At 63.5% G+C, this 56,563-nt stretch carries 54 protein-coding genes; 29 read left to right on the top strand and 25 right to left on the bottom strand.

Annotation, left to right across the window (positions count from 1 at the left end; translation table 11 throughout):
• Nucleotides 1-16: 16 nt before the first annotated feature.
• On the bottom strand, nt 17-1,261 hold the full coding sequence (locus EOC94_RS19115) for a glycerate kinase (RefSeq protein ID WP_127292638.1): 1,245 nt from the start codon (nt 1,259-1,261) through the stop codon (nt 17-19).
• Nucleotides 1,262-1,293: 32 nt separating this feature from the next.
• Nucleotides 1,294-2,790, bottom strand: coding sequence for an SLC13 family permease (locus EOC94_RS19110; protein WP_185928279.1), 1,497 nt, complete (start codon nt 2,788-2,790; stop codon nt 1,294-1,296).
• 269 nt (nt 2,791-3,059) lie between these two features.
• Between EOC94_RS19110 and EOC94_RS19105 the strand changes: the two genes are divergently transcribed.
• Nucleotides 3,060-3,695 carry a haloacid dehalogenase type II gene (locus EOC94_RS19105; RefSeq protein ID WP_348627395.1) on the top strand — a complete coding sequence of 212 codons (636 nt, stop codon included), beginning with the start codon at nt 3,060-3,062 and terminating at the stop codon, nt 3,693-3,695.
• Between the two features lie 215 nt (nt 3,696-3,910).
• Here the strand turns inward: EOC94_RS19105 and EOC94_RS19100 are convergent, their stop codons facing one another.
• The 3 genes from EOC94_RS19100 to EOC94_RS19090 all read right to left on the bottom strand — a co-directional run bounded on the left by EOC94_RS19100 (nt 3,911) and on the right by EOC94_RS19090 (nt 7,168).
• Nucleotides 3,911-4,360 carry a DNA polymerase III subunit chi gene (locus tag EOC94_RS19100; RefSeq protein WP_095483205.1) on the bottom strand — a complete coding sequence of 150 codons (450 nt, stop codon included), beginning with the start codon at nt 4,358-4,360 and terminating at the stop codon, nt 3,911-3,913.
• 19 nt (nt 4,361-4,379) lie between these two features.
• Nucleotides 4,380-5,891 carry a leucyl aminopeptidase gene (locus EOC94_RS19095; RefSeq protein ID WP_127292633.1) on the bottom strand — a complete coding sequence of 504 codons (1,512 nt, stop codon included), beginning with the start codon at nt 5,889-5,891 and terminating at the stop codon, nt 4,380-4,382.
• A 101-nt stretch (nt 5,892-5,992) separates the two neighbouring features.
• Complete coding sequence (locus EOC94_RS19090; RefSeq protein ID WP_127292631.1) at nt 5,993-7,168, bottom strand: NAD(P)/FAD-dependent oxidoreductase; 1,176 nt, start codon at nt 7,166-7,168, stop codon at nt 5,993-5,995.
• Between the two features lie 28 nt (nt 7,169-7,196).
• Between EOC94_RS19090 and EOC94_RS19085 the strand changes: the two genes are divergently transcribed.
• The 7 genes from EOC94_RS19085 to rsmA all read left to right on the top strand — a co-directional run bounded on the left by EOC94_RS19085 (nt 7,197) and on the right by rsmA (nt 15,323).
• A complete protein-coding gene (locus tag EOC94_RS19085) occupies nt 7,197-7,514 on the top strand; it encodes a hypothetical protein (protein WP_127292629.1) in 318 nt (105 codons plus the stop codon).
• Nucleotides 7,511-8,713 (top strand): LPS export ABC transporter permease LptF, encoded by a 1,203-nt coding sequence (lptF, locus tag EOC94_RS19080; RefSeq protein WP_126107129.1) that lies wholly within the window; start codon nt 7,511-7,513, stop codon nt 8,711-8,713. Before EOC94_RS19085 ends, lptF begins: the two co-directional genes overlap by 4 nt.
• Nucleotides 8,714-8,729: 16 nt before the next feature.
• Nucleotides 8,730-9,812: an LPS export ABC transporter permease LptG gene (lptG, locus tag EOC94_RS19075; RefSeq protein WP_126107130.1), complete on the top strand. Its 1,083-nt coding sequence runs from the start codon at nt 8,730-8,732 to the stop codon at nt 9,810-9,812.
• The gene (locus EOC94_RS19070) at nt 9,812-12,235 is read left to right on the top strand and encodes an LPS-assembly protein LptD (protein ID WP_164897936.1); all 2,424 of its coding nucleotides are present in this window, start codon (nt 9,812-9,814) and stop codon (nt 12,233-12,235) included. The genes lptG and EOC94_RS19070 overlap by 1 nt, the downstream gene beginning before the upstream one ends.
• 249 nt (nt 12,236-12,484) lie before the next feature.
• Complete coding sequence (locus tag EOC94_RS19065; RefSeq protein WP_185928278.1) at nt 12,485-13,420, top strand: peptidylprolyl isomerase; 936 nt, start codon at nt 12,485-12,487, stop codon at nt 13,418-13,420.
• Between the two features lie 12 nt (nt 13,421-13,432).
• Nucleotides 13,433-14,461: a 4-hydroxythreonine-4-phosphate dehydrogenase PdxA gene (gene pdxA, locus EOC94_RS19060; protein WP_127292620.1), complete on the top strand. Its 1,029-nt coding sequence runs from the start codon at nt 13,433-13,435 to the stop codon at nt 14,459-14,461.
• A gap of 22 nt (nt 14,462-14,483) precedes the next feature.
• A complete protein-coding gene (rsmA, locus tag EOC94_RS19055; RefSeq protein WP_095483202.1) occupies nt 14,484-15,323 on the top strand; it encodes a 16S rRNA (adenine(1518)-N(6)/adenine(1519)-N(6))-dimethyltransferase RsmA in 840 nt (279 codons plus the stop codon).
• Nucleotides 15,324-15,357: 34 nt separating this feature from the next.
• On the opposite strand, the gene gmk is transcribed toward rsmA, so the two are convergent.
• The 7 genes from gmk to fabD all read right to left on the bottom strand — a co-directional run bounded on the left by gmk (nt 15,358) and on the right by fabD (nt 21,897).
• Entirely contained in the window at nt 15,358-16,032 is a 675-nt protein-coding gene (gmk, locus tag EOC94_RS19050) for a guanylate kinase (protein ID WP_164547246.1), read from the bottom strand.
• A gap of 5 nt (nt 16,033-16,037) precedes the next feature.
• Nucleotides 16,038-16,928, bottom strand: coding sequence for a YicC/YloC family endoribonuclease (locus EOC94_RS19045; RefSeq protein WP_127292617.1), 891 nt, complete (start codon nt 16,926-16,928; stop codon nt 16,038-16,040).
• Between the two features lie 177 nt (nt 16,929-17,105).
• On the bottom strand, nt 17,106-18,332 hold the full coding sequence (gene mltG / locus EOC94_RS19040; RefSeq protein ID WP_127292615.1) for an endolytic transglycosylase MltG: 1,227 nt from the start codon (nt 18,330-18,332) through the stop codon (nt 17,106-17,108).
• Nucleotides 18,333-18,434: 102 nt separating this feature from the next.
• Nucleotides 18,435-19,697, bottom strand: a complete 1,263-nt coding sequence (gene fabF / locus EOC94_RS19035; protein ID WP_127292612.1) for a beta-ketoacyl-ACP synthase II — start codon at nt 19,695-19,697, stop codon at nt 18,435-18,437.
• 34 nt (nt 19,698-19,731) lie between these two features.
• Nucleotides 19,732-19,968 (bottom strand): acyl carrier protein, encoded by a 237-nt coding sequence (locus EOC94_RS19030; protein WP_006203723.1) that lies wholly within the window; start codon nt 19,966-19,968, stop codon nt 19,732-19,734.
• Between the two features lie 189 nt (nt 19,969-20,157).
• Entirely contained in the window at nt 20,158-20,895 is a 738-nt protein-coding gene (gene fabG / locus EOC94_RS19025; protein ID WP_127292609.1) for a 3-oxoacyl-[acyl-carrier-protein] reductase, read from the bottom strand.
• Nucleotides 20,896-20,955: 60 nt separating this feature from the next.
• Nucleotides 20,956-21,897, bottom strand: a complete 942-nt coding sequence (gene fabD, locus EOC94_RS19020; protein ID WP_127292606.1) for an ACP S-malonyltransferase — start codon at nt 21,895-21,897, stop codon at nt 20,956-20,958.
• A 267-nt stretch (nt 21,898-22,164) separates the two neighbouring features.
• On the opposite strand from fabD, the gene EOC94_RS19015 reads away from it, so the two are divergent.
• From EOC94_RS19015 to EOC94_RS18940, 15 genes are all read left to right on the top strand, one after another.
• Nucleotides 22,165-24,090: an LTA synthase family protein gene (locus EOC94_RS19015; protein ID WP_126107139.1), complete on the top strand. Its 1,926-nt coding sequence runs from the start codon at nt 22,165-22,167 to the stop codon at nt 24,088-24,090.
• 305 nt (nt 24,091-24,395) lie between these two features.
• A complete protein-coding gene (gene rpsF / locus EOC94_RS19010; protein ID WP_029354402.1) occupies nt 24,396-24,890 on the top strand; it encodes a 30S ribosomal protein S6 in 495 nt (164 codons plus the stop codon).
• Nucleotides 24,890-25,138: a 30S ribosomal protein S18 gene (gene rpsR / locus EOC94_RS19005; RefSeq protein ID WP_006203718.1), complete on the top strand. Its 249-nt coding sequence runs from the start codon at nt 24,890-24,892 to the stop codon at nt 25,136-25,138. Before rpsF ends, rpsR begins: the two co-directional genes overlap by 1 nt.
• 213 nt (nt 25,139-25,351) lie before the next feature.
• On the top strand, nt 25,352-25,936 hold the full coding sequence (gene rplI, locus EOC94_RS19000) for a 50S ribosomal protein L9 (RefSeq protein ID WP_095483191.1): 585 nt from the start codon (nt 25,352-25,354) through the stop codon (nt 25,934-25,936).
• A 177-nt stretch (nt 25,937-26,113) separates the two neighbouring features.
• Nucleotides 26,114-27,403 (top strand): cyclopropane-fatty-acyl-phospholipid synthase family protein, encoded by a 1,290-nt coding sequence (locus EOC94_RS18995; RefSeq protein WP_126107140.1) that lies wholly within the window; start codon nt 26,114-26,116, stop codon nt 27,401-27,403.
• 85 nt (nt 27,404-27,488) lie between these two features.
• Nucleotides 27,489-27,812, top strand: a complete 324-nt coding sequence (locus EOC94_RS18990) for a YnfA family protein (RefSeq protein ID WP_095483296.1) — start codon at nt 27,489-27,491, stop codon at nt 27,810-27,812.
• A 3-nt stretch (nt 27,813-27,815) separates the two neighbouring features.
• Nucleotides 27,816-28,787 carry a small ribosomal subunit Rsm22 family protein gene (locus EOC94_RS18985; RefSeq protein WP_126107141.1) on the top strand — a complete coding sequence of 324 codons (972 nt, stop codon included), beginning with the start codon at nt 27,816-27,818 and terminating at the stop codon, nt 28,785-28,787.
• 264 nt (nt 28,788-29,051) lie between these two features.
• Nucleotides 29,052-30,542 carry a replicative DNA helicase gene (locus tag EOC94_RS18980; RefSeq protein ID WP_095483188.1) on the top strand — a complete coding sequence of 497 codons (1,491 nt, stop codon included), beginning with the start codon at nt 29,052-29,054 and terminating at the stop codon, nt 30,540-30,542.
• A 23-nt stretch (nt 30,543-30,565) separates the two neighbouring features.
• A complete protein-coding gene (locus EOC94_RS18975; protein ID WP_127292603.1) occupies nt 30,566-31,171 on the top strand; it encodes a hypothetical protein in 606 nt (201 codons plus the stop codon).
• Nucleotides 31,171-32,574: a DNA repair protein RadA gene (radA, locus tag EOC94_RS18970; protein WP_127292600.1), complete on the top strand. Its 1,404-nt coding sequence runs from the start codon at nt 31,171-31,173 to the stop codon at nt 32,572-32,574. Before EOC94_RS18975 ends, radA begins: the two co-directional genes overlap by 1 nt.
• Nucleotides 32,575-32,601: 27 nt before the next feature.
• Nucleotides 32,602-33,270: a CvpA family protein gene (locus EOC94_RS18965; protein WP_095483186.1), complete on the top strand. Its 669-nt coding sequence runs from the start codon at nt 32,602-32,604 to the stop codon at nt 33,268-33,270.
• Between the two features lie 79 nt (nt 33,271-33,349).
• Complete coding sequence (gene purF / locus EOC94_RS18960; RefSeq protein ID WP_126107143.1) at nt 33,350-34,819, top strand: amidophosphoribosyltransferase; 1,470 nt, start codon at nt 33,350-33,352, stop codon at nt 34,817-34,819.
• A gap of 220 nt (nt 34,820-35,039) precedes the next feature.
• Nucleotides 35,040-35,792 carry an SDR family NAD(P)-dependent oxidoreductase gene (locus tag EOC94_RS18950; protein ID WP_095483295.1) on the top strand — a complete coding sequence of 251 codons (753 nt, stop codon included), beginning with the start codon at nt 35,040-35,042 and terminating at the stop codon, nt 35,790-35,792.
• A gap of 82 nt (nt 35,793-35,874) precedes the next feature.
• The gene (locus tag EOC94_RS18945; protein ID WP_095483184.1) at nt 35,875-36,504 is read left to right on the top strand and encodes a hypothetical protein; all 630 of its coding nucleotides are present in this window, start codon (nt 35,875-35,877) and stop codon (nt 36,502-36,504) included.
• A gap of 126 nt (nt 36,505-36,630) precedes the next feature.
• Nucleotides 36,631-36,837 (top strand): hypothetical protein, encoded by a 207-nt coding sequence (locus EOC94_RS18940; RefSeq protein WP_095483183.1) that lies wholly within the window; start codon nt 36,631-36,633, stop codon nt 36,835-36,837.
• A gap of 15 nt (nt 36,838-36,852) precedes the next feature.
• Here EOC94_RS18940 and EOC94_RS18935 read toward each other — a convergent pair whose 3' ends face one another.
• Nucleotides 36,853-37,359 carry an OsmC family protein gene (locus EOC94_RS18935; RefSeq protein WP_095483182.1) on the bottom strand — a complete coding sequence of 169 codons (507 nt, stop codon included), beginning with the start codon at nt 37,357-37,359 and terminating at the stop codon, nt 36,853-36,855.
• Nucleotides 37,360-37,976: 617 nt separating this feature from the next.
• Between EOC94_RS18935 and EOC94_RS18925 the strand changes: the two genes are divergently transcribed.
• A complete protein-coding gene (locus tag EOC94_RS18925; protein WP_127292597.1) occupies nt 37,977-38,861 on the top strand; it encodes a DMT family transporter in 885 nt (294 codons plus the stop codon).
• A 151-nt stretch (nt 38,862-39,012) separates the two neighbouring features.
• On the opposite strand, the gene EOC94_RS18920 is transcribed toward EOC94_RS18925, so the two are convergent.
• The gene (locus EOC94_RS18920; protein WP_127292594.1) at nt 39,013-39,876 is read right to left on the bottom strand and encodes a LysR substrate-binding domain-containing protein; all 864 of its coding nucleotides are present in this window, start codon (nt 39,874-39,876) and stop codon (nt 39,013-39,015) included.
• 105 nt (nt 39,877-39,981) lie between these two features.
• Between EOC94_RS18920 and EOC94_RS18915 the strand changes: the two genes are divergently transcribed.
• Nucleotides 39,982-40,389: a 4-oxalocrotonate tautomerase family protein gene (locus EOC94_RS18915; protein WP_127292592.1), complete on the top strand. Its 408-nt coding sequence runs from the start codon at nt 39,982-39,984 to the stop codon at nt 40,387-40,389.
• Nucleotides 40,390-40,475: 86 nt separating this feature from the next.
• On the opposite strand, the gene EOC94_RS18910 is transcribed toward EOC94_RS18915, so the two are convergent.
• Nucleotides 40,476-42,149, bottom strand: coding sequence for a tetratricopeptide repeat protein (locus EOC94_RS18910; RefSeq protein WP_127292589.1), 1,674 nt, complete (start codon nt 42,147-42,149; stop codon nt 40,476-40,478).
• Between the two features lie 229 nt (nt 42,150-42,378).
• Here EOC94_RS18910 and EOC94_RS18905 point away from each other — a divergent pair, with 229 nt between their 5' ends.
• Complete coding sequence (locus EOC94_RS18905; RefSeq protein WP_127292586.1) at nt 42,379-44,601, top strand: AMP-binding protein; 2,223 nt, start codon at nt 42,379-42,381, stop codon at nt 44,599-44,601.
• Between the two features lie 3 nt (nt 44,602-44,604).
• Here the strand turns inward: EOC94_RS18905 and EOC94_RS18900 are convergent, their stop codons facing one another.
• From EOC94_RS18900 to EOC94_RS18890, 3 genes are all read right to left on the bottom strand, one after another.
• On the bottom strand, nt 44,605-44,868 hold the full coding sequence (locus tag EOC94_RS18900; RefSeq protein WP_127292583.1) for a hypothetical protein: 264 nt from the start codon (nt 44,866-44,868) through the stop codon (nt 44,605-44,607).
• A gap of 266 nt (nt 44,869-45,134) precedes the next feature.
• Nucleotides 45,135-45,950, bottom strand: a complete 816-nt coding sequence (gene pssA / locus EOC94_RS18895; protein WP_127292580.1) for a CDP-diacylglycerol--serine O-phosphatidyltransferase — start codon at nt 45,948-45,950, stop codon at nt 45,135-45,137.
• 3 nt (nt 45,951-45,953) lie between these two features.
• Nucleotides 45,954-46,652, bottom strand: a complete 699-nt coding sequence (locus EOC94_RS18890; protein ID WP_127292578.1) for a phosphatidylserine decarboxylase — start codon at nt 46,650-46,652, stop codon at nt 45,954-45,956.
• A gap of 248 nt (nt 46,653-46,900) precedes the next feature.
• Between EOC94_RS18890 and EOC94_RS18885 the strand changes: the two genes are divergently transcribed.
• Nucleotides 46,901-47,773, top strand: a complete 873-nt coding sequence (locus EOC94_RS18885; protein ID WP_127292575.1) for an SMP-30/gluconolactonase/LRE family protein — start codon at nt 46,901-46,903, stop codon at nt 47,771-47,773.
• A gap of 3 nt (nt 47,774-47,776) precedes the next feature.
• Here EOC94_RS18885 and EOC94_RS18880 read toward each other — a convergent pair whose 3' ends face one another.
• The 4 genes from EOC94_RS18880 to EOC94_RS18865 form a co-directional block, all read right to left on the bottom strand.
• A complete protein-coding gene (locus tag EOC94_RS18880; RefSeq protein ID WP_095483173.1) occupies nt 47,777-48,124 on the bottom strand; it encodes an antibiotic biosynthesis monooxygenase in 348 nt (115 codons plus the stop codon).
• Between the two features lie 106 nt (nt 48,125-48,230).
• The gene (locus EOC94_RS18875) at nt 48,231-50,117 is read right to left on the bottom strand and encodes an ABC transporter ATP-binding protein/permease (protein WP_127292573.1); all 1,887 of its coding nucleotides are present in this window, start codon (nt 50,115-50,117) and stop codon (nt 48,231-48,233) included.
• Nucleotides 50,118-50,138: 21 nt separating this feature from the next.
• Entirely contained in the window at nt 50,139-50,465 is a 327-nt protein-coding gene (locus tag EOC94_RS18870) for a metalloregulator ArsR/SmtB family transcription factor (RefSeq protein WP_127292570.1), read from the bottom strand.
• A gap of 63 nt (nt 50,466-50,528) precedes the next feature.
• Entirely contained in the window at nt 50,529-51,938 is a 1,410-nt protein-coding gene (locus EOC94_RS18865) for a LysM peptidoglycan-binding domain-containing protein (RefSeq protein ID WP_095483170.1), read from the bottom strand.
• Nucleotides 51,939-52,102: 164 nt separating this feature from the next.
• On the opposite strand from EOC94_RS18865, the gene EOC94_RS18860 reads away from it, so the two are divergent.
• Nucleotides 52,103-52,714: a TIGR00730 family Rossman fold protein gene (locus EOC94_RS18860; protein ID WP_127292566.1), complete on the top strand. Its 612-nt coding sequence runs from the start codon at nt 52,103-52,105 to the stop codon at nt 52,712-52,714.
• Between the two features lie 106 nt (nt 52,715-52,820).
• Here the strand turns inward: EOC94_RS18860 and EOC94_RS18855 are convergent, their stop codons facing one another.
• Nucleotides 52,821-54,173, bottom strand: a complete 1,353-nt coding sequence (locus tag EOC94_RS18855; RefSeq protein WP_127292563.1) for a sorbosone dehydrogenase family protein — start codon at nt 54,171-54,173, stop codon at nt 52,821-52,823.
• 219 nt (nt 54,174-54,392) lie between these two features.
• Here EOC94_RS18855 and EOC94_RS18850 point away from each other — a divergent pair, with 219 nt between their 5' ends.
• Nucleotides 54,393-55,394 carry a transporter gene (locus EOC94_RS18850; protein ID WP_127292560.1) on the top strand — a complete coding sequence of 334 codons (1,002 nt, stop codon included), beginning with the start codon at nt 54,393-54,395 and terminating at the stop codon, nt 55,392-55,394.
• Between the two features lie 9 nt (nt 55,395-55,403).
• Here the strand turns inward: EOC94_RS18850 and EOC94_RS18845 are convergent, their stop codons facing one another.
• Complete coding sequence (locus EOC94_RS18845; RefSeq protein WP_127292557.1) at nt 55,404-56,090, bottom strand: glutathione S-transferase family protein; 687 nt, start codon at nt 56,088-56,090, stop codon at nt 55,404-55,406.
• A gap of 15 nt (nt 56,091-56,105) precedes the next feature.
• On the bottom strand, nt 56,106-56,563 hold a 458-nt coding region (locus tag EOC94_RS18840), incomplete at its 5' end, for an EamA family transporter (protein ID WP_348627394.1).

The following is a 56,563-nucleotide window of genomic DNA, read 5'->3' as shown; positions in this document are numbered from 1 at the left end:
AAGCCCCTTTTCGCCTTTAATCGCTATGAGGCCGCAATAGTCCGGTGTCGCCGCTGTGGCATACCAGGCCGTTTTCTGCCATGCGCCGCACAATGCGGGCTGGAGGTCGAGCGAGCCTTATACCAACGCTCATCAGGCGCACGGCATCCTCGGCGGCTCGCGTCAGCAGCTTGCCGGCATTTTCGATCGCTTCCTCCAGTGAGCACGGCCGTTTGAGAATGCTGGCGAAGGCATCAATGCCGTGCTCGAAGTTGAGCGTCACACCTTTGCCAATCGTTCCGGCGAGTGCAATGACGGGCAGGCCGCGCAGCTTGGCGCGGCGCGCCACCTCGGATGGCACCTTGCCATAGGGCGTTTGGCCATCCAGGCTTCCCTCGGCGGTGATCACCAGGTTCGCGCGATCGATCAACGCGTCGAGGTCGAGATACTGCATCACGATTTCGTAGCGCGGATGGAGCCGGCCCAGAAGAAGGCCGAGCACGGCTGCTCCTAGTCCGCCCGATGCGCCGGCACCCGGGGCGGTGCCAACCTGAATGCCGGTCGCACGCTCGATCGCCTTGGCATGGACTTCCATCGCGGCAGCAAGCTCCTCGACTTGCGCCGGCGTTGCTCCTTTCTGGGGACCGAACACGCGGGCAACACCTTTGGGCCCGAGCAGCACATTGTGCCAGTTGACGGCCGCATCGATCCGCACCTTCGCGAGGCGGGGATCGATGCCCGTCATGTCGATAGAAGCGAGATGCCGGAGCGCGGCCCCGCTTCGCGCGAGCGGGCGGCCGCTATCGTCGAGAAACCGCACGCCGAGCGCCTCGGCCATGCCGGCACCACCGTCATTGACGCCGCTGTCGCCGCAGCCAAGCAGGATTCGCTCGGCACCGGCATCGAGGGCGGCGCCGATGAGTTCGCCGACGCCGAAGCTTGTCGTCAGGCACGGATCGCGGCGATCCCGTGGAACGAGACGCAGGCCCGCCGCTGCGGCCATTTCTATCACGGCGGTGCGGACTGGCTGACCACCCATGAATCCGATGAAGGAGTCTACCGGGTCCCCCACCGGGCCAGTGACGGATAACCGGTGCAGCGTGCCACCGGTCAGATTGACCAGTGTGTTGGTGAAGCCCTCCCCGCCATCGACCATCGGCGCCTTGAGAATGGTCGCGTCCGGCATCGCCCGTAGAATTCCGGCAGCGATGCACGCCGTCGCTTCATCAGCAGTCAGGCTCTCCTTGAAACCGGAAGGCGCAATCAGGATCGTCATCGACATTTTGGTTTCCTTTCTAAAATAACTGGCGAAAGTCATGCCTTGGCGGGCATTGCGGAAAGTGTTTCGATCGGCAGGCCAAGGAGCGGCCAGACGAACAAGGAGAAGGCGACGAGCAGAGCGACGAAGAGCGGCAAGAGGAACAGAGCCAGCCGGAGGAGGTCTGCCTGTGTGAAGGTCAGGGCCTCCGCAGAACCGAACAGGAGAACCGGCTTTGCCGAGACCATCAGCGTCTGACAGAAGCCACTGCCGATCGTCGTCACGAAGATCAGGACCGATGGATCGACGCCGAACGCCGAAAACGGCAAGGCAACCGCTGGGATGAGGACGCTCGCGCGCGCAGTGCGAGACATAATCACGATATGTGCCAGGCTTGAGATCACGGCAGCGATGGCGATGACCATCCATGGGGCCAATGACAGGTGGCCGCCGAGCGCCGCAAGCGTCTGGTCGACGAGGTAGCGTGCGGTGCCGGAGGTGAGCAGCGCCTCGCCGATCAAAAGCGTGGCCGCGAGGAACAGAAGCAGGTTCCACTCGACACCCTTAAGCGCCTCTTTAAGCGAAATCCCCGACACCGGCTTGGAAGCGGCAAGCAAGGCACCGACGAGCGCGATGACGGCAATATTCTGTCCATGCAGCGCGTTCGTCGCCCAAAGCAGGACGGTCGCGCCCATGATTGTCAGCACGGTAGCATCGCTGCATGAATTTGAACGGTGCCTGACCGGTAGCGTGCCGATCGCGGCCCTGCGGTCTTCGGCGGACAGAAACAGAAGTTGGATCAGGCCGCAGGCAAGCAGACTCGTGACGAACCCGAACGGCCCGCCGAGAAGCGCCCAGTGGGCGAAGCCGATGTCTGTGTCGCTGACACGCCTCATGAAATCGGCGGCAATCAGATGTGCGCCAGCTCCGGTCAGCGAAGCACAGGCTGAGAGCAAGATGACGGAGGGAAACAGAAGCGCGAGCCCTCTGGTCACGGATGGTCTGCCGATCGCACTCGAAAGACCGAAGAAGACGGGCATGAGGATCGCCGCGCGGGCTGAGGTAGAAGGAATCACGAAGGCGGTCAGCGCAATGACCAGCGTCGCGCCCCAGAACATTCGGGAAACCGTCCTGCAGCGCGTCAGCGCGACGGCTGCCAGGCGCTCGGCGGTACCGCTGCTGCGCATGACCGACGCCATGACGAAAGTGGCAATCAGTAGCCAGATGATTTCGCTGCCGAGCGTGGCAAAGAGGGCCTCTTCGTCGACCGCACCCGCAACAACAAGGGCAAGCGCGCCGGCGAGCGCCACAGGCATGTCGGGCAGGCCGAGCACTACCCAGGCGATCAGGACGCCGGCGAAGACCGAGAGCGACAGTCGGCCTTCAATCGGCAGGCCGTCCAATCCGTAAAGAATGACAAAGGTGCAAGCTTGCAGGGAAAGCAAGCCGATGACCAATCTGGGTGATAGCGGCCGGAACAACCATGCCTGCCGTCCTTCGGCATCGGCGAATGCACCGACTGTGGCCCTCGTCGTGGGAACGCTATGCAGCATGGAAGCACCTTCCATCTCCGGTTGAGATGGCGGGTTAACGGGCCAAGCCGAGGCCTATTCCAGCTCACCTGACACTTTTTTGACAGGCAGATGACGGCGGTGAGGTTGAGAACACGGAACCGGTGCTGCCAGAAGATCGACGGCCGGTTAATCCATGAAGGGCAAGCTGAGTTGGCGAACCAGCCGCGTTTCCGACGGGGACCATGCAGTCGACTTCTCAGGCCAATCCGTGCCAAAGACGCGGTGTGCGGATCGAGGAGCCGAATGTGATGCCATTGGATGGTGTACGTGCCTTGGTATTCGACGTATTCGGCACTGTCGTCGATTGGCGCAGCGGCGTGGCGCGCGAAGCTGAACCGTTCCTGAAGCGGCATGGAGCCGGAACGGCCATTCCTGCCGCTTTCGCAGATGCGTGGCGCCGCCGTTACTCCCCAGCGATGGAGGAGGTGCGCAGCGGCCGGCGGCCCTTTACACGGCTCGACGTGCTGCATCGGGAGAATCTGGAAGCTGTTTTGCCAGAATTCGGGATCGACCCGGCGTCGGTGCCGGCGTCCGAGCTGGACGAACTGAACCTGGCATGGCACCGATTGGAGCCATGGCCGGACGCGGTGGCAGGCCTCACACGGCTGAAGGCCCGCTATATCATCGCGCCGCTCTCGAACGGGAACATCGTCCTCATGCTCAACATGGCGAAGCGTAGCCGCATCCCCTGGGATGCGATCCTCGGCGCCGAAGTCGTGCGAGCGTACAAGCCGATGCCGGAAGCCTATCTTCGCACCGCTGACGTCCTGGCAATGAAGCCAAATGAGATCTGTCTTGTGGCCGCTCACAATGGCGACCTTGCAGCGGCTCGGCATGCGGATTGCGAACAGCCTTTGTCCCGCGTCCGACCGAGCACGGATTAGCGCAGACCACGGACTTGCACCCTGATCAGGCCTGGGACCTGGTGATCAGCGACTTCATTGAATTGGCTGAACGGCTTCAGTTGTAGCGCGTCTCAACGATCAGCAAACCACCCTTTCAGGGTTCTTCCACTTTTGGTCCGATGCTCTTTATTCGGCATCGCGACCCGATTGCTCGGCGATCTGATCCCAGGTTGACGATAGCCAAGGCGGCAGCTTCACGCCTTGCGTTCCCAGCGCCGATCTGAAGTCTGCTGCCAGTAGGTGACCGCGTGGCCGGCTTCCTTCATCGTCTTCCAGTGCATGCGCGCCGCCTCGACCTGGGCCGCATCGTGGCCGTCGAATAGGAACACGGCGCGCTCATAACTACCAAGCTCCGGCGGCGCCGCGCCGTCGACCAGGAAGCGTATCTGCGCCTCGTTCGGATTGTCCTGGCCGGTGGTCAAAAGGATCGGCTGCTCGGCCAGATGGGATTCGCGGTCCGTCGCGTGCGCCAGGAACGAATCGTCTCTGAATATCCACAGATGCTGGTCCAGCGCGTCGCGCCGCTCCTCGGTGCCGGCCTGCACCACGGCGCGCCAACCGCGATCGACGCTGCGCTCGAGCAGGCCGGGGAGTGCATCCTCCAGCGTCGATTCGGTCAGATGATAGAATAGGACGTCGGCCATGATCGCGCCTTGAAAGGCCTCACCCCTCGTAATTGTCGCGCAGAAGTCGGTCGAGCAGCCTGACGCCGAAGCCGGAAGCCCAGGACTGGTTGATCTCGCTGGACGGCGCGCCCATCGCGGTGCCGGCGATGTCGAGATGCGCCCAGGGCGTATCCTTGACGAAGCGCTGCAAGAACTGCGCCGCGATGATGGCGCCGCCGTAGCGGCCGCCGATGTTCTTCATGTCGGCATTTTTCGAATCGATCAGCTTGTCGTATTCGGCGCCGAGCGGCATCCGCCACACTCGTTCCTGCGTCGCCTGCCCGGCGCTCGTCAGCCTGTTCGCCAATTCGTCATCGTTGGAGAACAGCCCGGCATAGTGCTGGCCGAGCGCGACCATGGTGGCGCCGGTCAGCGTCGCCAGATTGACCATGAATTTCGGCTGGAAGCGATCGTTGCAATACCACAGCGCGTCGGCCAGAACGAGGCGGCCTTCGGCGTCGGTGTTGAGCACCTCGATGGTCTGACCCGACATCGAGGTGACGATGTCACCGGGACGCTGCGCGTGGCCGTCGACGGCATTTTCCACTAGCCCGATGATGCCGACGACGTTGGCCTTGGCCTTGCGCGCGGCCAGCGCGTGCATCAGCCCTGTCACGGCGGCCGCGCCGCCCATGTCGCCCTTCATGTCCTCCATGCCGGAGGCCGTCTTTATCGAATTGCCGCCGGTGTCGAAAGTGACACCCTTGCCGACGAAGGCAACCAGGCTGTCCTTGGCCTTGCCGCCGTTCCATCGCATGACGGCTATGCGGGCGCCACGCGGCGAGCCTTGCGCAACGCCGAGCAGCGCGCCCATGCCGAGCTTCTTCATATCCTTCTCGACCAGGATCTCGACCGTGACGCCGAGCGCTTCCAGTTCGCTGACGCGGGCGGCGAATTCCACCGGCCCGAGTATATTGGCCGGTTCGTTGACCAGGTCGCGCGCCAGGAGCACCCCGTCGATCACCGCCACCTCGTCGGCGAAGGCCCTTTTCGCCGCCGCCGGATCGGTGGTGTGGATGGTCACCTTGACCGGCTTTTTGGGCTCGGCCTTCTTGCCATCGCGCTGGCCGTCGCCATTGTCCTTTTTCGTCTTGTACTTGTCGAAGGTATAGCTGCGCAGAAGGATGCCCGCGGCAAGCTGTGCCGCTTGCCTGCCGCCGACGTCAGCATCCGGCAGATCGAGCACGACGGTCACCTCGGTGGCCTTGCGCAAGGATGCAGCGATCGTGCCGCCGAGCTTCAGCCAGGCATGGTCGTCGAGCCCCGAGACCTTGCCGGCGCCGACCGCCACCAGCCGGTCGAGCGATGTGCCCTCCGGCGCCAGCACTTCGACCAGGCTGGCGAACTTGCCGGAAAAGTCGGCCACCGGAAACGCCCGCTCCAGGGTCTTTGCCGGATCGCAAGCCTTTGCCGCATCGCCGAGACCGCCATCGTTGGCCGCCAGCACGAAGACACTGCCCTTTTTGGGCGCTGCGAATTTGGCGAAGGCGATCGAAGGTCTCGAAGTCATCATGTCCTGCTTTCGGGAACGGCGTTGGGTTTTGGGAGAGTGCCTTGACGAAACCCGATACTTGGCCGTTTCCGACCGCAAGCACCACCCTATTTTTCAGTTCATCGCCTCTGCCTGACGATCTGCTGCGCGATTGCCTTGGCCTGAATTCGGGCATTGGCGAAGCAACCGCGAATGCTTGGCCGCATGCCGGTAAACCACAGGCCGGGCAATTTCGGGTCGGTCTCGCCGCCGTTGAAAAGGGGAACGCCCCTGCCGTCGAGGACGCCGAGCTTGCCAACCATGCGTTCGAGCCCGGTGCGGTAGCCGGTCGCCGCGATGACGATATTGGGAGCGATCAGGTTGCCGTTGTCGAGGATGACGCCGTCGCGGGTAAATTCCCTTACCTGCGGCAGTATCACGACCTGACCGGCCTTGATGGCGCGAACGGCGCCGTCGTCGGTGGCGATCGCAGTGTAGTCGTCGGTCAGGCGGCTTGCGCCCCCCGAGGACGCGGGCGGCAGGCCAAACTTCGTCAGGTCGCCGAAAACCAGGCGCTGCGTTGCCGCCATCACCGCATCGGCGAGCCAAACCGGCAATCGCGCCAAGAACGGCGAAAGCCTGTGGACGGCGATCTTGCCGATGCGTTTGGGCAGCAGCGAGGGGCCGTTGCGCGCCGACAGCCAGATAGAGGCGGCGTTCGCCCCCGCCAGATGATTGAGCACGTCGAAGCCCGAATTGCCAGCGCCGACAACCAGCACCTTTTTTCCCGCATAATCCTCGGCTTTGCCAAAATCCGCCGAATGCATGATGCGGCCGGCAAAGTCGTTGGCGCCCTTCCACTGCGGAATGAACGGCTGCCGGTCGCGCCCGGTGGCAACGACGACATGATGCGCCGGCAGGGGCCCGGCACTAGTCTCAACGGTCCATTGATCGCCGTTGAACGCGATCTCCCCGACAGCGACTCCAAGCCGGATCGGCAGATTGTGCGCCTGGCTGAAATCGTTCAGGTGGCGGATGACTGCTGTTTTGTGGGGAAAGGCGGGGGTGCCTGCGGGATAGTCGACGCCAGGCAGCGTCGAGAGATCGCGATGCGAATTGAGATGCAACCGTTCGTGCCGCCGGTACCAGGGCTCGGCAAGCCGGCTTTCCTTTTCCAGGACAAGCGTCGGCACGCCGGCCTTTGTCAGCGCATGGGCGGCGGCCAGCCCCGCCGCGCCGGCGCCGATCACGATCGCACCGTGAGAAATCGATTCCTGGCCGGTTTGACCGCGCAATTCTGTTACTTCTGCTTCCATGTCTGTACCCGTCGCGGCCACGGCGGCCATGACCGTGATCGGCGCGACATTTGGTCGTTTTCCGGCATTTGGCAAGACTTTGCCGGAATCAGATCCCATATGGCGGATGGAATCGATGGCGATTCGTAGCGGCACGGCCCCGCTTTCCTGCCGCAACTTGTTGTTAACCATCGATGTTCGCCCTTTCTTATCCATTGCCGCCGACACTCCGGCCACCGGGAATAACGATGTGGGACGGGAAACCAGATCGAACCGTCAAACGGGACCGGTTGTGCAGGCGTCGCCGGACGACTACTTTGTCTGGAGGCATGATGCCGTTCGGCAAAATCGAGAAAAGCCTTTATGAAGGTCGTTGAACGCTACATCATGCGTCGTGCGTTGGCGGTGTTCCTGGCAGCGCTCATTTGGACGCTGGCGATCGTGTGGACGACGCAGGTGCTCGCCCGCATCGACCTCGTCACCGACAGCGGCCAGTCGGCGCTGACCTTCTTCGAGGTCGCTGCGCTGATCATTCCGTCGATCATCCCGATTGTCGTGCCTTTCGCCCTGGTGGTCGCCGTCGCTCAGACGCTGAGCGCGATGAATTCCGATTCTGAGCTTGCCGTCTTGAACGCCGCGGGCGCCTCGCGCTGGACCATCGTCAGGCCGATCATGCTGCTGGCGCTGGCGGCCAGCGTCTTGTCGTTCGCCGTCGACAACGGCGTCGACCCTTATGCACGCCAGAAAAACCGCCAACTGGTGGCGTCGTCGCGTGCCGATCTATTGTCGCTGATCATCCAGGAAGGCACCTTTCGCAAGATTGACGACGGCCTGTTCCTGCAGATTGGCGAGCGGCTTCCGGACAACCGCCTCGGCGGCATCTTCGTCGCCGATTCGCGCGAAGAAGGCGTTAACCTCATCTACTACGCCAAGACCGGAGCCATCATCGAAAGCGGCGACGAGAAGGTGCTGATGATGAACGACGGCGTCATCCATCGCGAAACGCTGACCGGCGATCTTTCGGTCATCCGATTCACCTCCTATGCCTTCGACCTGTCCGCCTTCATGTCGGCCTCATCGGACGTGTTGCTTTTGCCGAAGGACCGGACGACCCAATACCTGCTCAATCCCAGTCCGAACGACAAGGCGTTCCAAAAAAAGCCGAACAGGTATCTGGCCGAGCTCAACCAGCGTTTTTCCGAATGGTCCTATTCACTTGTCTTCGCGCTGATCGCGCTTGCGGTCGCGGGAGATGCGCGATCCCATCGCGAGGCGCGCATCCATCCGCTGATCACGGCCATCGCGATTGCGCTTTTCGTACGTTGGCTTGGTTTCTTTGCCGCCGGTAAAGCCGACAACGTTCCGCAATATGCCTATATGGTCTACGGCGTTCCTATCGTGGCGTCCGCGGTCGCGACATGGTTCATAGTCTCCAACCGGACCATGGAGCTGCCGGTCGCCTGGGCCGACTGGATGACGAATTTCGCCGGTCGCTTCAGTGACGGCTGGAGCGCCATCAAGCTTCGCTTCGCCAGGCGTGGCGCTTCTGGCCAAGGGGCCGGCTAATGGGCTGGACACGCTAATGGGCTGGACCCTGGGTAGATACTTCTTCTTCCGCTACGTGACGATCACCATCTGGTTCTTCATCGGCCTGTTGGCGCTCGTGTTCCTGATCGACTTCACCGAGCTTTCCGGTCGCACGACCGGCTTGCCGGGCTTCACCTACGGGACGGCGTTCGCCATTTCAGCGCTGAGGATGCCGATGATCATGCTGCAGACGGTGCCGTTCGTCGGGCTATTCTCGGCGATGGCGACGCTGGTCTCGCTCAATCGCAGATATGAACTGGTCATCGCGCGTTCCGCCGGCGTGTCCGCATGGCAATTCCTGCTGCCGTGCTGCATCGGGGCGCTGCTGTTCGGCGTGTTGTCGGTCGGCGTCATCAATCCGATCGCCGCGCATGCGTTTTCCTGGTCCGAAAAGATCGAAACCCAGCTCCGCTCCGGCAAGTCGAACGCCGTGTCGGCCGACGCCGAGCCCTGGATCCGGCAGAAAACCAGTACCGGCGATACCATCATCGGCGCGCGCGCCATTCTCAATCAGGGCCTCGAGATGGCCGATGCCGTCTTCTTCGTCCTCAGCCCGCAAGGCGACATCGTCGAACGCAAGGACGCGGCGCACGCCTTTTTGCGCGATGGCTACTGGGAACTGCAGGACGTCAAGGTTTTCCGGGACGGCAACATCCAATCGGTGGCAAGCGACCGGGTGTCGACCAATCTCAAGCCCGAATTCGTGCAAGAGCGGCTGGCGCGCCCGGAAACCATCCCTTTCTACGATCTGCCCAGCAAGATCGAGGTTGCCCGCTCCTTCGGCCTCAAGGCAAATGCCTTTGCCATGCAGTTTGATTCGCTGGTGGCGCTGCCGTTCCTTCTCGTCGCCATGACGCTGATTGCCGCAACGGTGTCGATGCGATTTGCGAGGATGGGACAATCCGCGACGATGATTCTGGGTGGCGTCCTGGCTGGGTTTCTGCTTTATGTCGTGACGGTGCTGGTCAAGGCATTCGGCGTGGCGGGATTCGTACCCACAGTCGTGGCTGCATGGGTTCCGGTTGTCGTGGCTATGTTCTTCGGGGTGACTTTCTTGCTGTACAAGGAAGACGGCTAGTGAGGGGGGCGGTTTTGCGCATCCATAGGCAGGCCGGTTTGGCGCGCCTCTATGGGGCGAGCGCCTTGGCATGCCTGCTCGCTTGCGTCGTCCCGAATATTCCGGCTTCTGCCCAGGATATCAGCGACATGGCAGCCGACGTCCCCGCCGGCTCGCAAATGCTGCTGGCGGCGGATACGCTGGTCTATGACAACGACAACCAGACAGTAACGGCCGTCGGCGGCGTCCAGATCGACTATGGCGGCAACCGCCTTGTCGCCCAGCGGGTCGAGTACAATCGCAACACCAAGCGCCTCGTCGCCAGCGGCAATGTCGAGGTCATCAACAGCGACGGCACCAAGATCTATTCGCAGCATGTCGACATCACCGACGATTTCGCTGACGGCTTCGTCAACGCGCTGCGTGTCGAAACCGTCGACAAGGCATATTTCGCCGCCGAAAGCGCGGAACGCATGGGCGGCGTGCTGACGACGTTCCACAACGGCGTGTACACGGCTTGCGAGCCGTGCGAGGACCAACCAGACAAAGCGCCGACCTGGCGCATCAAAGCCAGAAAGATCATCTGGAACGGCGAGAAGAAGACGGTTCGCTTCGAGAATTCGAATTTCGAGTTCTTCGGCTTTCCGCTTGCCTATCTGCCGGCCTTCGAGATTGCCGACCCTACCGTTAAGCGCAAGAGCGGCTTCCTGATTCCCGGCATTGCCTACAAGAGCGAGCTCGGCGTCGGCGTCAAAGTCCCCTATTATTTCGCGCTCTCACCAACCTACGACCTCACCGTCACCGGCAGCGGCTACACCAAGCAAGGCTTCCTCGGCGAGGCCGAGTGGCGCCAGCGCTTCAACAACGGCCAGTACAGCCTAAAGGTCGCCGGCATCCGGCAAGAGGACCCCGACGAATTCATCGACAGCCACGGCAACAATGTCGATTCAGGTTCGGCCGGCGACCCGAACAAGTTCCGCGGCATGATGGGCACCAAGGGTCAGTTCGCCATCAATCCGCGCTGGGACTTCGGCTGGGATGTCCTGTTGCAGACCGACAAGAACTTCTCGCGCACCTACGCCATCGAAGACTTCAACGAGAGCGTGCACCGCTCCTCAATCTACCTGACAGGCCTCAACGGCCGCAACTATTTCGACGTGCGCGCCATGCGCTTCGAGGTCCAGGAAAAGACGCTCCCTGACGATCCGACCGCGCGCGCCGGCAAGCAGCCCTGGGTGCTGCCCTCGCTCGACTACGCCTACATCCCCGACATGGCTGTGGGCGGCGGGCAATTGTCGTTCAATGTCAACGCACAGGCCATCAGCCGTGAAAGGCTGGATAGGATCCTTTCCGATCCGAACAACGCTGCGTCCGTCAATAATGTCCGCGGCATCGAGGGCCAATCGGGCCGCCTCACCACCGAAGCGGAATGGAAGCGCACGTTCACCACCGATGGCGGGCTGTTGCTGACGCCGCTGCTGGCGCTGCGCGGCGACGTCGGTTATGTGAATGCGTCCTCGGCCTCGCTCACCGCCATCAACCAGATGGCGATGAACCCGGAGATAAATGCCAGCGACGACATGCGGACATCACTCGCCCGCTACATGGCGACCGCCGGGCTGGAAATGCGCTGGCCGGTGCTGTTCTCGTCGACCAGCTCCAGCCACATCTTCGAGCCGATGGCGCAGGTGTTCGTGCGTCCGAACGAGCAATATGTCGGTGGCCTCGCTGTCCCCAACGAGGACGCCCAGAGCTTCGTCTTCGACGCCACGACATTGTTCGAGCGTGACAAGTTCTCCGGCTACGATCGCATGGAAGGCGGCACGCGCGCCAATGTCGGGCTGCGCTATTCCGGCGCCTACGACAATGGCTGGAGCACCAACGCGCTGTTCGGCCAATCCTACCAGCTGGGCGGTCGCAACTCCTTCGATTCGCCGGACCTGGTCAATGTTGGAGCCGATTCCGGTCTTGAGACCGAGACCTCCGACTATGTCGGCCTCGTCGGCTTTAATAGCCCCAGCGGAGTTTCCGGCTCGGTCAGCGGCCGTTTCGACGAGCAGAGCCTTGAGGTTCGCCGCGCCGAGGTGAAAGCAGCCTATTCCGGCCTGCCGATTTCGCTCAGCGCCAAATATGCCTTCATCCAGGCGCAGCCGCTCTATGGCTTCACGACCGATCGCCATGAGGTCACGCTCGGCGCCTCGACGCAACTTGCCGAGAACTGGCGTGTCTTCGGCACCGGCACCTACGATCTGGAGCAAAGTGTCCTGGTCAAGGACGGGGTCGGCTTTGCCTATAGTGATTCATGCTTCACCTATTTGATGACGTTCTCAGAATCCCGCGACCTGGAAACCAAGGAAGTGTCGCAGAACATCGGTTTCAACTTGTCGTTCCGCACGCTCGGCGATTTCGGCTCGTCACAAAGCTCCATCGACACCATTCAGTAGCAGACACTAGCCAGTAGCAGGCGGCTGGCCAGCAGCAGACGGCCGGAACAGACGCCAACGTATCGGCCCGAAAGTCGGAATTGATTTTCGGAAAGCACGATGCGTAGATTCAAAGTGTTTAGAGAGTACCTTGTGCGCCCAAGTGGACGCACGTCGCTCTAACGACATTGTTTCGCCGCATAGGGCAGGCACGGGTTTCAGCTCCCTCATAATGAGATAGAATTGGGCCGGAACCGAGATAGAATTGGGATGCTTTCGATGAGGAAATACCTCTTTTCGGCAGGGTTCGCGCTGCTGGTGGCGGCGACCTCGGCCTCGATCACTATGATGCCGCCGCCGGCTTTCGCCAGCCAGATCAAATACGTCGTCAACAACGTACCGATCACCACCGGCGACATCCAGCATCGGGCTGCCTTCCTGCGCCTGCAGCGCAAGAAAGGCGACGCCGCCGACGAGATGATCGAGCAGACGCTGCGCGTCGCCGAAGCCAAGCGTCTCGGCATCCGCATCAGCGACGCCCAGGTCGACGCCGCCTATCAGCGCTTTGCCACGACCAACAAGATGCAGCTCAAGCAACTCGATGGCGTCATGGCGCAGTCCGGCGTCGGCAAGGAGCATTTCAAGGAGTTCATCCGCTCCCAGATGGCCTGGAATCAGGCACTGACCGCGCGCCATCGCTCCGAGAGCGGCGGCGGCGCCATGAGCGAGCAGGACGCAGTCAGGCGCATGCTCGACAAGGGCGGCGCCAAGCCGACCGCCATGGAATACATGCTGCAGCAAGTCATCTTCGTCGTGCCGGCGGCCGAGCGCAGCGCTACGCTGTCCAAGCGCAAGCGCGAGGCTGACGCCATGCGCGCCCGCTTCAACGGCTGCAACACCTCGCGCGAATTTGCCAAGGGCCTGATCGACGTCACCGTTCGCGATCTCGGCCGGGTGCTGGCGCCGCAATTGCCGCCGGAATGGGCCGACCAGATCAAAGCCACCAAGGTCGGGGGTGCCACCAGCACGCGCGAGACGGATCGCGGGGTCGAGTTCATCGGCATCTGCTCGTCACGCGAAGTGTCCGACGACAAGGCCGCCCAGATGGTGTTCCAGAGCGAAGGCGCAACCGGCAAGGACGCCGACGAGCTCTCCAAGAAGTACGTCGAGGAGTTGCGGAAGAAAGCCCGCATCGTCGAGCGCTAAGACACCCTGGGCGTGCCAGAGATACAGCTTCCGCTGGCGTTGAGCGTCGGCGATCCGTCCGGCATCGGGCCGGAGATCGCCATTGCCGCCTGGCAGGCGCGCGACAGCGCCGGTGTGCCGCCCTTCTATCTTCTCGCCGATCCGGTGCTGATTGCCGCCCGGGCGCGCCGGCTCGGCGCCGATGTGCCAATCACCGAGACAATGCCAGCCGAAGCGGCGCGCGTCTTTGCAAGCGCCCTGCCCGTCGTGCCGCTTGTCGCCCGCTTCGTCGACGACCCCGGCCGGCCGGACCCAGCCAACGCCGCCGGCATAATCGAGGCGATCGACCGCGCTGTTGACGACTGCCTTGGCGGTCGCGCAGCGGCTGTCGTCACGTGCCCGATCGCCAAGAAGCCGCTCTACGATGCCGGTTTCCGTTTCCCCGGCCATACCGAGTATCTGGCGCATCTGGCGACGCTCCACACCGGCGCAGAAGCGATGCCGGTGATGATGCTTGCCGGTCCCGAGTTGCGCACGGTTCCGGTCACCATCCATATTGCGTTGAGCGAGGTGCCGAAAGCGCTGACGACGGACTTGATCGTTGCGACCGCCCGCATCACCGCCGCCGACCTCGGACATCGTTTCGGCATCGCCAAGCCTCGGCTTGCCATTGCCGGCCTCAATCCGCATGCCGGCGAAGGCGGCGCGATGGGCGCGGAGGACGAGCACATCATCCGCCCGGCGATCGACAGGTTGAGGGCGGAAGGCATCGATGCTTTCGGGCCGCTGCCGGCCGACACGCTGTTCCATGCCCGCGCCCGAACCGGCTACGATGTGGCGCTGTGCATGTACCACGACCAGGCGCTGATCCCGGCCAAGGCGCTGGCTTTCGACGAGGCGGTCAACGTCACGCTCGGCCTGCCCTTCATCCGCACCTCCCCGGATCACGGCACCGCCTTCGATATCGCCGGCAAGGGCATAGCCCGGGCCGACAGCCTGATCGCGGCGCTAAGGCTCGCCCGCAGGCTTGCCGACACCGGGACGAAGGCTGCCATCGCATGAGGCTTTGCATGAGAGCGGTCGCATGAGCATCGACGGGCTGCCGCCGTTGCGCGCGGTGATCGAACGCCATGGGCTGCAGGCGAAAAAGGCGCTTGGCCAGAATTTCCTGCTCGACCTCAATCTGACCGGCAAGATCGCGCGCACCGCCGGCGACCTGACGGACGCCACGGTGATCGAGGTCGGTCCGGGTCCAGGCGGCCTAACCCGGGCGCTGCTTTCCCACGGCGCTGGTCGGGTCATCGCCATCGAGCGCGACGAGCGCTGCCTGGCGGCGCTCGCGGAGGTGTCGGATCACTATCCGGGCCGTTTGGAGATCATTGCCGGCGATGCGCTGAAGACGGATTTTGCAGCGCTTGCCCAAGGGGCGCTTGGGGGCAACGGATCTGTGAGGATCGTCGCCAACCTGCCCTACAACATCGGTACCGAGCTTTTGGTGCGCTGGCTGACCGTTGCCGATTGGCCGCCTTTCTACGCATCGATGACGCTGATGTTCCAGCGCGAGGTGGCCGAGCGCATCGTCGCCCGCCCCGGCAGCGATGCCTATGGCCGGTTGGGTGTGCTGGCAGGCTGGCGGACGGAAGCAAAGATCGCTTTCGACGTGCCGCCGCAAGCGTTCACGCCGCCGCCCAAGGTGGTGTCGTCGGTGGTGCATCTGGTGCCGCGGGCAAGTCCCCTGCCCGCCGAGGTCAAGAAGCTCAGCCGCGTCACCGAAGCGGCCTTCGGCCAACGCCGCAAAATGCTGCGCCAGAGCGTCAAGGGCCTCGGCGGCGAAGCCCTGCTCACGCGCGCCGGCATCGATCCGACGCGGCGCGCCGAAACGCTTGATATCGAAGAATTCGTGCGGTTGACCAACGCAGTGTAGCTCTTCTCCTCGTTTACGGGGAGAAGGAAGGCGCCTAATCCGTCTTCTCGTCGAGCAGGCCCGAGACGAAATCGAACAGGCCGGGCCGGCGGTCGCGCCTGAGTCGCTCGGCGATGACGATGCCGCGCACTTCGGCGAAGGCACGATCGAGATCGTCGTTGATGATGACGAAATCATATTCCTTCCAGTGCTCGATCTCGTTGCGGGCGTTCTTCAGACGCGTCTCGATCACCGATTCCTGGTCCTCGGCACGGCGCTTCAGTCGCGCCTTCAATTCCTTCATCGAGGGCGGCAGGATGAAGATGGAAACGATATCGGCGCGCATCTTCTCCTTGAGCTGCTGGGCACCCTGCCAGTCGATGTCGAACAGCATGTCGCGGCCCTGTGCCAGCGCCAGTTCGGCCGGCTCACGCGGCGTCGCATAGCAATTGCCATGCACTTCGGCCCATTCGAGCAGCTCGTCTGAATCGCGCAGCCGCTCGAACTCACGCATGGTGCGGAAATGATAATGGACGCCCTCGATCTCGCTGCCGCGGCGCGGCCGCGTGGTGACGGAGACCGACAGTTCGAGGCTGGAATCGCTTTCCAGAAGGTTGCGCGCAATCGTCGACTTGCCGGCACCGGACGGCGACGACAGCACGAGCATCAGACCCCGGCGACGAATGCGGGAACCCAAATCCTTAGCAACCACAGGCTCTTTGGCGACCATCAGGGTTACTCCAGATTCTGGACCTGTTCGCGAAACTGGTCGACGACCGCCTTCAGCTCCAGCCCGATGGCGGTGACCGCAGCGGCGTTCGATTTCGAACACAGCGTATTCGATTCGCGGTTGAATTCCTGCGCCAGAAAATCGAGCTTGCGGCCGATGGCGCCGCCGCCTGCCAGCAGAACCCGGCCGGACGCCACATGCGTCTTCAGCCGGTCGATCTCCTCACGGATGTCGGCCTTGGTCGCCAGGAACGCCGCTTCCATATGCAACCGGCTGGCGTCGAGATTGGCGGAGGCATCCATCAACAGCCGAACCTGCTCGGCAATCCGTTCGCGGATCACCGCCGGCTCGCGCGACGGATCGGCCTCGGCGCGCAGCGTCAGAGCCTCGATGGCGTCGATATGGCCGGACAGCAGCGAGCGTAGGGCGGCGCCCTCGCCCTGGCGTGCCTGCTCCAGTCCGCCCAGCCCTACTTCGAGCGCCGAGAGAATCGCGCTGTCGAGCGCCGCCCGCGCCTCTTCGGTTTCGGTGGTTTCGGGGATGTCGAGCACGCCGCGTAGCGAAAGCAGCCCGTCGGCTGTCGCCGGCGCTGCGCCGAACTGCTCCTGCAGCCGCTTGGCCAACTCCGCCAGATCCCTCAGGAAGGCCTCGTTGACCACGGGCTGCGCCTGCTGGCCGGCGGCGCGGCCGACGGTCAGCGTTGCTTGGAAATTGCCGCGCGAGAAGCGCTTTTGCACCGTCTGTCTGACGGCCGGCTCCAGTCGCTCAAGGCCCTGCGGCAGCCGCAGCCTGACCTCGACGCTCTTGCCGTTGACCGACTTGATCTCCCAGGCGATCGACGTGCCGTCATGTTCGGCGACAGCCCGTGCAAAACCGGTCATGCTCTGCAAATTCATGTTGCCCTTGCGACCCCCTGGCGCATGACCCCGGAAGCGATTCCGGCCAGATCATGCGGTTTCAAAGTGCTGGAGCGCCTTTTCGCGCCGAATCGGACGCAAGGCGCTCCGGATAAAAAAATCGGCACGTCCCTGCCGTCAAACGAACCGGAGGGACGATCCCAGAACCGTCCGGCGCTACTGCGCCGCTCCCGTGTCGCCGTCCACCGGCGCATCGGTCTGACCTTCCACTTTGGCGGCGTCGGCCTTGGCAGCGCCGGCCTTGGCGGCTTCATCGGCAAGCTTCTTCTGGAGAGCCCGGTAGCGGGCGACGTTCTCGTTGTGCTCGGCGAGCGTTGCAGCAAAGACGTGACCGCCGGTGCCGTCGGCGACAAAATAAAGGTCGTCGGTCTTCGACGGGTTGGCCACCGCTTCCAGCGCCGCACGGCCGGGATTGGCGATCGGCGTCGGCGGCAGGCCATTGATCAGATAAGTGTTGTAGGGCGTCGGCTTTTTGATGTCCGACTGGTAGATCGGGCGGTCGGCGGGTTTGCCCTTGCCGCCGAACAGCCCATAGATAATGGTCGGATCTGACTGCAGCCGCATGCCCTTGGCCAGCCGGTTGAGGAAGACGGCGGCGACCCGTGAGCGTTCGTCGCCCTTGCCCGTCTCCTTCTCGACGATCGAAGCCAGGATGACGAAGTCATCGACACTGGCCAGAGGCAGATCGGGAGCGCGCCGCTGCCAGACGTCGTCGACCAGCTTCTTCTGATCCGCCAAAAGCTTGTCGACCATCTGCTGGCGTGTCGCGCCGCGGGTGAAACGCAGCGTGTCGGTAGCAAGGCTGCCCTCGGGTGGAATGGTCGCAGGCATATCGCCGTCGAGCGCTGCCTGATCGGCGATGCGCTGCAGCGCCTGCTCGACGGTTAGCCCCTCGGGGACGGTCAGCGAATACATCACCGACTTGCCGCTCTTCAGCAGCTCCATGATGTCGCGCATGGAGGCCTGCGGCTTGATCTCGTATTCGCCGGCCTTCAGCGCGGCGTCATTGCCAAAGGCACGCACGCCAAGGCGGAAGATGCGCGCGTCGCTGATCAGTCCGCGCCGCTCGAGCTGCTCGGCAATTTCCTGGACGCCGGTGCTCGGTTTGACCAGGAAGGTGTCGGCATTGGCCGACGGGCCGGGCTCGTTGAATTCCTGCTTGCCGAAATACAATGCAAAGCCGGCCGCCAGAACCAACAGCATCACCAAGGAGATGACGAAATTCATGAACACGACGAACTGGCTGCGCGAAGCGCGCGAGCGCTTGGGCGGCGGTGTGCCGGCTTCAGGCCGCAATGCCTCGCTGGCCGTTTTCGGCACGATCGGACCCGACGGTACGGGCCGCTGCCCTAATTCCCCATTGTCCGCCGAATTTGTGTTCATGGCGCCCTACCGTTTGATCTTGCAACGAATCCCCTTGGGCAGAGTAGGGGCGAATATGGCAAAATTGACGACACGCGCGAGCCGTGCCGGTCGGCGGACCGGTCAGCCATTGTAGCGCTGGAAGACCAGCGAGGCGTTGGTGCCGCCGAAGCCGAAGGAATTGGACAGCGCCACGTCGACCTGGCGGGCGCGCGGCTTGTGCGGCACCAGGTCGATCGCCGTTTCGCGCTCCGGGTTGTCGAGATTGATGGTGGCCGGCGCGATGTTGTCGCGAATGGCGAGGATTGAAAAGATCGCCTCGGCGGCGCCCGCCGCGCCCAGAAGATGGCCTATCGACGACTTGGTCGACGACATCGATATTTTCGACGCGGCGTTGCCGACCAGCCGCTCGACGGCGCCGAGCTCGATCGTGTCTGCCATGGTCGAGGTGCCGTGCGCGTTGATGTAGTCGACGTCTGCGGGCGTCAGCTTGGCCCGGTTCAGCGCCGCTACCATGCAGCGGAAGGCGCCGTCGCCATCTTCGGCCGGCGCGGTGATATGATAGGCATCGCCGGTCAGGCCGTAACCGGTGACCTCGGCATAGATCTTGGCGCCGCGCGCCTTGGCATGCTCCAGCTCCTCCAGAATGACGACGCCGGCGCCCTCGCCCATGACGAAGCCGTCGCGGTCGCGATCATAGGGACGCGAGGCCGTTTCCGGAGCGTCGTTGCGGTCGGTGGACAGTGCACGGCAGGCAGCGAAACCGGCAATTGAAAGCCGCGTCACCGGCGCTTCGGCACCGCCTGCGACCATTACGTCGGCATCGCCCCACATGATCAGCCGGGCGGCATCGCCGATGGCGTGCGCGCCGGTGGAGCAAGCGGTGACGACGGCGTGGTTGGGGCCTTTCAGCCCATGCCGGATCGAAACCTGGCCGGAGACGAGATTGATGATCTGGCCGGGGATGAAGAACGGGCTGATGCGGCGCGGGCCGCGCTCCTTCAGGATCATCGCGTTCTCGGCGATGCCTTCGATGCCACCGATGCCGGAGCCGATCAGCACGCCGGTGGCGCACTGCTCCTCATGCGTTTTCGGCGTCCACCCCGAATCCTTCAACGCCTCGTCGGCGGCCGCGATCCCGTAAAGGATGAAGTCGCCGATCTTGCGCAGTTCCTTCGGCTCGAGAACGGCCTCGGGATTGAAGGTGGCGTTTTCACCGTTGCCGCGCGGAATGACGTGGGCGACCTTGCAGGCAAGATCCTCCACCTCGAACTCGGTGATGCGCTTGGCTGCGCTGCGGCCGGTCAGAAGCTCCTTCCAGCTATGCTCGAAGCCCATGCCGAACGGCGAAAGCAGCCCAAGGCCCGTGACGACGACACGCCTCATCGCAGGTCCTCCTCGGTGATGACTGCAAATAGCGTCAGGCCGAAGCCTTGTCGATGTACTTCACTGCATCGCCAACAGTCAGAATGGTTTCGGCCGCATCGTCGGGAATTTCGACGCCGAACTCTTCTTCGAACGCCATGACAAGTTCGACCGTGTCGAGGCTGTCCGCGCCCAGATCATCGATGAAGCTCGCCTGCTCCGTCACCTTATCGGCATCGACGCCAAGGTGCTCGATAACGATCTTCTTGACGCGCTCTGCGGTGTCACTCATTTGGGCATCCTCGTCTTTTGGTTGTCTGTCTTCGTTAGCGGGCAGAATGCCGCTAATCAAGCTGAAAGATGGTCCTGCCGGAAACGCAACGGCACCGGACCGGTTTTTGCCCGAACCGCCGGGTTGCGGGCCGCATTACACGAAAAACGGCCTGGGTCCAAGGCGAAAAGGGGTGTTTTCCCGCAACTGTCAAATCATCGCCATGCCGCCATTCACGTGGATGGTCTGGCCGGTGACATAGGCAGCTTCGTTGGAGGCGAGGTAGGCGACGGCGGAAGCGACTTCGGCGGTGGTGCCCATGCGCCGTGTCGGGATCGCCGCCATGATCGCCTCTTTCTGCTTGTCGTTGAGCTTGTCGGTCATCGCCGATTCGATGAAACCCGGGGCGACGCAGTTGACGGTGATGTTGCGGGTGGCGATCTCCTGCGCCAGCGACTTGGAAAAGCCGGTCATGCCGGCCTTGGAGGCGCAGTAATTGGTCTGGCCAGGATTGCCGGTGACGCCGACCACCGAGGTGATGTTGATGATGCGGCCGTGCCGGCGCCGCATCATCGGATGGGTGAGCTCGCGGGTCAGCCTGAACACGGCGGTCAGATTGACCTCGATCACGCTATCCCAGTCGGCGTCCGCCATGCGCACGAACAGCCCGTCCTTGGTAATGCCGGCGTTGTTGACGAGAATGTCGACGCCTTCGAGATCGGCCTCGGCCTTCTGGCCGAGCGCCTTGACCTCGTCGCGGTTGGAAAGGTTGGCCGGAAACAGCTTGACCCGGTCGCCGAGCTCGGCAGCCAGCGTCTCCAGCTTTTCGACGCGGGTGCCGTGCAGGCCGACGATGGCGCCCTGCTCATGCAGCATCCGGGCGATCGCCTCGCCGATGCCTCCCGATGCGCCTGTGACGAGCGCCTTGCGGCCGGTCAATTCGAACATGTCTTGTCTCCTGATCTAAGAGAACACCCTTCACACGGGTGGGGTCAAATCGTGGTTCGGTTATGCGAACGCCGCCAATGCCGCCTCGACATCCGCCGCCGTGCCGACAGCGCCTGTGGCGATTTCGCGGTTGATGCGCCGCGCCAGTCCCGACAGCACCTTGCCGGCGCCCACCTCGTAGAGCGTCGCAACGCCATTCGCGCCGAACCACTCCACCGTTTCGCGCCAGCGCACGCGGCCGGTCACCTGTTCGACCAAGCGGCGGGCGATGGCGTCCGGATAGCTGGACGGGGTGACCGACACGTTGGAGACCACGGGCACGGAAGGCGCGTTCTTCGTCACCCCGGCCAGCGCCTCGCGCATGATCTCGGCCGCCGGTGTCATCAGCGCCGAATGGAAAGGCGCGGAGACCTGCAGCATCAGCGCCCGCTTGGCGCCCTTTTCCGTGCACAGCTTCGCCGCCAGTTCGACTGCCGCCCTGGCGCCGGAGATCACCAGCTGGCCACCGCCATTGTCGTTGGCGATCTGGCAAACTGAATCTTTGGCCGCTTCAGCGCAGGCGGCTTCAACATCGGCCTGTTCCAGCCCGATGATCGCCGCCATGGCGCCTTCGCCGGCCGGCACTGCCGCCTGCATGGCATTGCCGCGGATACGCAAGAGCCGGGCTGCATCGGCGACCGACACGAAACCGGCGGCGGCAAGTGCCGAATATTCGCCGAGCGAATGGCCGGCGACATAGGCGACCTTGTCCTTCAGCGAGAATCCGCGCGATTCCAGCGCGTGGATTGCGGCAAGCGACACAGCCATCAGCGCCGGCTGGGCATTAGCGGTCAGCGTCAACGTCTCTTCCGGCCCTTCCCAGATCAGCTTCGACAGGTTTTCGCCGAGCGCGTCGTCGACCTCTTCGAAGATCTTCCGCGATTCCGGAAAAGCGTCGGCGAGGTCCTTGCCCATGCCGACGGCCTGACTGCCCTGTCCCGGAAAGGTAAATGCGACGGCCATCTGTGGCTCCCAAGCGGCTGATTTTTCCTGCCTGTGACGCAAGGCAGGCGGGCAAGTCAAGTCCGCCATCAGCCCAATCCGAGCCGCTCCGGCTCGGCATCGCTGGCCGAGTGCCTGTTCCAAAAGGCTTTTTGTCGATCACTCATGATGAAAATCGCTCACGATTCGTTTGCTGGCTCTTCTTATTTCAGCCACAGGCGCTAGCTTTTTGTGACATATCGATGACAGCTCAATGACGCTTTTGTGTATGGTCGGGGGAATTGTAAGTTGGCAAGGACTAGGAAAGGCGCCGGCAAGGCCGCGCCACAGTTTCTGGAAGGCGATCCGGCCACCGGCTATCTGCCGGGCCGGAAATGGCCCGTTATCCGCTATGGCCTCGTCAGCCTGCTCGCTGCCGCCATTCTGGTGTTTGCGGTCGAACTGATCGTGCGCGGCGACTTTGCCGGCACCGTCGCCTTCTTCCTGCAGCCGTTCAAGCCGGGCTGGACCACCATCATCATTTTCGCGTTGATCCTCATCGGTCTCGATGCCGTGCTCGGCCGCAGCCACCAGAGCCTGATGATCGTCGCGCCGCTGACGCTGGCGCTGGCCTTTGTCGGCCATCAGAAATCGCTCTATCTCGGCGATCCGCTCTATCCGACCGATTTCTTGTATTCACGCCAGATCGTGGCGCTGATGCCGCTTCTGGTGCGCGAACGCCCGGGGACCGCCATCGCTATGGCGGTCGGCATCGTTGGCGGCCTATCGCTGCTCGTCTATGGCTGGCGACTATGGCGCCGCCGGGTACCGGCGCTCAGCCGTAAGGGCCGCCTTGCCCGGCTGACATTGACAGTGCCGCTGCTCGCCTTCTTCGTCTCAATCATGGATTACGCGACCTTCTCGTGGACGCGTGACCGGTTGCAGATCATCCCGATCATGTGGGACCAGAAGGAAAACTACGCCTCCAACGGCTTCGCGCTCGCCTTCGCGCTCAACGTGCCGATGGCCCACGTCTCGGCGCCTGCGGGCTATTCCGACAAGTCGATCGCGGCAATCGACAGGCCTGACGTGACGGTCTCCGTACCGGCCGAGAAGCCCGACATCATCATCGTCATGAGCGAATCCTTCTGGGATCCGACCGAGTTGCCCGGCGTCACCATCACGCCCGATCCGATTCCCAATGTGCGGACGCTGCGCTCGGGCTCGATGTTCTCGCCCGAATTCGGCGGCATGACCGCCAATGTCGAGTTCGAGGCGCTGACCGGCTTTTCCAATGCCTTCCTGCCGGCCGGCAGCATCCCTTACCAGCAATATGTCCGCGCGCCGGTGCCGTCGATGGCCACGTTCCTGAAGAGCCAAGGCTATGAGACGCGCGCCATCCATCCGGGCACGAGCTGGTTCTGGAACCGCACGCCGGTCTATGCGGATTTCGGTTTCGACGACTTCAAGTCGGAGGAAAACCTGCCATATCTCGAAAAGCGCGGGCCGCTGGCCTCGGACGCGGCGATGACCGACGAGATCATCCGCGAGGCCGACGCCACCGACGATCCGTTCTTCTTCTTCGCCGTCAGCCTGCAGAACCACGGTCCCTATGAGCCGAATCGCTACTACAATCCGACCCACAAGGTGCAGGCGCCGACCAGCCAATGGGCGAAGGATTCGCTGCTGAGCTTCACAGAGGGAGCATCCGACGCCGACAAGGGCCTCGAGCGCCTTGTCGAATGGGCGAAGAACCGCCAGCGGCCGACGGTCATCGCCTTCTTCGGCGACCATCTGCCGCCGCTCGGTCCGGTCTATGTCGAAACCGGCTTCCTCAAGGACAATGTCGCGCCGCGCAAGGAGTCGCCTGACCAGATGCTGCGGCATCACCAGACGCCGCTGATCGTATGGTCGAACCGCACCGGGCCGGCCGCGGAAATGGGCGCGGTAAGCCCCGCCTTCCTGCCCTACCATATCCTGACCACGGCCGGGATCAGCCACCCCTATTACACCGGCTTCCTCGGCCAGATGCGCGAGCATTACCGTGTCGTTGACCGCAATCTGCTGTTGACGCCGGCCGGCGAGGCCACGCCGGAGTGGGCGCGCAAGAAGAAAATCGACCCGGCCATTCGCGATTTCCGCCTGCTGCAATACGACATGATGTTCGGCAAGCGCCACGCAGCGCCCGATTTCTTCCCGGAAACGGTGAAGAAGCTGGTCCCGCATACAAGCTAAAGCTGCCGCGCGACATGTCGTCCTTGCAGCGGCGGATTTTCGGCTCGCCCTTGCCATCCAGCCGGATTCCTGTATAGACGCCCGCAATCTGCCGGTCCTTGCTGGGGGCTGAACGGAGGGCCGGAGGTTTTTCGAAAACCTTCGTGTGGGGCCAGAAGCGCTTCCGCCTCCCGTGTCTCCGCTCTCGACCGTCTCGTCATGCTCCTTTCTTCCCCGCCTCCTTTAGGGATCGGCGGGTCAGAGAAGTTGCAGAGGCTTTTGCCGCCGGGAACCGGGAGAGAAACGAAGAAAGGCAAAAGAACAATATGGCTCTTTACGAACATGTGTTTCTTGCCCGGCAGGACCTCTCGCAGCAGCAGGTCGATGCGCTTGTCGAACAGTACAAGGGCGTCATCTCAGCTAATGGCGGGTCCGTCGGCCGGGTCGAGAACTGGGGACTGAAGTCCCTCACCTACCGGGTCAACAAGAACCGGAAGGCATACTATACGCTGATGGACATCACCTGCCCGCCGGCCGCGCTCAACGAGATGGAGCGCCAGATGGGCCTGTCCGAAGATGTGCTGCGTTTCCTCACCATCAAGGTCGATGCGCATGAGGAAGGCCCGTCGGCGATGATGCAGAAGCGCGAAGAGCGCTCGGAACGCGGTGGCTTCGGCGACCGTGACCGCGGCCCGCGCTCGTTCGGCGACCGCGATCGCGGCGACCGTGGCGATCGTCCGCCGCGCAGCTTCGGTGGCGACGCCGGTGCAGACCGTGGTCCGCGCCGTCCGCGCGAAGGTGTTGAAGGGGGTGCAGAATAATGGTCGACATCAACCAGATCCCGACCCGGCGCCCGTTCCATCGCCGCCGCAAGACCTGCCCGTTCTCCGGCGCCAACGCGCCCAAGATCGACTACAAGGACGTACGTCTTCTGCAGCGCTACATCTCCGAGCGCGGCAAGATCGTGCCGTCGCGCATCACCGCCGTCAGCCAGAAGAAGCAGCGCGAACTCGCCAAGGCGATCAAGCGCGCCCGCTTCCTTGGCCTGCTGCCCTACGTGGTTCGCTAACACTCTTTCAGCGGGCGGTTCGCCGCCCGCTTTTTCCCACGGCGACGGGCGCCGAGGGGTCTACCATCAAATCCCGGGTTGAGGTGAAGACCTCTAACTGCCGCGACAGGCAGGACAGCGACATTGGCGGCGACGCCCTCTGCTTCCTGACCTGTTCCAGACAATTCGGCGTCGATGCCAGTGATTTTGGCGCCCAAACGAAGGAACAAAACCATGGACGTCATTCTTCTCGAACGCGTTTCCCGCCTCGGCCAGATGGGCGATACCGTCAAGGTCAAGGACGGATTCGCCCGTAACTTCCTGCTGCCGCAGGGCAAGGCGCTGCGCGCCAACGAAGCCAACAAAAAGAAGTTCGAAGGCCAGCGCGCTCAGCTCGAAGCCCGTAACCTCGAGCGCAAGTCCGAGGCCACGCAGGTTTCGGAAAAGCTCGACGGCAAGAGCTTCATCGCCGTGCGTTCGGCCGGCGAAACCGGCCAGCTCTACGGCTCGGTGTCGACCCGCGACATCGCCGAGTTGCTGACGGCGGAAGGCTTTTCGGTCAACCGCAACCAGATCCTGCTCAACCAGCCGATCAAGACCATCGGTCTTACCAATGTGGCGATCGCGCTGCATCCGGAAGTCGAGGTCACCATCACGCTCAACATCGCCCGCACGGCCGACGAAGCCGAGCGCCAGGCCAAGGGCGAGATGCTGACCACCGCCGAAGCCATCTATGGCGAAGACATCAATGACAATGCGCGCCCTGACAACTTCTTCGACCCCAATGCCGAGTTCGAAGGCGGTGAAGACAACGGCTGATTGCACGTCACAGGGCGTCAGCGCGGCGCTCTAAACAATTTCGTCGGCTTCCAGTTATTTCTGGACCAATGCCCGGGCGCCTCGCCCGGGCATTTTTGTGCCAACAGGAACTTTTCGAAACCCTATATGTTGATGCAGAGTAGGACAGGCTGTCTGACCGAGAGGGGACATTTGGTCATGAATATTCTGCTGAAACGCGTTCTCGACCGCCTGGTGCGCACCGGCAATCTCAAAGTCACCGGACCGAAGGGCTTGTCGGTGATTTTCGGCGATGGCAGCGGCGAGCCGGTGCACATGCACATCAAGACCACGCATGCCGAGCGCGCCATTACCTTCGATCCGATGCTGGCGGTACCGGAAGCCTATATGGACGGCGAACTCGACATACTCGAGGGCGGCGTGCTGGGGGTCATGCGCATCGCCTTCCAGAACATGGGTAGCGGCGGCATCGATGCCACCTGGTCGAAAGCGATCGAGGGCCTGCGCCACGCCTTCCGCCGCCTGCAGCAAATCAACACGGCGGCGCGCGCGCGCCGCAACGTGCAGCGCCACTATGATCTGTCGGGCGAGCTGTACAGGCTCTTCCTCGACGAGGACATGCAGTATTCCTGCGCCTATTTCGAGCAGCCGGATATGACGCTCGATGAGGCGCAGGCTGCCAAGAAGCGCCACATTGCCGCCAAGCTCAGGCTGAAGGCCGGCCAAACCGTGCTCGACATCGGTTCCGGCTGGGGCGGGCTCGGTCTTTATCTCGCCAAGTCCTTCGACGTGGACGTGCAAGGTGTGACGTTATCGACCGAACAGCATGGCGTCGCCACCGACCGGGCCCATGCGCAAGGTCTGGAAAACCGCGTGCATTTCGAATTGAGGGATTATCGCGAGCTCAACGAGCGCTTCGACCGCATCGTATCGGTCGGCATGTTCGAGCATGTCGGCGTCAACCACTACCGCACCTTCTTCGACAAATCGGCGACGCTCTTGAAGCCGGACGGCGTCATGCTACTGCACACGATCGGCCGCTCCGGCGTGCCGTGGGCAACCAGCGCCTTCATCCGCAAGTATATTTTCCCGGGCGGCTACATCCCTGCGCTATCGGAGGTGATGCCGGCGATCGAGAAGTCGGGCCTCGTCGTCACCGACATCGAAATCCTGCGGCTGCATTATGCCGATACGCTGAAGCACTGGGGCCAGCGCTTCGCTGCCAATCGCGACAAGGCCAAGGCGATTTACGACGAGCGCTTCTGCCGCATGTGGGAGTTCTATCTGGCGGCCTCTGAAGCCGCCTTCCGCTGGCAGGACCTGGTGATCTTCCAGATCCAGATTGCCAAGAAGAACGATACCTTGCCGATGACGCGCGACTACATGGCCAAATGCGAGAAGGCGCTGGACATGCGCGACATGGGGCATCGCCCAAAAGCCCCTGCCGCCAAGCCCGCGCGCCGCCGCAAGGTGGCGGATACGGAATAGACTTCCGGCGATCTCGCCATTGCCGCTTGCCATTGCCGGCCCGCACGCTGAAAAAGGTCTCGCCATCGCCGCGAGACCTTTTTTCATGACCTATCTCATCTATATCGTTGCTGCCCTTGCCGAGATCGCCGGCTGCTTTTCGGCGTGGGCGTGGTGGCGGCTTGAAAAGTCGCCGCTGTGGCTGGCTCCAGGCCTGGCCTCACTCGCTTTGTTCGCATTCCTGCTGGCGCTGGTAGACATCAGTGCGGCGGGCCGCGCCTATGCCGCCTATGGCGGCATTTACATTGCCGCCTCGCTCGGATGGTTGTGGCTGGTGGAAGGCGTGCGTCCCGACCGTTGGGATATTGCCGGGTCCGCGCTCTGCATCGTCGGCGCCTCGGTCATCCTGCTCGCGCCTCGGGGGGCGTGAGCTATGGAACTGCCTATCCCGCTTCGGCAGGGCGTCGAGCGCCTCCTCGAAAAAGTGCCGCTGCCGACATTGAAGCAGGCGGCAAAGACGCTATCGGACCGCTACCGCGCCGAGTTGCGCGACGGCCGCCTGCACATGGCCGAGGAGATGGCGGTCAAGGCCTATCTGGCGACGCGGCTGCCGGCGACCTACGCCGCCGTCCGTGCCAGCCTTGATGCGGTCAGCGAGGCACGGCCCGACTATGCGCCGAAAACCCTGCTCGATGTCGGCGCTGGCCCTGGCACGGTGCTTTGGGCCGCGCTCGATCTCTGGCCCGACCTCGAGCAGGCGGTGCTGATCGAGGCGAGCGCCGCGGTGCGCCGGATCGGCGAGGCGCTTGCCACTGAGGCGATGACGGCCAGGATCGCCTGGCTGGCCGGCGATGTCACCATCGACCTTGCCGACCTCAAGCCGGCCGAGTTGGTCACCTGCGCCTATGTGCTGGACGAGATCGCGCCGGCATCGCTGCCAAAACTCATCGACCGGCTCTGGCACCTGACCGACGACACGCTGCTGGTCGTCGAGCCGGGCACGCCGGCCGGATGGCAGCGCATCCTTGCCGTGCGCCGGCACCTGATCGAGGCGGGCGCGCATGTGCTTGCGCCTTGCCCGCATGAGGCGCCCTGCCCGCTCGCGGCGCCCGACTGGTGCCATTTTTCGTGCCGTGTCGCGCGCTCGCGCCTGCACCGGCTGGCCAAGGACGCCGACGTGCCGTGGGAGGACGAGAAATTCATCTACGTCGCCGCCTCCCGCCATCCGGCCGTCCACCCCCCGCAGGCGCGGGTGATCGCACCGCCGAAACCCGGCTCCGGCAAGGTCCTGCTGAAACTTTGCGAAAAGGACGGAAACGCCGGCGAGAGACTTTTCACCAAGCGCGACGGCGATGTTTTCAGGCTGGCCCGGCGGTTGGACTGGGGCGATTCGGCAGGCGAATGAAGATGCAGCCTCATTTCACTTCCGGCGCATCTTCTGTGCATTTCTCTGACGCATTTCGTTCTTGATTTGTTCAAGGCGTCGCGTAGAATCGCCACCTTGTCGAGTCAACCGGAATCAGGGTGCGGGAATACTGTCCTGTGGACGGTTTGTCGTTCCTGTGAACAGTGGGCATCAAAGCCGGTTGGACAGGCACTGTTGCAGATAAGTCAGCATGGATTTGTCCCATTCTGATATCGAGAGACCGGGATCGAAACCGGGGACATCATGGCAGAAGCAGCGCGAAAATTCGGCGTGGCGGAAACACCGCTCTATCGGGAGGCGCCGAACAACATTGAGGCCGAGCAGGCGCTACTCGGCGCCATCCTGGTCAACAACGATGCCTTCTACCGCGTCTCGGACTTCCTGAAATCCGGCCATTTCTACGAGCCGCTGCATAGAAAAATCTTCGAGGTCGCCGCCGAACTCATTCGCATGGGCAAGGTAGCGACGCCGATCACGCTGAAGACCTTCCTGCCGGCCGACGAGAAGGTCGGCGACATGACGGTTGCGCAATACGTCGTGCGGCTGGCTGTCGAGGCGGTCACCGTCGTCAACGCGGCCGACTACGGCCGCGCCATCTACGATCTCGCCACGCGGCGCGCGCTGATCACCGTCGGCGAAGACATGGTCAACATCGCCTACGATGCCCCGGTCGACATGTCGCCGTCCGAGCAGATCGAGGATGCCGAACGGCGCCTGTTCGAACTGGCCGAGACCGGCCGCTATGATGGCGGCTTCGAGAGCTTCACCGACGCGGTTAAAACCGCCGTCGACATGGCCAACGCCGCCTATATGCGCGACGGACATCTGTCAGGTGTCGCCACGGGCCTGCGCGATCTCGACCGCCGCATGGGCGGCCTGCAGCCGTCCGATCTGATCATCATCGCCGGCCGCCCCGGCATGGGCAAGACGTCGCTCGCCACCAACATGGCCTTCAACATCGCTGAGGCCTATGTGCCGGCGCAACAGGCCGACGGCTCGTTCAAGGCGGCCAATGGCGGTGTCGTCGGCTTCTTCTCGCTCGAAATGTCGTCGGAACAGCTCGCCACCCGCATCATTTCCGAGCAGACCGAAATCCCGTCGTCAAAAATCCGCCGCGGCGAGATCAGCGAGATGGACTTCGAAAAGCTGGTCGCCTGCTCGCAGACCATGCAGAAGATCCCGCTGTTCATCGACCAGACCGGCGGCATCTCGATCGCGCAGCTGTCGGCGCGCGCGCGCCGGCTGAAGCGCCAGCGCGGCCTCGACGTCATCGTCATCGACTATATCCAGCTGATGCAAGGGTCGAGCGCCAAATCCTCACAGAACCGCGTGCAGGAAATCACCGAAATCACCACCGGCCTGAAGGCGCTGGCCAAGGAGCTTGCCGTGCCGATCATCGCGCTGTCGCAGCTGTCGCGTCAGGTCGAAAGCCGCGACGACAAGCGCCCGCAGCTCTCGGATCTGCGCGAATCGGGCTCGATCGAGCAGGACGCCGACGTGGTGATGTTCGTTTACCGCGAGGAATACTATCTGAAGAACCGCGAGCCGAAGCCCGGCACAGACGAATACATCAAATGGGAAAACGAGATGAACGAGATGCGCGGCAAGGCCGAGGTCATCGTCGCCAAGCAGCGCCATGGACCGACCGGCTCGGTCAGCCTCGCCTTCCAGGGCGAGTTCACCCGCTTCTCCGACCTCGCCGAGGAGCATCATATTGCGGAGAGGTTTGAGTGACCTCTTGATCTCGGAGCGGCGGGTTGGACTTTAGCGACATCTATCAGAGGTTGAAATTTGAAGAGTACGAAATCTCTGAGGACGAACGCCTCCAACTCACCGATTATTTAAGATCGAGGGGTTCGGTCTCTCGCCCAGAATCACACGCCGCGATGTTGGTGTTTTGTTATTCCAGCGAGTCGACGCTCGAGAATGTCAACTTGGTGAGAAAATTCCTTGCCGAAGATACTGATGACTACGCCCGTAGTGCCGCAGTGAACGGCCTCTATCGAATTTGGCGTTTGGGAACAGCTTCCGACGTCAACGATCTGCTGAGTTTGTTGGCCCTCTGGTCGGTGGAGTCTCGGCATGACACCTCTGTGGCTGCAATCGGGTGCGCTTTCCATTTGATGCATCAGCGGAACGATCGCCTTCTTTCGACAGGACTTATGAGCTTGCTAGAGACGCTGCACGAAGAAGTCAGGCGAGAGAATGAATTTGCGGTCAATTTGTTTATTTATGCATGTTGGTCGGCACAGGACCGTTGGGCCCAGAGTAACGGGCACCGTCGCGTCCACTTCGATGCGATCGAAGAGGCTTTGCCGGTTTATTGGGATCGCTCCAAATACCTCTTGGAATCAATAAACTAATGGCCAAATCGCGCGTCCAATTTATCTGCCAGAATTGCGGATCGGTGCATCAGCGCTGGGCCGGCAAATGCGATGCTTGCGGCGAGTGGAACACGCTGGTCGAGGAAGGCACGTCCGGGGGCATCGGCTCGGGTCCGGCCAACACCCGCAATGCGCGCAAGGGCCGCGCCGTGGTGCTCACGACTTTGTCAGGCGACATCGAGGATGCGCCGCGCATCGTCTCCGGCATCGGCGAACTCGACCGCGCCACCGGCGGCGGTTTCGTGCGCGGCTCGGCCCTTCTGGTCGGCGGCGATCCCGGCATCGGCAAGTCGACGCTACTCACCCAGGCGGCCGCGGCACTCGCGGCAAAGGGCCACCGCATCGTCTATGTCTCAGGCGAAGAGGCCGTCGCCCAGATCAGGCTGCGCGCGCAGCGGCTAGGCGTCGCCGACACTCCGGTGGAACTCGCGGCCGAAACCAATGTCGAGGACATCCTCGCCACCATCGCCGACGGCAAGCGGCCGGATCTGGTGATTCTGGATTCGATCCAGACCTTGTGGACCGACATGGCCGATTCGGCGCCCGGCACCGTCACCCAGGTGCGCGCCGCCGCCCAGGCGATGATCCGCTATGCGAAATCCACAGGGGCGGCGATCGTGCTCGTCGGCCATGTCACCAAGGAAGGCCAGATCGCGGGCCCTCGCGTCGTCGAGCACATGGTCGACGCCGTGCTCTATTTCGAGGGCGAAGGCGGCCACCACTACCGCATCCTGCGCACGGTCAAGAACCGCTTCGGACCGACCGACGAGATCGGCGTCTTCGAAATGTCTGATATGGGCCTGCGCGAGGTCGCCAATCCGTCCGAGCTTTTTCTCGGCGAACGCCATGCGAAATCGCCGGGCGCCGCGGTTTTCGCCGGCATGGAGGGAACCCGCCCGGTGCTGGTCGAGATCCAGGCGCTGGTGGCGCCGTCGTCGCTGGGCACGCCCCGCCGCGCCGTCGTCGGCTGGGACGGCGCCCGGCTGTCGATGATCCTTGCGGTTCTCGAAGCCCATTGCGGGGTCCGCTTCGGGACCCACGACGTCTATCTCAATGTTGCCGGCGGCTACCGTATCTCGGAGCCGGCCGCCGATCTGGCGGTGGCGGCCGCACTGGTTTCCTCGCTCACCGGTCTTGCCCTTCCGGCCGATTGCGTCTATTTCGGCGAAATCAGCCTTTCGGGCGCCGTAAGGCCGGTTGCGCATGCGCAGCAGCGCCTGAAGGAAGCCGAAAAGCTGGGTTTTGGAAGCGCGGTTCTGCCTTTGGGCAGCGAGGAACTTGCCGGGGGGATAGGGGCCGGCGCTTTCCAGCCCACCGAGCTTGCCGATCTCGTGGCGCGCATAGCCGGCTCACGGCGCAGCCGCGCCGACGAGCAAGAATGACGCGGCTCATGAAGTGGGGCAAAAGACATGCCGATTACGCTGCTTGACGGAATTCTCGTCGGCTTCACCTTGGTCTCGGCCATGCTCGCCATGGTTCGCGGCTTTTCGCGCGAAATCCTCTCCGTCATCTCCTGGATAGTGGCGGCAGCGGCGGCGTTCTTCTTCTACAAACCGGTTCTGCCTTACGTTCAGCCCTATGTCGACAATGAGAAGATTGCCATGGTGGCCGCCGCCGGCATCGTCTTCATCATCGCGCTGATCGTCGTTTCCGTCATCACCATGAAACTCGCCGACTGGATCATCGATTCCAGGATCGGCGCGCTCGACCGCACGCTCGGTTTCCTCTACGGCGCGGCGCGCGGCATTCTGGTCGTTGCGGTGGCCCTGCTGTTCTTCAACTGGCTGGCCGGTCCCAAGGCTCCGGGCTGGGTCGCCAACGCCAAGTCGCGGCCGCTGCTCGAATCGCTCGGCGCCAAGCTCGAAAGCCTGCTGCCCGAGGACCCGGAAAACGCGATCCTCAACAGGCTCAATCCTAGCCAGCCGGCACCCGAGACCGGCGCCGAGACGCCACCGGCGGCGGATGCACCGGCAGCGGACGCGCCGGCAACCGGCGACGATGCTCCGGCGCTCGATGGCAGCGAGACCGACGCGCCACCGGCCGACAATGCACCGGCCAATCCGGCGCCGGCAAACTGACGATCATGTGAAAAGCCGCAAACTCTACGTTGCTCTCGAGCAGTCATCACACTATATAGCGACTTTAGCGGAGCTGAAGATGGCAGACGCAGACGACGTGCTTTCCGCCGAAGCTGACGATCATTTCCACGACGAATGCGGTGTGTTCGGTATTTTTGGCCGGCAGGACGCCGCAGCTATCGTCACACTTGGCCTGCATGCGTTGCAGCATCGCGGCCAGGAAGCGGCCGGTATCGTTTCCTATGACGGTACCCAGTTCCATGTCGAACATCATGTCGGCCTGATCGGCGACACCTTCACCAAGCAGCGCGTCATCGACAGCCTGCAGGGCAACCGCGCTATCGGCCACACGCGCTACGCCACCACGGGCGGTGCTGGCCAGCGCAACATCCAGCCGTTTTTCGCCGAACTCGCCGATGGCGGCTTCGCTGTCGCCCACAACGGCAACCTCACCAACGCCATGACCGTGCAGCGCGCGCTGCAGAAACAGGGCGCGATCTTCTCGTCGACCTCCGATACCGAGACGCTGCTGCATCTGGTTGCCACCAGCAGGGAACGCGATCTCAACTCGCGCTTCATCGATGCGGTGCGCCAGGTCGAAGGCGCCTTCTCGCTGGTGGCGATGACGGCAAAGAAGATGATCGGCTGCCGCGATCCGCTCGGCATCCGGCCGCTGGTGCTCGGCGATCTCGACGGCGCCTGGATCCTGGCTTCCGAAACCTGCGCGCTCGATATCATCGGTGCGCGTTTCGTGCGCGACCTGAAGCCCGGCGAGATGGTTGTCGTCACCACCAAGGGCATCGAGAGCCTGTTTCCCTTCGAACCGCAGAAGACCCGCTTCTGTATCTTCGAATATGTCTATTTCGCGCGTCCGGATTCGTCGGTCGAAGGCCGCAACGTCTACGAGGTGCGCAAGCGCATCGGCGCCGAGCTGGCGCTCGAAAGCCCGGTCGAGGCCGATATCGTCGTGCCGGTGCCGGACAGCGGCACCCCGGCGGCGATCGGCTTTTCGCAAGCCGCGGGCATCCCGTTCGAGCTCGGCATCATCCGCAATCACTATGTCGGCCGCACCTTCATCCAGCCTGGCGATTCGATCCGCCACATGGGCGTCAAGCTCAAGCACAACGCCAACCGCCGCATGATCGAGGGCAAGCGCGTGGTGCTGGTCGACGATTCGATCGTGCGTGGCACCACCAGCCAGAAGATCGTGCAGATGGTGCGCGATGCCGGCGCCAAGGAAGTGCACATGCGCATCGCCTCGCCGCCAACACGCGCCTCCTGCTTCTACGGCGTCGACACGCCGGAGAAGTCGAAGCTCTTGGCATCACGCATGTCGGTGGAAGAGATGGCCGAGTTCATCCGCGTCGATTCGCTCGGATTCCTGTCGATCGACGGGCTCTACCGCGCCGTCGGCGAGGCCGGCCGCGACAACGAGCAGCCGCAATTCTGCGACGCCTGCTTCACCGGGCAATATCCGACCCGGCTTGCCGACTTCGAAGGTTCGGACAATGTGCGCACGCTGTCGCTCTTGGCGGCGGGCGGGTCGTAGGGTTGCCGGACCACCATTTGCCTTCCCCAGTTTACCCCCCTCTGTCCTGCCGGACATCTCCCCCTCAAGGGGGGAGATCGGCTGAACTATCGACTTTCGCCAATCGCGACGGTCGCAAAACGGGCGCTGAGCCGGATGAGGGCCAATCTCCCCCCTTGAGGGGGAGATGTCCGGCAGGACAGAGGGGGGTGTTTTCACGCCTACTCACGGAGGCTCTCGCATGATCCCCGCCCCTGCCCTCGATCTTTCCGGCCGTGTCGCGGTCGTCACCGGCGCCTCGCGCGGCATCGGCTACTTCATCGCCCTGGAGCTTGCCGCTGCCGGAGCGCATGTCATCGCGGTTGCCCGCACCGTCGGCGGACTGGAGGAACTCGACGATCAGATCAAGGCGGCGGGCGGACAAGCCACGCTTGTGCCGCTCGACCTCGCCGACATGGCCGGCATCGACCGGCTGGGCGGTGCCATCCACGAACGCTGGGGCAAGCTCGACGTTCTCGTCGCCAATGCCGGGGTGCTCGGCGTGATCTCGCCGATCGGCCATGTCGAGGCCAAGACCTTCGAGAAGGTGATGACCATCAACGTCACCTCGACATGGCGGCTGATCCGCTCGGTCGACCCGCTGCTCAGGCTCTCCGATGCCGGTCGCGCCATCGTGCTTTCCTCCAACGCCGCCCATTCGGCGCGGGCCTTCTGGGCGCCCTATGCGGCGTCGAAGGCGGCGGTCGAGACCATGATGCGTTCCTGGGCGCATGAGACGGAAAACTTGGCCCTCAGGGTCAATGCCGCCGACCCCGGCGCCACCCGCACCGCCATGCGGGCGCAGGCGGTGCCCGGCGAGGATCCGGGAACGCTGCCGCATCCCTCGGAGATCGCCAAACGCATCGTGCCGCTGGCCAGCCCTGCGCTTAGGGAAACCGGGCTGATCTTCCAGGCCAAGCACAACCGTTTTGTCGCCTACCGGCAGCCGGAGTAGACGCACCGCGTATTTTGGCGGAAGAATTGCGCCGCCACCGACGTTGTTGGAATGCCTAGTTTTCGCAAAACGGAGGACCACCATGCGCAGACTGCTTCTCGTCACCGCCGCCGCATCGCTTGCAGCCGTCGGCGTCGCATCCTCACAGGATACGACAATGAGCTTCTTCGTCACCAGCGTCGGCTCGGGCAAGGGCGCCGATCTCGGCGGCCTGGCGGGCGCCGATGCGCATTGCGGGTCGCTGGCTGAAGCCGCCGGCGTGACCGGCAAGACATGGCGCGCCTATCTCTCGACCAGCGACACCGATGCGCGCGATCGCATCGGCAAGGGACCGTGGTTCAACGCCAAGGGCGACAAGATCGCCGACGATGTCGCGTCGCTGCACAGTGATGCCAACGCCATCACCAAGCAGACGGCGCTCGACGAAAAGGGCAACGTGGTCAACGGCCGCGGCGACAAGCCCAACCGGCACGACGTGCTGACCGGCTCCAAGCCCGACGGCACGAAGATCGCCGACCAGACCTGCGGCGACTGGACGCTCAGCGGAGCAGAAGGTGCGGCAATGACGGGCCATCACGATCGCGCCGGTCTCGACGATTCGGCCGCCGCCAAATCGTGGAATTCCTCGCACGCTTCACGCGGCGGCTGCAGTCAGGAGGCGCTGAAGAGCACCGGCGGCGACGGCCTGTTCTACTGCTTTGCCGCGAACTGAGCTGTTCAAACAAACGTCGAACCTCACGCCGTGATGCCGTGGCGAACCACCGCGCCAGCCGCGCTTTCGTCGACCGCGCGGAGTTGATAGGATCGCCCGAATCCCACAACAAACGAGGAATTTCCCATGGCGGCTTCGAGCGTAGCGTTGGTCTGGTATCTGGTGATTGCCGGCCCGCAAGGCGGCATGGTGGTGCTGCCCAGCACGTTCGACACCCGCGAACAATGCACCTCCGCCGTCACCGAATATCAGAAGCAGCCGACGCCGGCCGGCTGGTCGGTGCAGTGCGTGCCGAGCGCCTCGCCCTTCGCCGACGAGGGCGAAAGTGAATAGCCGGCGGCGCGCGTTTCAGCGGCGCGCGCTTACCGTCAGCTCCGGCTTGGCATTGATGGTCTGGAACACCACGCAGTAGCGTTCGGTCAATTTGAGCAGAGTGTCGATGCGCTCTTGTGGCTCGTCGGTGTCGAGGATGAAATTCAGCCGGATGGCGCGGAAGCCGACCGGCGCATCTCTTGCCACACCTAAGGTGCCGCGAAAATCGAGATCGCCTTCGGCCTCCACCGTGGCGGCTCCGAGTTTGAACTCCAGCGCCGTCGCCACCGCCTTAAGCGTCACGCCGGCGCAAGCGACCAGCGCCTCCAGCAGCATGTCGCCCGAGCACAGTTCGAGCCCCGAACCGCCGGTAGCCGGATGGAGACCGGCAACGGCCAGCGCCCGGCCCGTCTCAACTTTGCAGGCGATCGACTGGTCGTCGATCGAGCCCCTGGCCCTGAGCGTGACCAGCGCGCTCGACGCGTCGTCGCGATAGGCGTCCTTGAGCGGCGCCTGCATGGCCTTCAGTCCGGTGGCATCCATGTCCAACCCTTTTCGACAGTCATCTTCATCGCTCGTCACGATACTCGAATAGACTCTACGGCCTAAACTTCGATTTCACGACATTTGGATCAGAGTGACAAGCTGTCCGGATATTGGTGCGTCATTAGACCGGGTGCCTTTTCATGCGACCTGGGGCCGCCACGCGATGACGCGATCCGTCCGAGCCCGCTGAGTCTGGCGTCCGGCGCCATTGAGCGCACCAGTTCCCCGGCGGTTGGCGCCTCGCCTCGAGCGAGGTCGTCCGTAGTCTGCCGATCTTCTCTATCACGCCGGAAAGCTGGCGCAGCCGGCCTTCCAGTATTGTCTGGTGCGCGGCCAAGGCCCGGCTCCATGCCCCGGGAGCGCCCTTCAACCGCATCGGCCGGACGGGATACCCGAGCCGCCAGGCCCTGCCCCAACGCTAGCTCGCCGCTGGCGCAGCGCCGCGCAGGGTTCCACCCGTGTAGCGTACGCTGAAACCCTGATCGTCGCGGCCGGCCTGCTGATCATCGGCAACGAACATTTCCTCAAGCGACTGTAGGATGCGGCACCCCCTGCTGACAGTACGGTGTCAGGACAAGGCAGCATAGTCTGGTGACATGACGGGATCCCTAAGCATGCCAGCCACCACCGAAACCGCCGCCGAGCGCACCCTTGGCATCATCCTGGTTTCGGCGTCGGCGGCCGTCTTTGGCCTCACCGGAGTGTTGACCAAGTCGATCCATGCCGACCCGCTGACCATCACGTGCTGGCGCGGCTTCGTCGGCTCGATCCTGATCACCCTCTATGTGCTGTGGCGCCGCCGCCGCTCCGGCAGGCGTGAAAGCCTGCGCCTCGGCTGGCGCGGCTGGCTGCTGGCGACCGAGGGCGCGCTCGCCAGCATCGCCTTCATCTCGGCGTTCAAATTCACCTTCGTCGCCAATGTCGCGATCATCTACGCCACCGCACCCTTCGTCACCGCGCTGCTTGCCTTCGTGCTGGTTCGTGAGCGCTTCCGCCTGCAAACGCTTGCCGCCGCCACCGTATCGCTCAGCGGTGTGGCGATCATGGTCTGGTCCGGCTTCGGCACCGGTAATCTGTTCGGCGACGGGCTGGCGCTGCTGATGACGGTCGGCGCCGCGCTCTACATGATCATGGTACGCGCCTTCCGCGACACGCCTGTGGTGTGGGCCGGTGCGGTATCGGCATTCCTCTTGTTCGTTCTCGGCTGGTTCGTCACCGACCCGCTAGCCGTCTCGACCAGAGACGCAGTGCTGCTCGTCGCCTTCGGCGCGTCTTTCGCGCTGGCCTCGATCTTGTGGACGGAGGGCGCGCGGCTCATTCCAGCGGCCGAATCCGGCCTGCTGGGTTCGGCTGAAGTGCCGTTCGCGATCCTGTTCGCCTTCCTTTTCCTGGCCGAGATCCCGCCAGCCGCCAGCATGATCGGCGGCGCCATCGTGCTCTGCGCGGTGTTCGCCCATGCCGGGCGCGACTGGCAAGCGGCGAGACAGCGCTCCGCCTGAGAAAGTCTGTCTCCGAAATAAATTTGCAACGTCATGGAACCATCATCGGGTTCAAGCATTGTAGGGCTTGACGGGCCACCCCCAAGTCCCCCCAAACCCCTCGGCCCGTCTCACCTCCAGCCGACCGCAAGGTCGGCTTTTTCTTTGCAGATCAGCTTGGTGGGCCCGCCAAGGCAAGGCTGTCGCTGAGTAGCGCAGCCAAATCCTGCGCTGGCGGGTCAGCGTCCTGGCGCAGCCGGATCGCGAACTCGGCGATGGGAACCGACGGCAGGCCAAATTCGCGCGGCGCCTCGACGATGCCGGAATGGGCAAAGCGCGCCGTCCGCAGCGTCAGAGCAATGCCGGCGTTCACCGCCGTGCGCAGCCCGGCCAGGCTGGCGCTGCCGGCGGCGATCCGGTAGCGGCGGCCGGTCGTGTCGAGTGCCGCGATCGCCGCGTCACGAAAGCCGCACTGCGGATCGAGCAGCGCCAGCGGCAGCTGGTCTTGGCGTGTGGCCAAGCCTCTTTGCGAACACAGCCACATCATCGGCTCGCGGAGCACGCCGACTTCGTCCGGCGCCGGAGCCTGCCGCATGGCGATCATCAGATCGAGGATGCCGGTTTGCAGCGCGTGCGCCAATTCGGCGGAGCGGCCGACGCGCAGTTCGATCCTGACGCGCGGGTGGCTCGCGGCAAAGGTCCTGAGCAGTTCCGGCAGGCCGCTGTCGGCGAAATCCTGTGTCGTGCCTATGGCCACGCGCCCATCGGCTCGCACGCCCTTGAGAGCCAGCCACGCCTCGCGATGCACAGCAAGGATGCGCCGCGCATGGCCGACCAGATCTTCGCCCGCCGCCGTCAGGCCGCGGCCTCTTCCCTGCGGCACCAGAAGCGGTTCGCCGACAATATCGTCGAGCCGCTGCATTTGCGCCGTCACCGCCGAAGGCGAGCGACCAACGATCGATGCCGCCTTAGCAAGCGAGCCGCCGTCGACGAAGGCGAGAAAAGTTTTGAGGAGATCGGGGTCGAGCGCCTGCATAATTCAGTTATATCGAACTCTTAATCCAAAACAATTCGATTTTTTTGATGCTGCAGCCGTGACATGGTTTTCCCAGCGGCGCGAGACGCCCTCAGGAGAAAAGAAATGCCAATCATCAATGTCACCGTCACCGGCAGGCCCGATGCCGCTCTGTCCGCCGCCATCGCCAGGGAGGTGACCGAGCTGACCACCACGCATCTGCGCAAGGACCCCACCATCACCGCGGTCGCCATATCTTATCTCGACCCGCAGCACTGGTTCGCCGGCGGCAAGTCGCTGGCCGAGCATGGCGCCAACACGTTCTGGCTCGACATCAAGGTGGTCGACGGCACCAACACCAAGCTCGAACTGGAAGCCTATCTCAAGGCGATCTTTGCCGCCTTTGGCCGCTTGCTGGGTGAGATGCACGAAGAAAGCTACGCCTTCGTGCACGAAGTGCCGGCCGCCGCCTATGGCTATGGCGGCAAGACACAGGAATTCCGCTTCATCAGCGGGAGGTTGAAAGCGGCGTGAGGGCGCCTATCCCTCCTTGCGGCGAGGGATAGGCGCAGACGTTCGTCTCACGGCTGAAACGGGCAACACCCGCAACGGTGCGTTGATCATAACGCGCAGCAGTTGTCGCCGAGACGGCAAAAGCACGACGCACGAATCTCGACGTCGGCCCGCGACATCGCCAGATCGAGGCGAGGCTGAATGTCATCGGCCTCTTCGTGCCGGCCAAGCCGATGCAGGGCTTCGACATAGCCGTGCAGGCCCCAGACGTTGTCGGGGTGCCGCGAGATCCGTCTGTAGCCACGATGCATTCCCAGATCCGCCTCATAGACCTGCGCCGCTTCTCGCATGTGGCCCTGCTCGAGCAGTAAGGCCCCAAGTGCGTGCCGCGTCGGCTGCATCCAGCCCCAAGGCTCGTCATAGGGAAGGCCGTCGTCCCGCGCCACTGCGGCGCGGAGATGCGCGAAGGCCGCTTCGTGATCGCCCTTCCGATACGCGATCTCTCCTCGAAGCATCTCCGCGGCGACCGCCAGAATATCGACGTAGCGGTAATTGAAGAACATGCGCGTTTCCGGAACGCGGGCGAACGCCTCCTCGAAGCGGTGCTGCTCCGCTTCGGCCACGGCTGTTTGTCCGAGCGCGGCATAGGCAATGCCCTTTGCATAGTGCCAGACCGCCGTGGTCGCCCGGTAGAGGTCTGGATCGTCGGGAAGCGGTTCGTCCAGGATCTCCTGCCATTTGCCGAACCGCACCAGCACGTGCGCTTTCATGGGCATATAGCCTTCCAGCCAGTCGGCCATCGGCGGCGTTGCCTGTCGCAGCAGCGCTTCCGGCATTGTGGCAAGCATTTCGTGGGCTGCGTCCAGGGCGGGACGGTACTGGCCGAGAAACATCGCCGCATAGAGCTTGAAATGATAGTCGTGACATCGCGAGAGGGTATAGAAGTTGAAGGGACCCTCCCGCTCCAGATACTTGCGGTCGGCTTCGATCGCCCGCTCGTTGGCGACTAGCGCTGAGTGATAGTCGCCGCAGAGAATGTCGATGTGCGAGGGCATGTGCCGCAAATGGCCGGCGTCCGGCACGAGATCGCGAAGAGTGTCGGCCGGGCGTAGTGCCTGTTCGGGATGCGGCGACATCTCCATGGCGTGAATATAGAGATGGATGAGGCCGGGGTGCGCGACCTCGCGCTCATCCGATAGGCGCAGGCTCTGTTCCAGTACCGCCACGACTTCGACTGTATCGGCGCCCTCAGCGGGTTCGCCGCTCTCGAGGTTCCACAACTGCCAGGGCGTGCGGTCCATCAACGCCTCAGCGAAGAGCGCGGCGACGTCGGGATCGTCCGGAAACGCTGCGTAGACTTTCCGCATCGCCCCCGCATAGGCGTCGCTCCAGGCGCGCAGCTCTTCGTTATCCGCCACGTGATCCGACTGGTAGCGGCGCTCCAGCCCCCGGATCAGCGCCTTCTCCACCGGCGCCGCACCGTCGGCGAGCGCCAGCGCTTCCTCCGTCGCGCGACGCGCCTCGACCAGCGTCTGCTTGAAGTCCTGCTCGTTGAAGTCGGCCCACGGCTTGTTGTAATACGGGCCGAGGGCATAGGCGATGCCCCAATGAGCCATGGCGCAGCCGGGATCACATTCGGCCGCTTTGCGGAAACACTTGACCGCCTCTTCATGGTTGAATGCGTAACGCCAGATGAGGCCGCGGTCGAACCAGACTTGAGCCTCGGACGAGCTTGTCGTCACCGGCCGGCTATATCGACCGAGGTTATAATAGTCGTGCATCGCACCCCCCACGGACGAATAGCGGCAAGGTATATGCCCTACTCCGGGCAAGCCTGTGTAGGCGTGGTGCCGAATGCGGCGGCAGTATCTGTAGTTGCGCCGGAGTCGGGCACGGCGGGCGGCGAGAAGAAAGGACCTCCGCATTGACGTTGAGCCCACTTCGTCTAGGTTCTCATTGAAGCGGTCGGGAAAGAACCGCGACGTGAGAATCTGTTGGGAGAGACGCGGCATGACCCTGACACTGGCGCTGCTTGCGGGCCTCGTCGCGGCCTGGCTGCTGATCGGTGTGGTGGAAAAATTCCGCCTCGGCCTACGCTTCACCCAGGCGCTGCTCTATGTGCCGTTCAAGCTCGCCTACCGGGTCGCCGATGATCGCATCAGGATCGCCCGCAAAGCAGCTGTTCCGGTCATCTACGTCATTTCGCACCAGTCGCGCCTCGAACCGGCGCTGATGCTGTCGCTGCTGCCGGAAGACACGCTGCATATCCTCGACCAGGCCTCTGCCAGGTCGCCCTGGCTCGAACCATGGCGCGAGCTTGGCCGCACCATCGCCTTCAATGCCGAGCACGTCTTCGTCAGCCGTCGGCTGGTGCGAGTACTGAAGGGCAAGGGCCGCCTTGCCGTCTATCTGCCGGATGCGGTCGAGCCTGATATCAAGACATTTCGCCTGTTTCGCGCCGTCACCCGCATCGCCATGCAGGCCGACGCCCGCATCGTGCCGATCTTCGTCGCCGGCGCGCGCACTCTGCCGGTATCGCTGGCGCCGGCGGACAAGGCGCCGCGGCGCTGGTTTCCCCGCCTGTCGATCAGCGTGCTGGAGCCGATGACCATCACCGAGCTGGTGGCGCGAAACCCTGATCAGCCCTCGAACACCAATGCGCTGTTCGACCGTTTCGCCGAAGCCCGGCTTTTCGGCAGCGATCTTAATCGCGGCCTGTTCCTCGCCATGCGCGACGCCGCCGACCGTGTCGGCGCCTCGCATCCTATCGTCGAAGACGTGATCAGCGGCGCACTGAGCTACAGAAAGCTGTTCATCGGCGCGCGGGTGCTCGGCCGCCGCTTCGAGGCTGTGACGGCGCCGGGCGAAGCGGTTGGACTGCTGCTGCCCAACACCAATGGCGTCGTGCTGTCGCTCATTGGCCTGCTGTCGGCGAGCCGGGTGGCGGCGATGATCAACTATACCGCAGGCCCGGCCAGCGTCACCGCCGCTGTGCGCACGGCGGAGATCCGCACCGTGGTCTCGTCGCGCGCCTTTGTCGACAAGGCCAGCCTCGCAGACATCGTCGCGGCGGTGGAAGGAGGCGGCGCCAAGCTGCTGTGGCTGGAGGATGTGCGCACCAGCGTGACCGTGCTGGACAAGCTCGCCGCCGCCTTGCTGTGGCGCTGGCCGCTGCAGCCGCAGAATGCAGCCAAGCCGGCGGTGATCCTGTTCACCTCCGGCTCGGAAGGCACGCCCAAGGCCGTGGTGCTGTCGCACCGGAACCTTCTCGCCAACGCCATGCAGGCCGAAGCCCGCATCACCATCTCGCCGGCCGATATCCTGCTCAACGTGCTGCCGGTGTTCCACTCGTTCGGATTGACGGGCGGCACCATCCTGCCTCTGGTCACCGGAGTAAAACTGTTCCTTTATCCCTCGCCGCTCCACTACAAGCTGATCCCCGAGGTCGCGCGCAAAGTGGGGCCGACCGTCATGTTCGGCACCGACACGTTCCTCTCCAATTATGCGCGCACCGCCAAGGACGGCGATTTCTCCAGCCTGCGCTTCATCGTCGCCGGCGCCGAGGCGGTGAAACCGGAGACACGCCGCGTTTACCGGGAGCGCTTCCAGGCCGAGATCATCGAGGGTTTCGGGCTGACCGAGGCAGCGCCCGTCGTTGCCGTCAACACAGCCATCCACGGCCGTGACGGCACGGTCGGGCGGCTGTTGCCGGCCATGCGCATGAAACTCGAACCGATGGAAGGCATTAGCGGCGCCGGACGGTTGTGGCTCGATGGGCCAAACCTGATGATGGGCTACATGACGTCGGATCGGCCCGGCGAATTGCAGCCGCTCGACGGCTGGCATGATACCGGCGACATCGTTTCGGTCGACCGCGAGGGTTTCCTCACCATTCGCGGCCGGGCCAAGCGCTTTGCCAAAATCGCCGGCGAGATGGTGTCGCTGGGTGCCGTCGAGATGCTGGTGCAGTCGCTATGGCCGGAAGAGCACCATGCCGTGGTGGCGGTGCCGGACAGGCGCCGCGGTGAACGCATCGTGCTGGTCACCACCGCCAATGACGCCAACCCCGACGAATTGCGCAAATTCGGCAAACAGGCAGGTGCCGCCGAACTGATGGTGCCGAACGACATCGTCAAGGTCGAGGAAATCCCGGTGCTGGGTTCGGGCAAGACCGACTATGTCTCGACCCGCAAACTGGCGATCGACCGGCTGGGGCTCAGCGCGGCAGCTTAAGGGCTAGAGGGCCACCACCGACAACAGCAGGATGACGCCGACCGCCATCATCAGCAGGCCTGGCCAATTCTGCGACAGGCCGAGGAAGCCGAGGCCGCGCCGCCGCGGCTCAAGTGTCGGGCCTGACGTTGCGAGATTTGGCGTCGAGCGATCCGGCGCCGCGCGAACAGGCGCCGGATCACTGAGCCGCCCGCGCCCTAGGGCTGCGCCAGCCATGTACACAACGCCAGCGACAATGAGCAACGCACCGATGAGGACGACAACCATTTCTTCTCCTCGCACTTCTTCAGGTGCCGCGCCTGGCGCAGCAGCTTGAGAGGTCGACGGCGAGGCGTTTCGCGAGGTCGCGCACCTCGCCCGCTGAGACAGAACGGTCAAGATGCCGGCAGGTTCCCGCTAGAGCGGGATGCGTTCAAATTGAACTGGGCATCCCGCTCCATCTATTTGTTTAGCCGCATTTCTGTGACGCCAAGTGATCCACTTGGCTGCAAAATGCTCCAGATAACCTTCGGAGCGAATTGGCGACACGTCTGTCAGCCGATGTCTGAAGGCGGCACCTCCTCGCCTTCGCGCTTGGCGCGCCTCGAATAGGCGCGGATGCTGAACGGCAGAAAGATCAGATAGCCGGCGACCGACGCCGTCAGCGTGTACCAGGGGTAGGTCATCAACAGCAGTATATAGAGGACGACGCCGAGGATGATCGGCAGCACCCTGTCGCCAGGGACTTTCAGGCTCTTGCCGGAATACACCGGCAGCCGGCTGACCAACAGGAAGGCAACCAGAATGGTGAAACCGGTGGCAATGAAGGCGGCAGTGCGGGATGGCTCCAGGCCTAGCCGCAGGAAGGACAGATAGAGCGGCAGCATCACCAGCACGGCGCCCGCCGGCGCCGGCACGCCGACGAAATATTCGGTCTGCCAGACCGGCCGGTCCGTGTCCTCGTCAAGCACATTGAAGCGGGCTAGCCGGAGTCCGCAGGCGATGGCGAACAGGAGCGCGGCGATCCAGCCCGGCGAGCCGGCTTGGTCGAGCAGGAAGGCATAGAGCACCAGCGCGGGTGCAACGCCGAAATTGACGATATCGGCTAGCGAATCCATCTGCGCGCCGAATTTGGACGTCGCCTTCAGCATCCGAGCCAGGCGGCCATCGATGCCGTCGAGGAAGGCGGCGAGCAGCACCATCACCACTGCCGGCTCGAAACGGCCTTCGAAGCCGAAGCGGATGCCGGACAGGCCGGCGCAGATGGCGAGCACGGTGACAAGGTTGGGCAGCACCATGCGCATCGGGATTTCATGGATGCGCGGACCGCCGCTGCCATGTGCCTCGAACTTCTTGAACGGCGCGCCCACGGCTCAGGACACCCGCACGAGCGGCGTTGCGGCAATGCCGCCGAATTCGGCCAGTATGGTTTCACCGCCAACCGCGGTCTGGCCGACGGCGACACGCGGCGTCGCGGTCGACGGCAGGAACACGTCGACGCGCGAGCCGAAGCGGATCAGCCCGAAGCGCTCGCCGATGCCGATCGTGCCGCCGGTCTCGGCCCAGCAGACGATGCGCCGCGCCACCAGGCCGGCGATCTGCACCGCGGCTACCATGCCGTTGGGGCTATCTATGACCAGCCCGTTGCGCTCGTTGTCGGCACTCGCCTTGTCGAGCGCGGCGTTGAGGAATTGGCCCGGCCGATGCTCGATCCTTGTGATGCGGCCGCGCACAGGGGCGCGGTTCACATGGCAGGAGAAAACATCCATGAACACCGAGATACGGGTCATTTCACCACCGCCGAGGCCAAGTTCGCGCGGCGGCACGGCCGGGCCGACCGCAGTGATGATGCCGTCGGCCGGGCTCACCACCAGCCGGTCGTCGACAGGCGTGACACGCTCGGGATCGCGGAAGAAATAGACGCACCATGCGGTCAGGATGAGGCAGACCCAGAACAGGATCGAAGAGAAATAGCCGAGGAAAAGCGTCACCGCGGCGAACGCCGCGATGAACGGATAGCCTTCGCGATGGATCGGAACGAACGTTTTCTTGATCGTGTCGACGAGGTCCATGGGTTGGAAACAGCCCTAGTTTCAGGTCCGGCCTCAATAGCGGAAAGCCCCCGTGGCCGCAACGCGGCAATGAGGGCTGGCCGGCTTGGCTGGGTCCCGTCAGCGTTTGTCGATCGCAGGCGTTGGAGGGACCCAATGAGCCTGTCCGAAAAAACCGTGACTGTTGTCGGGGCGACCCGGCCTCGCTCGTCCTTGGAGATACGGTGCCTTTATCGAAGCGGCCGCCGAACGACAGCTGGAGCTAACGAATGCCGTCACAGAAATCAGCAGCCAAACAGGCGCACATCGTCATGAACGGCCTGGCGTTCGGCGAGTCGCCACGCTGGTATGACGGCAGGCTTTGGTTCTGCAACTGGGGAACCGGCCAGATCATCGCCGTCGATGCCGACGGCAACAGTGAGATCATGCTCACCGTGCCAGCCACCCTGCCCTATTCGATCGACTGGCTGCCGGATGGCCGCCTGGTCGTCGTCTGCGGGCGTGAAGGGCTGGTGCTGCGGCAAGAAGCAGACGGGACAATGGTCACCCACGCCGATCTGCGACACCTCTCAGAGAGCCCTTGGAACGAGATCGTCGTCGATGGGCGCGGCAACATCTACGTCAATGGCGGCGGGCCGGCGCCGGCTCCCGGCCAGCATTTCGGCCCCGGCACTATCGTGCTGATTGCGCCGGACGGGTCGGTGCGGCAGGTGGCGGACAAGATCGCCTTCGCCAATGGGATGGCGGTGACGCCTGACAACAAGACGCTGATCGTCGCCGAATCCCACGCCAACAGGCTAACCGCCTTCGACATCGCCGCCGATGGCAGCCTTGCCAACCGGCGGCGATGGGCCGACCTCGGCAACGGCTTTCCCGACGGTATCTGTCTCGATACCGAGGGCGCCATCTGGTATGCCGACGTGCCCAACCGGCACTGCGTGCGCGTGAGAGAAGGCGGCGCAATGCTCGAGAGCGTCGACGCCGATCGCGGCTGCTTTGCCTGCATGCTCGGCGGCGCTGAAGGCAAGACGCTGTTCATCGTCGCCGCCGAATGGCGCGGCTTCGAATACATGATCAGCGATGCCCGCACCGGCCAATTGCTCAGCATCGAGGCTCCGGCACCGGGTGCCGGCTGGCCGTAGAGCCTACACGCCGGGAATCCGCTGATAGTTGGCGATGTCGGCCCTGACGCCGAGCCGGGCTATCGTCTCCTGCGGGTTGAAGGCAATGTGCTCATGCGCGGCCTTGACGATCGGCACCACATTGTCGATGGCTGCCTGGCTTTCCCATTCGACAATGGTCACGAGGTTGAACTCCCCCGGCCCGGAAAATTGCTCGAGCAAGAAATCCTGAACGAAGCCTTTCTGCTGGCGCAACAATTCGTGCGTCATCCTGACCTTGGCGATGATTTCTTCGCGGGCTTCGCTAGGGACGACGAACTTGTCGACCCTGAACACGCTACCACTGCCATGTTGTTGATTTAGCTGTTCCATTTCCGCTCTCCGACCGCAAACAGGCGCACCGTGCCCCTTCGATCGGCGGTCTACGATCTCAACTTAGGTTGAGGTCAAGCGGAAAATTCAACTCATTCTCGACACCTCAATTCACCTCCGAGGGGCGGCGGCGGACGACAACGCCGAACTCATCGCTTTCGCGAGCAATGCGCAGCCGCTCCTCAGCCTCGGTCGCCTCGCGCTGGCGGTCCCACATCGAGGCGTACAGACCGGCCTTGCGCATCAAGGCGGCATGCGTGCCGCGCTCCGCGATCTGGCCATCCTGCAGCACGATGATCTCGTCGGCCGAAATCACCGTCGATAGCCGGTGGGCGATGACGATGGTGGTGCGGCCCTGGCTGACGAGATCGAGTGCTGCCTGGATCTCCTGTTCGGTATGGCTGTCCAGCGCCGAGGTCGCCTCGTCGAGCATCAGGATCGGCGGCGCCTTCAGGATGGTGCGGGCGATCGCCACGCGCTGCTTCTCGCCACCGGACAGTTTCAGCCCACGCTCGCCGACCATCGAACGGTAGCCGTCGGGCAGCCGCTCGATGAACGGCCCGATCTGAGCGAGCTCGGCCGCCTTGCGGACGTCCTCCTCGTTGGCATCGACGCGGCCGTAGCGAATGTTGTAGGCGATGGTGTCGTTGAACAGTACGGTGTCCTGCGGCACCATGCCGATCGCCGCGCGCAGGCTCTCCTGCGTCACATCGCCGATGTCCTGGCCGTCGATCAGTATCTTGCCGCCCTGGATGTCGTAGAAGCGGAACAGGAGCCGCGAAATGGTCGATTTGCCGGCGCCCGACGGCCCGACAATGGCAACCGTTTTTCCTGCGGGCACCTCGAAGCTGATACCTTTCAGGATTTTACGGTTGGGATCGTAGGAAAAGTGCACGTCGCGGAACTCGACCTTGCCGGCGCCGACGGCCAGCGGCTTGGCACCCGGTCTGTCGACGATCTCCTGCGGCACATCGAGCAGATCGAACATCTGCTCGATGTCGGTCAGCCCCTGGCGGATTTCGCGATAGATGAAGCCGATGAAATTGAGCGGCACCGAAAGCTGCACCAGCATGGCGTTGATGAAGACGAAGTCGCCAACCGTCTGCGTGCCGGCCTGCACCTCCAGCGCCGAAAGGCACATCACGACGACCGTGCCTAGACCGAAGATGACGCCCTGGCCGAAGTTCAGCCAGCCGAGCGAGGTCCAGATCCTGGTGGCTGATATCTCGTAGCGCGCCATCGACCGGTCGAAGCGCTCGGCCTCCATGCTCTCGTTGTTGAAATATTTGACCGTCTCGAAATTGAGCAGCGAGTCGATCGCCTTGGTGCTGGCGTCGGTGTCGCTGTCGTTCATGTCGCGGCGAATGACGATGCGCCAATCGCTCGCCCTGATGGTGAACCAGATGTAGAGCCAGACCGTCACCGCCACCACAGCCACGTATTTCCAGCCATAGGTGACGGCGAAGATGCCGGCTGTCAGCGCGAATTCGAGAATGGTCGGCAAGGTGTTGAGCACGGTGAAGCGGACGATCGTCTCGATGCCCTTGGTGCCACGCTCGATGATGCGCGACAGGCCGCCGGTGCGCCGCTCGAGATGGAAGCGCAGCGACAGTTGATGCATATGGATGAAGGTGCGGAAGGCGAGTTGGCGCACCGCATATTGTCCGACTCGGGCAAACAGCGCGTCGCGCAATTGGTTGAAACCGAGCTGTACCAGCCGCACGACATTATAGGCGACGACCAGCATGACCGGCGCCAGCAGGAAGGTCGGCAATGGCGGCACCGACTTGGCGTCGCCGGCCAGCGCATCGGTGGCCCATTTGAAGAAATAGGGACCGGCAACCAGTGTCAGCTTGGCGACGACCAGAAGCACTGTCGCCCATGCCACCCGCGCCCTAAGGTCGGCACGGTCGGCCGGCCACATGTAGGGCCACAGATTGCGCAACGTCCTGAAGGTCGAGCCGGAATCGGCGGAGACGGTTTTTTCGGCCATTTCTATGCCTTTTCGTATTTCTTAGCGGCCAGAGCAGCAGGACTTGACGAGCGCGGCCAGCGATGCAGAAACATCAGCTAGCGCATCGCCGTCGACCTGATAGCGCGAGCGTTGCCGGTCCGGTTCGTAGCGGACGAGCCCAGCGTCGACCAATATCTTCAAGTGCTGGGAGACGGTGGACTGTGCCAGGTCGAGATGGTCGACGACCTCCCGGCAGCAACAGGAGCGGCTGGCCGAAAGATGCCTAAGGATCTCGATCCGCGCCGGGTGCGAAAGCGCGGCGAGCTTCGCGGCCACGGCGCGACTATCGGCGATGCCGCAGGTCTTCTCGATCAGGGGAGTATTCATCGTCTATCGGCGATAAGCGATGAACGAACTTTCCGCAAGAGGTCGGAAAGAAGAAAAGGATTTCTAATCGGCCTTTTTCGGGGCCGTCGTCATCTGGTCGCCCATTGCCTTGAAGTCGGCGGCCTCGCCTTCCTTCGACGTTTCCGGGACCTTGAAGACCTGCCCCGGCCAGATGCGATCGGGATTCCTGATCTGATCCTGATTGGCGAGGTAGATGGTCGAGTAGCGAACACCTTGGCCGTAGACCCGCCGCGAAATCCGCCACAGCGTATCGTGGCGGCGGATGATGACGGCGCTGTCGGCGTGTTCGAGTTTCGGCGCCGCGGTCTCGGGCACTTCAGCCGGGGGCGTCGCAGCCGCTGCATCGGCCGGAGCCTCGGCAGCAGGAGCCGCAGGCGTCGTCGCGTCAGCGGCCGCAGGCGGCGTGGCGGGGTCGGTTGCAGGCGCGGCCGGCTTCGCCACGGCGGCGACCGACTCGCCCGGCTCGCGCTCGAACGGCACGGCGGCACGGGCCACCACCTTGATCCCATCGGCATCGAGCGCGTCGACACGGATGGTGTAGGTGCCGACCGGAATGTTGCGCGTCGCCTCGACCAGGAAATGGCCGTCGGGTGATGTCTTCGCGTCGCCGAGCAAGATATCGTTGGCATAGGCGCGTACCTTGCGGCCGGGATCGGCGAGCCCTGCGACGAAGATCTTGCTGCCGTCGATCTCGATCGCTTCGACGACGATCTTTGGCCCTGCGGCTGGCGTTGCGGGTGCGACCGGCACTTCAGGAGCGGCGGGGGCGGCATCGACAGTGGCCGGTGCCGCCGGTGCGGCTGGGGCCGGTGCCGTGGCAGCGGGGTCCTCGGCAGCCGGAGCGGCCGCCTTGTCGCCGGCAGGCGATTCAGGCTTCTTCTCGGGTGCAGGAACGGTGAGCAATTCGGAGGGCTTGCCGGGTTCTTCGATCATCGCCAGCACCTGGCCAGCGGGACTCTGGGGGATCGAGACGACGGCTGTCTGCACAGAGGGGGTCACGACATTGCCGGTCATTGACCGCAGCGCGATCGTGTAATCGCCGGGTTTCAGCGGATCGTCGAGAACGATGGCGAAAGCGCCATCGGCGCCGGCGACGGTCGAGCCGAGAACCGTCGAACCGTTGAGGATCTCGACCTTGGCGTTGGGTGCGGCATTGCCGGCGACGACGATAGAGCCTTTGATTTCAACCCGAACGATATCGAAGGTCGGCGCGATCGCATCGGCCGTGGCCGGCGCTGCCGGTGCCATAGCATCTGTGGCCGGCGCGGGCGAAAGCGGTCCATCGGTCCCTGGCTCGGCCGGCTTCTGCACCGGCGGCGTCAGCGATACCACCTCCGCCGGTGGCGTGCGATTGAGATACGGATCGAGCGCGCCCGACACATAGGCGGTCCCCGCCGCGGCGACGGAGCCGCCGGCGGCGAACAAAAACGCCTTCAATGGATTAATTGCCATATTTCCCTGCCCTTAGCCACCTAATGCCGGTCTAGCCTGTTTTGCCCAGACCGACAAGAAAAACGGGCCGACAAGAAAAACGGGCCGGCAAGAAAACGGGGCCGGCAAGAAAAAAGCCCGCCGCGGGCTTGACCACGAATAAAGACCCAATCACCAATCATCTCATGAATACGATTCGATCCGTCTGCGTCTATTGCGGCTCATCGCCGGGCCGTGATCAGACCTATGCCAAGGCAGGACACCTGCTCGGGCGCTCGATTGCCAAGTCCGGCCTGCGTCTGATCTATGGCGGCGGCACCAGGGGCATCATGGGAGCCGTTGCCGAAGGCGCATTGCGAGCCGGCGGCAAGGTGACGGGCATCATTCCGCGCTTCCTGATCAACAGGGAGGCCACCGAAACCGCGCTTGACCGGCTCGACGAGCTCGTGATCACCGACAATATGCACGAGCGCAAACACGCCATGTTCGAGAAATCCGACGCCTTTGTGGCGCTGCCGGGCGGCATCGGCACGGTCGAGGAAATCATCGAGATCATGACCTGGGCGCAGCTCGGCCATCATCGCAAGCCGATCGTCTTCGGCAATGTTGGGGGATTCTGGGACCCGATGCTGGCGCTGCTCGACCATATGACGGCCGAAGGCTTCATCCACACCGCGCAGCGGGTCAAGCCGCTGGTGGTTGACGACCCCGAAGCGATCGTCGCCGCCATCATGGTCGCGGGATCGTCGGTCGATGCGCCGACCGAGGGGGTGCAGTCGGTAATCGACAAGCTTTAGGGGAGTAAGGGAGTAAGGCAGTAGGGCAGTATGTAGTTAATGCCGCGCTCATGATGAGGCACTCTCCTACTGCCCTACTGCCCTACTGCCCTACTGCCCTACTGCCCTACTGTCCTACTGCCTCCGCAAGTCGGCGACTTGCCCGGCTGACCCGCCAGATGACATTGCCGACATCGTCGGCGACGAGCAGTGCGCCGGTCTGATCAATAGCAACGCCGACCGGACGGCCCATCGCCTTGCCATCATGCCCAATGAAGCCAGTGAGCACATCCTTCGGGGGACCGCTCGGTTTACCACCGCGGAACGGCACGAAGATCACCTTGTAGCCGCTGTGCACGCTTCTGTTCCACGAGCCGTGCTGGCCGACGAAGGCGCCGTTGCCGTAGGCCGGACCGAGCGACGCGCCTTTGGAAAAGGTCAGTCCCAGCGAGGCGGTATGGGAACCCAGGGCATAGTCGGGCTTGACCGCCCTCGCCACGAGATCGGGGCGCTGCGGCTTGACGCGTTTGTCGACGTTCTGTCCGTAGTAGCTGTAAGGCCAGCCGTAGAACGCGCCGTCACGAACCGAGGTCATGTAATCCGGCACGAGATCGTCGCCGATCTCGTCACGCTCGTTCACGGCGACCCAAAGCTCGCCAGTTTCAGGGTTCCAGGAGAGCCCGTTCGGGTTGCGCAGCCCCGACGCGAAGACCCGGGTGCGGCGGGTGGACAAATCCACTTCAAGGACGGCGGCGCGGTTCTTCTCCGCGGCCATGCCGTTTTCTCCAACGTTACTGTTGGACCCGACGGTGGCATAGAGCTTGCGTCCATCCGGACTTGCGATCACGTCCTTGGTCCAATGATGGTTGAGGTCTCCGGCCGGCAAGTCGGTGATCTTTTCCGGCGGCGTGGTGACTCGGGTCTGGCCATTGGAGTAGGGGAAAGCGACGAGCGCATCGGTATTCGCGATGTAGAGCTTGCCTTTGGACAGCGTCATACCGAAGGGTGAATTGAGGCCTTCCGCGAACGTCCTGCGCACATCCGCAACGCCGTCGCCATTGGTGTCGCGCAGGAGGGTGATGCGGTTGGCGCTTTTGGTCGCGGCGCCGGCCCGCTTCATAGCCAGATCCATGAAGACCTTTCTAAGGCTGAAGCCTTCGTCATGCTTGGCAGGGGCGTTGGTTTCGGCAACCAGCACGTCGCCGTTCGGAAGCACATGCAGCCAGCGCGGATGGTCAAGGCCGGTGGCGAAGGTGTTCACCGTCAGCCCCCTCGCCGGGGTCGGCATACCACCCTCCTGCCAGCCTTTCGCCTCGGCGATGTTGACGGTCGGAATCAGCGTCGGTCTTGGCTTCGGTAAAGTTGGGTTGGGGCCATAGCCGGTTATTGCCTCCGTTTTCTGCGCTGGAAAGCCGGCGCAACTCGCCATGACGGCTCCCAATACCGCTATGAATATGCTTCGTGGGAAGCCGGCATGCATCGGACGTCCTCCGCATGGATTTGCGTCGTGCTCTTTGCGTAAACGCCAGTCAACGACGTATTATTCCAAATTGCCTCCAAACAGCGGCGTTCGTGTGTGCGCCTCGGACCACGGTCAAAGTGTCAAGAAACCGTCACACGAAACCGGGAGCGCCCGTGCTAGGAATCACCGGCCGCTGCGGCCGCGCGGCGTTGTTTTCAAAAAGCTGGCCAAGCGACCATGAACATCGCCCTCAACCCGGAAGGCACCGACCTGTCGCCGTACCTGCCCGACGAGCATGGGTTGTTCTTCATCTATCACTTCACCGCCGAAGGCACGCGAACCAAAGACCCGGCCGCCGCACACTGGACATGGCGCAGCTATCAGCTTTCCGACATGCGTGCCCGCCACGAGATCGCCGCCGATCAGGCTTTGCCGCCGCCGGTGCGCGATGCCTTCCTGTCGGCCGGCCATGGCTGCCATATCGACCTTGAGGGCGACTGGCTCTACGGCGATCTGCCGGACCTGCGCCACGACTATTCGGCGGAAGCGCGTGGGCTCGGCCATTTCCGCTTCGCCTTCAACGACACGATGCTGATCGGCGGCCGCAAGCAACCGCTGCAGTCGGTCGACAATGTCCGCAAGGCGATCGACAATGGGTCGCGCAAATTCCGCTCTCCTGCCGAACTCATCGAGGCTGTCATGGGCCAGTCGCTCGACGGCATGGCGACGGAGCTCGGTAGCCTTGGCGATGCGCTCGACGGCATCGAGGACCGCATCGTCTGCGATGCATGGCACAGTGAGCGGCAGGCTCTGGTCGATGCACGCCGGCAATTGGTGGTGATCCACCGGCAGATGGCGGCGCTGACCAGCCTGTTCCGTCATCTCGACCATTCGCATCGCAACGATTTGCCCGACACAATCAACGACATGGCGGCACGGCTTTCGCACCGCGCCCACACATTGCACCATGACGGCGAGCAATTGCAGGCGCGCGCGCGGCTCTTGCAGGACGAGCTGATGGCCAAGCTGACGACGCAGTCGAACCAGTTGCTCTACATGCTGTCGGTGATGACGGCGGTGCTGTTGCCGATGACGATCATCTCAAGCCTGTTCGGCATGAATGTCGGCGGCCTGCCGCTGGTCGACACGCCGATGGGTTTTTGGGTGGCGTCGGCGATATCGCTGGCAGTCGCGGCGGTCGTCTACCTGTTCGTCAGGCGGCTGGGGCGCGGGATGTAGCGGCAACCGTTACAAGGTTGCGCGAAAGTCCTCGACGACAGTGCCGGCGGCGCGCACCTCCGCTTCGTGGTTCGGCTCGCGCCACGTCTCGGCAAGGGCTGCCGCGTACCATTCGCGCATCGCCGGCAGAGCAAGCAATCGCGCCGGATAGGCGGCCGCTGCGCCCTCGAAAGACAGTCCGTAGGACTGAACCCTAAACGCCACCGGGGCAAAGAAGGCGTCAACGGCGGTGAAGCGATCGCCAGCCAGGAACGGTCCGCCGAAGCGGCGCAGCCCATCGTCCCAGAGATCGCCGAGACGGAAGAGGTCGTGCTTCAGCTCATCGGAGATCGGCACCGGCGCGATGCGGACACCGCAGTTCATCGGACAGGAGCCGCGCAAGGCGGTGAAGCTCGAATGCATTTCGGCCGCAGCCGACCGCGCCCAGGCTCGCGCCTTCGCGTCGGCAGGCCAGACGCCGGCGTGGCGCTCGGCCAGATATTCGGCGATGGCGAGCGAATCCCAAACCGCCCAGCCGTCGTCGATCAGGCAAGGTACGCGGCCGCTCGGCGAGAACGGCCGGTAGAGGCTCCAGCTCGATCCGGTCGGAAACGGTGTCAGCCGCTCCTCGAAGGAGACGTCCAATGTCCGCATCAGCACCCAAGGCCGCAGCGACCACGAGGAATAATTCTTGTTTGCTATGTGCAGCAAGTACATCGAAAATCCCTCGCCCTAACGCACTGCCGGCCGGATCTCGCGGGCGCGGAACATCGACCAGGAGTAGATCGCCAGCGCCGTCCAGATCAGGCCGAAGGCGATGGCCTGGGTGCTGCCGAAGGGTTCGCCGAAGATCAGCACGGCGATCAGGAACACAATGGTCGGCGCGATATACTGCATGATGCCAATGGTGGAGAGGCGCAACAGCTTGGCCCCGAAAGCAAACAGCAGCAACGGTATGGCGGTGACCGGGCCGCAGCCGACCAGCAGCGCCGTATCGTCCAGGGAACTGGAGACGAAATGGTCCTGCCCGGTGACGATGAGGAAGATGATGTAGCCGAGCGCCGGCACCGACAGTAACAGCACTTCGAGCAGAAAGCCCTGGCTCGGACCGATTGGCAGCGTCTTGCGGAAGAAGGCATAGGCGGCAAAGGAAAACGCCAGCACCAGTGATACCCAGGGCAGCTTGCCGG

Source organism: Mesorhizobium sp. M6A.T.Ce.TU.016.01.1.1 (genome assembly GCF_003997065.1).
GTDB classification, from domain to species: domain Bacteria; phylum Pseudomonadota; class Alphaproteobacteria; order Rhizobiales; family Rhizobiaceae; genus Mesorhizobium; species Mesorhizobium mediterraneum.
Note: the sequence above shows the minus strand (reverse complement) of the source record. Positions and strands in the feature narration are given on the sequence as shown.

Coding starts and splice junctions, on each gene's coding strand:
- EOC94_RS19105 (WP_348627395.1), top strand. CDS start 3,060: ATGCCATTGGATGGTGTACGTGCCTTGGTATTCGACGTATTCGGCACT.
- EOC94_RS19030 (WP_006203723.1), bottom strand. CDS start 19,968: ATGAGTGACACCGCAGAGCGCGTCAAGAAGATCGTTATCGAGCACCTT.
- rpsR (WP_006203718.1), top strand. CDS start 24,890: ATGGTCGACATCAACCAGATCCCGACCCGGCGCCCGTTCCATCGCCGC.
- fabF (WP_127292612.1), bottom strand. CDS start 19,697: ATGAGGCGTGTCGTCGTCACGGGCCTTGGGCTGCTTTCGCCGTTCGGC.
- EOC94_RS18920 (WP_127292594.1), bottom strand. CDS start 39,876: ATGCAGGCGCTCGACCCCGATCTCCTCAAAACTTTTCTCGCCTTCGTC.
- EOC94_RS19115 (WP_127292638.1), bottom strand. CDS start 1,261: ATGTCGATGACGATCCTGATTGCGCCTTCCGGTTTCAAGGAGAGCCTG.
- EOC94_RS18885 (WP_127292575.1), top strand. CDS start 46,901: ATGCCGTCACAGAAATCAGCAGCCAAACAGGCGCACATCGTCATGAAC.
- EOC94_RS19095 (WP_127292633.1), bottom strand. CDS start 5,891: ATGACTTCGAGACCTTCGATCGCCTTCGCCAAATTCGCAGCGCCCAAA.
- EOC94_RS18850 (WP_127292560.1), top strand. CDS start 54,393: ATGAACATCGCCCTCAACCCGGAAGGCACCGACCTGTCGCCGTACCTG.
- EOC94_RS19065 (WP_185928278.1), top strand. CDS start 12,485: ATGCTTTCGATGAGGAAATACCTCTTTTCGGCAGGGTTCGCGCTGCTG.
- EOC94_RS18900 (WP_127292583.1), bottom strand. CDS start 44,868: ATGGTTGTCGTCCTCATCGGTGCGTTGCTCATTGTCGCTGGCGTTGTG.
- EOC94_RS19045 (WP_127292617.1), bottom strand. CDS start 16,928: ATGAATTTGCAGAGCATGACCGGTTTTGCACGGGCTGTCGCCGAACAT.
- EOC94_RS18965 (WP_095483186.1), top strand. CDS start 32,602: ATGCCGATTACGCTGCTTGACGGAATTCTCGTCGGCTTCACCTTGGTC.
- EOC94_RS18855 (WP_127292563.1), bottom strand. CDS start 54,173: ATGCATGCCGGCTTCCCACGAAGCATATTCATAGCGGTATTGGGAGCC.
- EOC94_RS18995 (WP_126107140.1), top strand. CDS start 26,114: ATGAATATTCTGCTGAAACGCGTTCTCGACCGCCTGGTGCGCACCGGC.
- rsmA (WP_095483202.1), top strand. CDS start 14,484: ATGAGCATCGACGGGCTGCCGCCGTTGCGCGCGGTGATCGAACGCCAT.
- radA (WP_127292600.1), top strand. CDS start 31,171: ATGGCCAAATCGCGCGTCCAATTTATCTGCCAGAATTGCGGATCGGTG.
- EOC94_RS18910 (WP_127292589.1), bottom strand. CDS start 42,149: ATGCACGACTATTATAACCTCGGTCGATATAGCCGGCCGGTGACGACA.
- purF (WP_126107143.1), top strand. CDS start 33,350: ATGGCAGACGCAGACGACGTGCTTTCCGCCGAAGCTGACGATCATTTC.
- fabG (WP_127292609.1), bottom strand. CDS start 20,895: ATGTTCGAATTGACCGGCCGCAAGGCGCTCGTCACAGGCGCATCGGGA.
- rpsF (WP_029354402.1), top strand. CDS start 24,396: ATGGCTCTTTACGAACATGTGTTTCTTGCCCGGCAGGACCTCTCGCAG.
- EOC94_RS19100 (WP_095483205.1), bottom strand. CDS start 4,360: ATGGCCGACGTCCTATTCTATCATCTGACCGAATCGACGCTGGAGGAT.
- EOC94_RS18865 (WP_095483170.1), bottom strand. CDS start 51,938: ATGGCAATTAATCCATTGAAGGCGTTTTTGTTCGCCGCCGGCGGCTCC.
- lptG (WP_126107130.1), top strand. CDS start 8,730: ATGGGCTGGACCCTGGGTAGATACTTCTTCTTCCGCTACGTGACGATC.
- fabD (WP_127292606.1), bottom strand. CDS start 21,897: ATGGCCGTCGCATTTACCTTTCCGGGACAGGGCAGTCAGGCCGTCGGC.
- EOC94_RS18870 (WP_127292570.1), bottom strand. CDS start 50,465: ATGAATACTCCCCTGATCGAGAAGACCTGCGGCATCGCCGATAGTCGC.
- EOC94_RS18905 (WP_127292586.1), top strand. CDS start 42,379: ATGACCCTGACACTGGCGCTGCTTGCGGGCCTCGTCGCGGCCTGGCTG.
- EOC94_RS18845 (WP_127292557.1), bottom strand. CDS start 56,090: ATGTACTTGCTGCACATAGCAAACAAGAATTATTCCTCGTGGTCGCTG.
- EOC94_RS18875 (WP_127292573.1), bottom strand. CDS start 50,117: ATGGCCGAAAAAACCGTCTCCGCCGATTCCGGCTCGACCTTCAGGACG.
- EOC94_RS18950 (WP_095483295.1), top strand. CDS start 35,040: ATGATCCCCGCCCCTGCCCTCGATCTTTCCGGCCGTGTCGCGGTCGTC.
- EOC94_RS19090 (WP_127292631.1), bottom strand. CDS start 7,168: ATGGAAGCAGAAGTAACAGAATTGCGCGGTCAAACCGGCCAGGAATCG.
- EOC94_RS18915 (WP_127292592.1), top strand. CDS start 39,982: ATGCCAATCATCAATGTCACCGTCACCGGCAGGCCCGATGCCGCTCTG.
- EOC94_RS18880 (WP_095483173.1), bottom strand. CDS start 48,124: ATGGAACAGCTAAATCAACAACATGGCAGTGGTAGCGTGTTCAGGGTC.
- EOC94_RS18940 (WP_095483183.1), top strand. CDS start 36,631: ATGGCGGCTTCGAGCGTAGCGTTGGTCTGGTATCTGGTGATTGCCGGC.
- EOC94_RS19085 (WP_127292629.1), top strand. CDS start 7,197: ATGACCGTGATCGGCGCGACATTTGGTCGTTTTCCGGCATTTGGCAAG.
- EOC94_RS18980 (WP_095483188.1), top strand. CDS start 29,052: ATGGCAGAAGCAGCGCGAAAATTCGGCGTGGCGGAAACACCGCTCTAT.
- EOC94_RS18990 (WP_095483296.1), top strand. CDS start 27,489: ATGACCTATCTCATCTATATCGTTGCTGCCCTTGCCGAGATCGCCGGC.
- mltG (WP_127292615.1), bottom strand. CDS start 18,332: ATGAACACAAATTCGGCGGACAATGGGGAATTAGGGCAGCGGCCCGTA.
- rplI (WP_095483191.1), top strand. CDS start 25,352: ATGGACGTCATTCTTCTCGAACGCGTTTCCCGCCTCGGCCAGATGGGC.
- gmk (WP_164547246.1), bottom strand. CDS start 16,032: ATGGTCGCCAAAGAGCCTGTGGTTGCTAAGGATTTGGGTTCCCGCATT.
- EOC94_RS19110 (WP_185928279.1), bottom strand. CDS start 2,790: ATGCTGCATAGCGTTCCCACGACGAGGGCCACAGTCGGTGCATTCGCC.
- EOC94_RS18945 (WP_095483184.1), top strand. CDS start 35,875: ATGCGCAGACTGCTTCTCGTCACCGCCGCCGCATCGCTTGCAGCCGTC.
- EOC94_RS18935 (WP_095483182.1), bottom strand. CDS start 37,359: ATGGATGCCACCGGACTGAAGGCCATGCAGGCGCCGCTCAAGGACGCC.
- EOC94_RS18925 (WP_127292597.1), top strand. CDS start 37,977: ATGCCAGCCACCACCGAAACCGCCGCCGAGCGCACCCTTGGCATCATC.
- EOC94_RS18860 (WP_127292566.1), top strand. CDS start 52,103: ATGAATACGATTCGATCCGTCTGCGTCTATTGCGGCTCATCGCCGGGC.
- EOC94_RS18890 (WP_127292578.1), bottom strand. CDS start 46,652: ATGGACCTCGTCGACACGATCAAGAAAACGTTCGTTCCGATCCATCGC.
- lptF (WP_126107129.1), top strand. CDS start 7,511: ATGAAGGTCGTTGAACGCTACATCATGCGTCGTGCGTTGGCGGTGTTC.
- EOC94_RS18985 (WP_126107141.1), top strand. CDS start 27,816: ATGGAACTGCCTATCCCGCTTCGGCAGGGCGTCGAGCGCCTCCTCGAA.